This window comes from Embleya sp. NPDC001921 (assembly GCF_053594475.1).
In genome coordinates, this window is the sequence record NZ_JBSFEO010000007.1 from 230,278 (window position 1) to 286,933 (window position 56,656).

The following is a 56,656-nucleotide window of genomic DNA, read 5'->3' on the forward strand; positions in this document are numbered from 1 at the left end:
GGCGCGGCCTTCCAGCAGCTGGGCAAGCTGCTGTCGTACGAGGGCGGCCCGGTCAACTGGGACCTGGCCCGCGACATCGCCCGGCAGACCGTGGCCCAGCAGGGCGACGCGTCGATCGGCGCGGTCGAGCGGTCGGGTGTCGAGGAGTCGGTGCGGCTGGCCGAGCTGTGGCTGGACGAGGCCACCTCGCTGCCCTCCGGTGTGCACACCACGGCCGCCTGGAGCCGCTCCGAGTGGATCGAGGCGACGCTGCCCCAGTGGCGCGCGCTGGTGGAGCCGCTGGCCACCCGGGTGGTCGCGGCCATGGGCGAGATGATGCCCGAGGAGATGCAGAGCATGGCCGGGCCGCTGCTCGGCATGATGCGCGGGATGGGCGGCGCGATGTTCGGCGCCCAGGTCGGCCAGGCGCTGGGCGCGCTGGCCGGCGAGGTGGTCGGCTCGACCGACATCGGGCTGCCGATCGGGCCGGCGGGCAAGGCCGCGCTGCTGCCGGCGAACCTGACCGCGTTCGGCGAGGGCCTGTCGGTGCCGCAGGACGAGGTCCGGCTGTACCTGGCCCTGCGCGAGGCCGCGCACCAGCGACTGTTCGCGCACGTGCCGTGGCTGCGGCAGCACCTGTTCGGCGCGGTCGAGGCGTACGCGCGGGGCATCAAGGTGGACATGAGCCGGCTGGAGGAGGCCGCGGGGCGGATCGATCCGAGCAACCCCGAGGCGCTCCAGGAGGCCTTCTCGCAGGGTCTGTTCGAGCCCGAGGAGACGCCGGAGCAAAAGACCGCGTTGTCGCGTCTGGAGACGGCGCTGGCGCTCGTGGAGGGCTGGGTGGACGCGGTCGTGCACAGCGCCGCCGCACCCCGGCTGCCCTCGGCGGGCGCGCTGCGCGAGACGCTGCGGCGGCGGCGCGCGAGCGGCGGGCCGGCCGAGCAGACCTTCGCGACCCTGGTCGGCCTGGAACTGCGCCCGCGCCGGTTGCGCGACGCGGCGCGGCTGTGGGCCTCGCTCGCGGACGCGCGCGGCGTCGACGGCCGGGACGCGGTGTGGCAGCACCCCGACCTGCTGCCGACCGCCGACGACCTGGACGACCCGGACGGCTTCGTGCACCACGCCGAACTCGACCTGTCCGGCCTGGACGCCGAGCTGGACGCGGACCTGGACAAGCTGGAGTCGACCGGCGGCAAGCCCGACGACGGCGGGCCCGGCGGCGAGCGGGGCGGCGACGACAAGCCGGCCGGCGAGCCGGGTCGCGGCGAGGACTCCAAGGGCGAGGACGACGGGAAGAAGGGTCCCGGCGCGTGAGCCTACGGCTCGACGCGGTCGACGTGCTGTCGAAGTGGGACGCGCCGAACGGCCGTGCGGACCGGCTGCGCGGGGCGTACCTGGAACACCTGGCAGCGCACGAGGATGGCATGCTCAAGGCCTGTCGCGACGGGCACGTGACGGCGAGCGCGGTGATCGTGGACGCGGCCCGGGCCCGGGTGCTGCTCACCCTGCACGCGAAGATCCGCAGGTGGTTGCAGACCGGCGGACACTGCGAGCCGGCGGACCGCACGCTGGCCGAGGCGGCGCTGCGCGAGGCGCGCGAGGAGTCCGGGATCGCCGGGTTGACCCTGCTCGCGGGCGGCGCGCCGGTGGGCCTGGACCGGCATCACACGCCGTGCGCGGTGCACCTGGACGTGCAGTACGTCGCGCTGGCCCCGCCCGGCGCGACCGAGCTGATCAGCGAGGAGTCGCTGGACCTGCGCTGGTTCGCGTTCGACGCGCTGCCCGCCGACACGGACGACTCGGTGCGCGCGCTGGTGGCCCGGGCCCGCGAGGCGGTCTGAGCGGCGGAAAAGCCGCGAGGGGCGCCCGACCGTCGACGGTCGGGCGCCCTCGGCGCGGGTGTTCCCGGATCGCTACTGGCCCCAGGTGTTGCCCTGGACCCCGCCGTTCTGGCCCAGGCCGCGGTTGGCCAGGTAGCCGCCGGAGGAGATGAACTCGACGGGCGGCAACATCTCGCTGGGCTGGACCACCACGTAGCCCTCGCCCATGAAGGCCATGTTCCAGCCCTCGCCGGTGCCCCGGCGGCGTCGGTAGATGCGCGCCGAGTTGGTCTGCGCCTGCATGCTGATCGACAGCCGGGTGCTCCACGCGACCACCGCGTCGGCGTCCGCGAACACCTCGGTGCCCTGGGTGACCCGCATGATCAGCGGCTTGCCCGAGGTCATCAGCGCGATCTTGCCGTTGCCGGTGATGTCCAGGTTGTAGGAACCGGCGCCGGCGACCGACTGCGCGCTCTCGATCGCCACCACGTTCCAGCTCAGCGAGCTGTCCAGGGCCAGCACGTACTCGCCGTCCACGGTCAGGCCCTCGAAGTCGAGGTCGAGCACGTGGATCGACTGGGCCATGTTGGCCAGCCACATGGTGCCGGTGCCGTGGGCCCGCATCAGGTTGAGCTGTTCACCGGTGGCCGCGGCGGCCTGCCGTTCGGCGCCGGAGCGCATGTTGCCGTCGAAGTCGATCGCGCCCTGGTAGGCGACCATCGAACCGACCCGGGCCAGGCAGTGGTCGGGCAGCCCGTTGCCGAGCTGGACCTTGAGCATGTGCGCGTTCTGCAGACTGAACCGCTCGGGCGTCTGCACGGGCGCGTGGCCGAAAAGCGAGCTTTGCACGGTATTCCTCCTTCGCTCGCGGTCAGCCGCGCACGTGGAAACGGTCGGTGGCGTCCTCGGCCGGCTGCACGACGACGAAGCCGTTGCCCTTGAAGGACACCTGCATCGCCTCGCCGGAACCGCGCCCCACGATGCCGCCGAGCCGCATCGAGCGCTTGGTGCCCACCTTGAGGCTGGTGCTCCACGCGACGAGGGCGTCCGGGTCGACGTACGTCTCGCGTTCGGACGGGTTGAGTACGACCGGTGTGCCGCGCGTGGTGATCGCGACCCAGCCCTGGCCGGACAGCTCCATGTTGAACAGGCCGTTGCCGCTGAACTTCGCGGTGACCCCGCTCACCATCTTGATCCGGTGTTCCAGGTTCTCGTCGAACGCGAGGATGTTGCTCGCGTTGACCGACAGCCCCTCGTTCGGGTTGAGCTGCATGATGGCCACGTCCGCGCCGTAGTCGGCGAAGTAGATGTCGCCCTGGCCGGTGCACTTCATCAGTTGCATGCGCTCGCCGGTGATGCCGCTGGTCATCCGGCGCTGCATGCCCTGGCCGTGGCCCTCGAAGCGGATGTAGCCCTCGTAGGCGATCATCGCGCCCTGCTTGGCCAGCACGCCCGGCGCGCCGGGCTGGATGTTGACCCGACAGATCTTGTTGCCGTGCGCGCTCATCCGAGCCTGGGGTGCGGTCTGCCCGTACGCGGCGATCAGTTGCTGATCCATGTTCCCCTCACACCTCGTAGGGCTGGACGACGATGAAGTTGTTGCCGCCCGGCGGGCAGCGGAACTGCAGGTTGACCGTCTCGCCGCTGTGGCCGGGGAAGGCGGTCCTGCGCAGCCGCATCTGGGTCGTGGTGGAGACGTCCATGTCGGTCCAGGCCACGATCGCGTTGCTGTCCGCGAAGGTCGGACCCTGCACCGGAAGCACCAGGGGGATGCCCTGGGTCTTGATCACGATCGTGCCCTGGCCGCTGAAGGTCTGCGCGAACAGCGCGCCGCCGGGGATGCCCACACCCTCGACCCGGGCCGGCTCCATGGTCAGGCCCTCGTCGAAGGCGAGCACGTTGGCCACGTTGACGAACAGCTTGGTGCCCTGGAGTTCGACCAGGTGCAGGTGCGCGGCGTCCTCGGCGAAGAACACCTCGCCGTTGCCCTCGCAGCGCATCAGTTCGAGCGACTGGCCGGTCTGCCGGTTGTCGAAGCGGCTGCGCAGGGTCTGGCCCTGGAACTTGAACTTCACGTCGCCCTGGTAGGCCACCATCACGCCCTGGCGGGCGATCACCTTGCCGCCGGAGACGTCGACCCGGACCATCTTGGCGTTCTGCTGGGTCCAGCGACCGCCGGCGGGCACCTCGCGGTACTGCTCGACGCCGTACTGGAAGGCCGGCTCGGCCGAGGCCACGCCGACACCCTGCATGCCCTGCGGCGGGGCCGGCGGGCCGCCGGGCACCGGCATCTGGAGCGTGGGCTGCATCTGGCCGGGCTGACCGCCACCCGGATAGCCGCCGGGGCCGGGGCCGCCGGGCGGCGGGTAGCCGCCGGGGCCGGGCGGCGGCGGGTAGCCGCCGGGCTGACCCATGCCGGGCGGCGCGGGCGGCGCCATGTGGCCCTGGTGCGGGGTCTGGTTCGGGTAGCCGCCGGGGCCGGGCGGACCGGGCGGCGGCGGGTAGCCTCCTCCCGGCGCGCCGTGCGGCTGCGCGCCCGGGGGCTGGTTGTACTGCGGCGGGCCGGGCGGCGGCGGATACCCGCCGGGAGCGCCGTGCGGCGGCGTGCCGGGCTCGTTGTACTGCGGCGGGACGGGCGGACCGCCCTGCATCGAGCCGACCGGTTGCGGCGCGCCGGGCGGCGGGCCGAAGTTCGGCGCGGGAGCGGGCGGCGGCGGACCACCCCCGGGCGGCCCGAACGAGGGCGCGGGCTGCTGCTGCGGAATCCCGCCGCCGGGCGGGGCGAATCCCGGGGCGCCGCCGGGCGGTACCGGGGCGGGCTGCGGGGCCTCGTCCGGCTCGTCCTCGGCGACCTCGCCACCGAAGTTCTCCAGGAGCGCGCGGAGCCCGCCGTCGAAGCCCTGTCCGACGGCGGAGAACCGCCAGACGTCCTTCTTGTAGATGTCCGCGATCATCACGGCGCGCTCGGTGCTGAACTCACGCCCGGTGAACGCGTAGCGCGCGACCTCCTGGCCGCCCGCCACGATCCGCAGATAGCCGGAGGCGACCTGGGACATCACGCCGTCGCCGTCGATGGTCGCGGTGAACGCGAGCTTGTTGACGTTCGGCGGGACCCGGTCCAGCGTGACTCGGAAGGACTCGGTGTCACCGGCCTGCGCGCCCAGGAGCTGGATCGATTCCTCGGGCGACTTGGGCTGGTTGAAGAAGATGAAGTACCGATCGTCGGACAATCGTTCACCCGCGTCCAACCCGAAGCACGCGATGTCGAACGTCAGCCCGGGACTGTCCAGATGTACCCCGACGTACAGATCGGTCCCCGCGGTCAGGTCGGACAGCTTCGACTTCTGTCCCTTCCTGAACTCGACCACTGTGTGGCTCCCTTCCCCGCTTTTCCGCCGCCGGCGGTGCGGGCGCCCACCACCTGGGTCCCCGCCGCGCACGGCACGCTACAACATCGGATCCGCCCCGGTCCGGGTACGGCACAACGCCCGGCGGCAGTCTCGTGCTTGCGACGAACGATTGCCCGCGACCGGTTCCCGGCTGTGTACGCGCCTCACGCTATACGCCCGAATCCGGCACCGCGACGACTCTCGCGAGCCGGATCCGGGTCAGCCGCGCGGCTTGCGGGCGGTGCGATCGCGCGTTGTCCCGGCGCGCGTACCGTCCGCAGCGGCCGTGCCCTTGCGGGCCGCGCGACCCCCCGCCGCGGCGGGTCGGCCGCGGGTCGGCGGGGCCGCTTCCGGCACCGCCGACATCGGGGCGTCGGGGGCGGCGTCCACATCGTCCTTGTCGTCGCTCATCGCGAGCCCGCTCGCGGTGGCGACACCCTCCAGATATCCCCGCGCGCGTTCGGTGCGCGGATATGCGGCGAGCAGTGTCCAAAAGCGCGGTCCGTGGCCGGGCACCAGCAAATGCGCCAACTCGTGCAGCAATACATAGTCGACGACATACGTCGGCATGCCGCGCAGCCGGGTGGAGAGCCGGATCGTGCCGTCGATCGGCGTGCACGAACCCCAGCGGGTGTTCTGGTTGCCCACCCAGCGCACGCTCGCGGGCTCGGCCCGGCCGTCCAGATAGCGGGCGGACAGCTCCAGCGCCCGCGCGGCGAGATCCTCGTCACTGGGCCGCCGGCGCCGCTCCTGCGCGGCCAGGCGCTCCAGCATCACGCCGACCCAGCGTTTCTCCTCGGTCTGCGTCATCCGGCCGGGGAGCAGGACCACGGTCCGATCCCCGTCCCGGTAGGCCGACACCGTTCGTCTCCGTCGGGCGCTGCGACGCACCTCGACGGCACCCTGGTAGGGGGCTCCGGACAGCATGTCGTGTCCGGCCCCGGGATCCGCGACCACAACCAGGACGTTAACCGACGGCACCGACAGGGCGCCGCCGCTTCGGGCCGGCCGGGGGATATTCGACACCGCTTTTCACGGGCATAAGCACTATTCGTTCGATTATTCCCATTCCATTCTTCTCGGCCTAATATTTCCAAATAGCATATTCATACGCGGCCTGTGGACGACGAAATACCCGGCGCTTCCCGGGCGGGCACGCTGGGACCGGCCGAGTCGCCCCGCGCGCTTGGTCGCCGTCCGCGTTCCCGGTGCACCTCTCCTCGGAGGCCCTCTCATGCGCCCGCTCCTCAAGCCCGCCCTGCGTCGGTTGTGGCGCGATCGACAGACCCTGCAACTGGGCCTGGATCCGCGTCGGGCCGTGCTGGTGGGCGGTCTGGACCCGACCACCGCCCGCTTCGTCGAGCAGTTGGACGGCACCCGCGACCTGGAGCGCACCTGGGAGCTGGCCGAGCGGGTCGGCCTCGCTCGCGCGCACGCCGAGGCGGTGCTGGACCTGCTGGCCCGCGAGGGTGTGCTGGAGGATGCCTCCGGGCGGCCCACCCCGGTGCCCACGCTGCCCCACGAGCGCGCCCGGCTGGGTCCGGATCTGACCTCGCTCGCGCTGCTGCACGGAAGCGGCGAGGCGGGCCTGGCCGCGCTCGACCGGCGCGCCCGCGCGGTGGTGGCGGTGCACGGCGCCGGTCGGATCGGCGCCGCGGTGGCCGGCCTGCTCGCCGCCGCCGGGGTGGGTCACGTGGTGCCCGCCGACCGCCGTCCGGTGCGCCCGGGAGACGCCGGACCGGTGGCGTTCGGCTGGGACGAGGAGCGCCCGCGCCGGGAGACCACCGTGCGGGCCGCGCTGCGTCGCTCCGCCCCGGGGGTGCGCTGCGCGCTGCCCGCCGGGCGCGGCACGCCCGACGTCGCGGTGCTCGTCCCGGAGGGCCGCCCGGATCCGGAGCCGGGCGCCCGCCTGATCCGGCAGCGGGTCCCGCATCTGTACGCGGACATCCGCGAGACCACCGGGGTGATCGGACCGTTCGTGCTGGTGGGCCGGTCGGCGTGCGGGCGCTGCCTGGACCTGGCCCGCAGCGACCGCGATCCGGGCTGGCCGCGCCTGCTGGCCCAGCTCGCGGCGGCGCCCGGTCCCGGCGAGGCCCCGTGCGATGTGGTGCTCGCCACCGAGGTCGCGGCCCGGGCGGCCCTTCAGGTGCTCACCTTCCTCGACGGCGCGCCGCCCACCACCGTGGACGGCACCGTGGAGATCGAGCTGCCGGACGGCCTGACCCGGCGCCGGAGCTGGTCGCCGCACCCCCGCTGCGACTGCCGCGCCACCCGCGCGGCGGAAGAGGTGGGCCCCATCACACGTGCCGCGTCCCCGAGTCGGACACAATGGGTCGCGTGAGCGATCTTCCGCGTAGGGCCGTGACCCGCACCGCCAAGCTCGCGTCCCTCCCGCTGGGGGTGGCCGGCCGGGCGACACTGGGCCTGGGCAGGCGTATCGGCGGCAGACCGGCCGAGATCGTCGCCGCCGAACTGCAACAGCGCACCGCCCAGCAGCTCTTCAAGGTGCTCGGCGAGCTGAAGGGCGGCGCGATGAAGCTCGGGCAGGCCCTGTCGGTGTTCGAGGCCGCGCTGCCCGAGGAGGTGGCCGGGCCCTACCGCTCGGCGCTGACCAAGCTCCAGGACGCGGCACCACCGATGCCCGCGCGTACCGTGCACAAGGCGCTCGCGGAGAATCTCGGCGCGGACTGGCGCTCGCTCTTCGAGGAGTTCTCCGAGCGCCCCGCGGCGGCCGCCTCGATCGGCCAGGTGCACCGGGCGGTCTGGCACGACGGCCGCACCGTCGCGGTCAAGATCCAATACCCCGGGGCCGGCGACGCGCTGATCTCCGACCTGAACCAGCTCGGGCACGTCGCGCGCTTCGCCGGCGCGCTGATCCCGGGCATCGACGTCAAGCCGCTGATCGCCGAGCTCAAGGCCCGGGTGGCCGAGGAGCTGGACTACCAGCTCGAGGCCGAGGCGCAGACCGCGCACGCGGTGGAGTTCGACGGCGACCCGGACATCTTCGTACCGCACGTGGTGCACCAGACCGAGCGGGTGCTGATCACCGAGTGGATGGACGGCAAGCCGCTGTCCCAGGTGATCGACAAGGGCAGCCAGGAGGAGCGCGACCGGGCCGGGCACATGCTCAGCCGCTTCCTGTTCTCCGGTCCCGCCCGCACCGGCATGCTGCACGCCGACTCGCACCCCGGCAACTTCCGGCTGCTGGACGACGGACGTCTGGGCGTCCTGGACTTCGGCACGGTCAACCGGTTGCCCGAGGGGCTGCCCGAGCCGATCGGCCTGGCGTTCCGACTCGCGCTGGACGGCGACGCGGACAGCGTCATGCAGGTGTTGCGCACCGAGGGCTTCGTCAAGCCGTCGATCAAGCTCGACGCCGCCGAAGTCCTGGACTATCTGCTGCCGTTCCTGGAGCCGGCCGAGGCCGAGGAGTTCACCTTCACCCGGGCCTGGATGCGCGAGCAGGGCGCGCGGGTCGGCGACCCGCGCAATCCGGCGTCCGCGCTGGCCCGCCAGCTCAACCTGCCGCCGAGCTATCTGCTCATCCATCGGGTCACGTTGAGCACGATCGGCGTGCTGTGTCAGCTCGGCGCGACCGCGCCGTTCCGCGAGGAACTGGCCACCTGGCTGCCCGGGTTCGTCGACGAGGACTACGAGGCCGAGGAATTCGACTTCTCCATCGAGGACATCGAGGACGTGGCGGAGATCGAGGAGGAGCCGGCCGGCGTCGAGGGAATCGACAACTCCGGGGATGCCGCCGGGCGTTAGCGCCCGTCCGCACCGCCGCGAACCGCCGAAGGGCGGGCGCCCCCGAGGGGGTGCCCGCCCTTCGGCGGTTCGCGAACCGGTTGGGCGACATCAGCGGCTTACATCACCGCGATGGCCAGCGCCCGGCGCGCGCGCATGGAGGCGACCTCCGCCCGACGACGCATCCTGCGCGCCATCCGGACGTGGTACGCCCTGCGTTGGAGCTCCGCTTCACGGAGCTGTTGATCCATCTGAGCCCTCGCGAGGGCTTCGTTGATGAGATGCAACTCCCTGCTCCTGTCATTGGGCAAAACGGCGTTCGTGTCGTGAATGTGCTTCATGGGTTCCTGCGCGTACGTGGTGTGTCGGGTGCTCGTGCGTCGGGGTCCCGCCGGCGGGGTCACGCGGCGACCTCCGTCTTGCGCGGACGGCCACGGGGACGCTTGCGGGCGACGACGACGCCCTGCACGAAGAGCTCGCCACCCCAGACACCCCAGGGCTCGCGGCGCTCGAGCGCGCCCTGCAGGCACATCTCGCGCACGGGGCACTCACGGCACAGGGCCTTCGCGTACTCGACGTCCTCGGGGGACTCGGCGAAGAAGACCTCCGGGTCGTAGGAACGGCAGGGGATCGTCGACTCGAGCTGCTCGACGTCCTCGAAAGCGGTAAGGGTCATCAGGTCTACCTCCGATGTCGCTGTGGCTGTGCTGCCGGGTGCGGGGGGTTTGCCGTGGGGCACGTGGTGCTCCTGTGATTCATGGGACTCGTGTCCCCGGTGGTCGCTACTCGGTGCTGCTGACAGCCGACAAAAGACAAGGGCCGCGGATCCCGGTGTTCGGGATTCCGCGGCCCTGGAGGGTGCCGACCTGACGTGACGTCAGGTCCTGTTCCTCCAGGACGGATACCCGTTGTTACCGGCAAAGGCCGCCATGGTCATTCCATTGGCCTGCTGCGATTCCTGCGTCTGCGCCTGCTCGCAAGCCGCCGCGTTCGACGGTCGCTCGTTGCGACGCGTCGCCGCTGCCTGCTCGCCTTGCCACGGACCCTCGGCGCTGCCCGCCAGACCGACAAGACCTGAGGCACCCGCGACTGCGGACGCGCCACTGCCGTTGCCGCGCAGTCGCGCGGAGGCGGTGATCAGGGCATCGGTCCCGGCATAGGACAGATCCGTGGGGAGCCCGGCCAGGCCGGACTTGGGCAGGGAGAGATCGGCATGCGACAGCTTGGCGGAGCCCACCGACACCACGACCGAAGCGGCGGTGAACGCCTGACGCTGGGCTTTCAAGTTCCTGGTAATCACGACGTTCACCTCCTTTCGAGAGGGTTCGGGGAACACCGCAGAGGTGTTTCCAGGTTTCATGGACGAGCACGGTCGAACGTTCCGACCGTGCTCGTGAGCGTAGATGCGGTTCGGAGCGAGACGCAAACGATTTATTGCATGGTCCTCGTCACTCGAGGGAAACCCCTCGGATCTCACTCCCCCGCAGGAGCATCCTCGTCCTCCGGGATGTGCCCGAAGTCCTCCGGCGCGGGCTCGATCGCGAGGTCGTGACCGGCACACAGCGCGAGCACGTCGTCACCGAACCGCTCCAGCTTGGTCCGGCTCACCCCCGGGATCGCGGCCAGTTGCCGCTCGTTGAGCGGCCGGGTCTCGGCGATCGCGGTCAACGTCGCGTCGGTGAAGACGACGAACGCCGGCTGGCTCTGCTCCAGCGCCCGCCCCTGCCGCCACACGACCAACTGCTCGAGGAGGAACTCGTCGACGTCCGAAGGGCAGTCCAGGCAACGCCCGATCTTGCGCTCGGCGGCGTCCTGGAGCGCCCGGGCGCACACCCGGCAGCGCACCGGGCCGACCTTGCGCCGGGGCCGGGCCGTACCGTCCGGGCCGCGGGCCGGTGAGCGGAACGCGTCGGGCAGCGCGGAGCCCGCGCCGCGCGAGCCGTCCGCGCCGCGCAGCCCGTCGAGGAACCGGGACGCCTTGCGGCCTCGGCCGCCCGGGGTGCGGGCCAGGGACCAGGACAGGGTCAGCCGCTCGCGCGCCCGGGTCACCCCGACGTAGAGCAGCCGGCGCTCCTCCTCGATCTTGTCCGGGGTGTCCGCGTAGGCGATCGGCATCATCCCCTCGTTGAGGCCGACCAGGAACACCGCGTCCCACTCCAGGCCCTTGGCCGCGTGCAGCGACGCGAGGGTGACGCCCTCGACCGTCGGCGCGTGTTGCGCGCTCGCCCGCTCGGCCAACTCGGCGGTGAAGTCGCGCAGCGTCGCCTCGGGCCGCTTGACCTCGAACTCCTCGGCGAGCCGCAGCAGCGCGGCCACCGATTCCCACTTCTCCCGGGCCTGGCCGGATCCGGCGGGCGGCTGGGCGCTCCACCCGGTGTTCCCCAGCACCGCGCGCACCTCGCCCGCGAGCGGGCCGCGCTCGGCCTCGGACCCGCCGGAGATGGCGTGCGCGCGCAGGAAGCCCATCGCCTGCCGGACCTCCGCCCGCTCGAAGAACCGCTCGGCGCCCTTGAGCAGGTACGCCACACTCTGATCGGCCAGCGCCTGTTCGTAGGACTCGGACTGCGAGTTGGTACGGAACAGCACGGCGATCTCGGCGGGCCGCACGCCCTCCTCGATCAGCGCGCGGATCTGCTTCGCGGTGCTCTCCGCCTCCGCCTGCTCGTCGGCGTGCTCGACGAAGCGCGGCGCCGGGCCCTCGCCGCGCTGCGAGATCAGCTTCAGCCGGTGCTTGGCGGCCTCGCCCGTGGCGTGCGCGAGCAGCCGGTTGGCCAGGCCCACCACCTGCGGGGTGGAGCGGTAGTCGCGGACCAGCTCGACCACCTCCGCGTCCGGGTAGCGGCGGCGGAAGCCGAGCAGGTAGGCGGGTGTGGCACCGGTGAACGAGTAGATGGTCTGGCTCGCGTCGCCGACCACGCACAGGCTGCGCGCCTCGTCGGCCCACAGGTCGAGCAACCGCTGCTGGAGCGGGTTGACGTCCTGGTACTCGTCCACGGTGAAGTGCCGGTACTGCGCCTGGACCGCCTCGCGCACCTCGGGGCGCTCGTCGAGCAGGCCGATGGTCAGCAGCAGCGCGTCCTCGAAGTCCATCAGCCCCTTGCCGGACTTGATCTTCTCGTAGGCCGCGTAGACGTGGGCGACCTCGGCCGCCGCGCGCGGCGGCTTGCGGCCCGCCGCGAGCACCGCGCGCGGATAGTCGTCCGCCGCGGTCTGGGTCGCCTTGGCCCACTCGATCTCGCCGATGATGTCGCGCAGCTCGGCCCGATCGGCCCGCAGCCGGCAGTGCTGCACCGCGTCGCGGGCGAGCAGGAACTTGGTCTCCACCAGTTGCGGCGGGGCTCCGCCGAACACTTTCGGCCAGAAGTACGAGAGCTGGCGCAGCGCCGCCGCGTGGAACGTGCGCGCCTGCACGCCGGGGACGCCGAGGTCGCGCAGCCGGCCGCGCATCTCCCCCGCGGCCCGCGCGGTGAAGGTGACCGCGAGCGTCTGGCCGGGCTGCATCGTGCCGGTCAGCACGCCGTAGGCGATCCGATGGGTGATCGCGCGGGTCTTGCCGGTGCCCGCGCCCGCGAGCACGCACACCGCGCCGTCGACGGCCTTGGCCACCCGCCGCTGCTCGGGATCGAGCGCGTCCAGGACGTCGTCGGGGGAAGCGATCATCGACCCATCCTCTCAGGCATCCCCGCGGCCCGAGGCCGGTTGTGCACAGCCCCCGGTGATCCGCACAGGTGTGGAATCAAACCGACCGCGCTCATGTTGCGGATGTGGACAGCCGTTCCCGGACCGGGCGAACACAAAGGAGTGCATGACGATGTCGGCCCCCGTGACGATGTACAGCACGACGTGGTGCGGCTACTGCCGCCGGCTCAAGAGCCAGATGGAGCGCGAGGGCATCGCCTACACCGAGGTGAACATCGAGCACGACCCCAAGGCCGCCGACTTCGTGATGAGCGTGAACGGCGGCAACCAGACCGTTCCGACGCTGGTCATCCTGCCGCCCGACGGCGGGGCGCCGCTGTGGACCGCGACCAACCCGAGCCTGGCCCAGGTCAAGGCCGCCGTCGCGGAGCTCGCCGCCTGAACCCGGGCGAGCCGCGCCCCGGCGCCGCGGCGGCCCGCGACGGATTCCCGTCGCGGGCCGCCGCACGTGCGGACCGGGACTACCAGTGGTTGTCCTCGTCCAGCGCCTCGCCGTACCACTTCTCGATCAGGTGGCGGGCTATCGACAACGTCCCGGGCAGGACCACCTCGCCCGATTCGATCGCCTCCTTGAGCTGCGCCCGCGAGTACCAGTGCGCCTCGGAGATCTCCTCGCCGTCCACCCGCACCTCCTCGTCCACCGCGTAGGCGAAGAAGCCCAGCATCAGGCTGGACGGGAACGGCCAGGGCTGGCTGGCGAGGTAGCGCGTGGACGCGGTACGCACGCCGACCTCCTCGTGCAGTTCGCGCGCGACGGCCTGTTCGAGCGACTCGCCGGGCTCGACGAAGCCGGCGAAGGTGGAGAACCGCTTGTCCGGCCAGCTCGCCTGGCGGCCGAGCAGGCACCGGTCGTCCCGGTCCAGCACCAGCATGATCACCGCCGGGTCGGTGCGCGGGTAGTGCTCGGCCCCGCAGGCCGGACAGCGCCGCACGTGCCCGGCCGCGGCGATCTCGGTCGGCTGCCCGCAGCGCGCGCAGAACGTATGGGTGCGGTGCCAGTGGTGCAGGCCGGTCGCGTGCACGAGCAGGCCCGCGTCCCGGTCGTCCAGGAGCGTGCCGAGTTCGCGCAGGGTGCCCTCGCGCACTCCCGCCGCGGGCTCGGCCGGCTCCCCCACCGAGACCGCGAAGTAGCGCACGCCGTCCGCGTCGGCGCCGAGCAGGTAGCGCTCGCCCTCCGGCGCGTGTGCCGGATCGACCAGGACCAGGCGCGGCGCGCCCGTGTCGCCCGACCAGTGCGCCCGGCCCTGTCCCAGGACCAGCACGCGCGTCTCGGGCGCGCGCCATGCCCGGTCCAACCACCCCTGGTCCAGGCGGTGTTCGGCCGCCCGGTCGAGGGCGGATCGGGCCAGTGCCTGCCCGGCGACAGGCTTGGGGTGGATCAACTGACGTCCCTCCCGGTTCGTGCTTCGTGCCAGGTCGCCGCGAGGTCCTCCCAGAGGTGCGCGGCGGCCTCCGCGCCCTTGAGGAGCAGCGGCTTCTCCACCTTCTCATCGACCGAATGCCAGCCGTCGTCGGGCAGCGAGACGCCGAGGAAGACCACCGGCGCGCCCAGCACCTCCTGGAGGTCCGCCTCGGGTCCGGAGCCGCCCTCGCGGGTGTACAGGATCTCGGTGTCGAACGCGCGGCCGAGCGCGCGGACCACCGAGCGCAGCGCGGGGTGGTCCAGCGGGGTCAGGCACGGCCGGACGCCGGTGCCGAAGTCGAGTTCGCAGCGGATCCCGGCGGGCAGCCGCTCGGCCACCCACGCGCGCACGACGCGCTCGATCCGCTCCGGGTCCTGGCGGTCCACCAGCCGGAAGGAGATCTTCGCGTGCGCGGAGGCGGGCACGATGGTCTTGCGGCCGGGGCCGGTGTAGCCGCCCCAGATGCCGTTGACCTCGGCGGTGGGGCGCGCCCACACTCGCTCCAGCGTGCTGTAGCCGGCCTCGCCGCTCGCCGCGGCGGACTTCGCGTTGCCCAGCCACGCGGCCTCGTCGAACGGCAGTTTGGCGAACAACTCCCGCTCGCGGTCCGTGAGTTCGCCGACGCCTTCGTAGAAGCCCGGGATCGCGACGCGGCCGTCCTCGTCGTGCAGCGCGGCGATCAGCCGGGCCAGCGCGGTCGCCGGGTTGGGCACCGCGCCGCCGAACGAGCCGGAGTGGATGTCCGAGGTGGGGCCGAAGAGGTCGATCTGCATCTCGGCCAGGCCGCGCATGCCGGTGCAGGTGCTGGGCGTGTCCGCGCCCCACATGCCGGTGTCCGAGACCACCACGACGTCGCACGCCAGGCGGTCCCGGCGCTCGCGCAGCAGCGCCGGCAGGTGCTCCGAGCCGGACTCCTCCTCGCCCTCGACGATCAGCTTGAGGTTGACCGCGGGCGTGTCCCGCCCGGTCGCGGCCAGGTGCGCGCGCACGCCGAGCAGGTGGAAGAGCACCTGACCCTTGTCGTCGGCCGCGCCGCGCGCGTACAGCCGATCGCCCACGTCGGTCGGCTCGAACGGCGGTGTGCTCCACCCGTCCGCGAGCGCCGCGGGCTGCACGTCGTGGTGCCCGTAGACCAGCACGGTGGGCGCGTCCGGGTCGGCGCAGGGCCACTCGGCGAACACGGCCGGCAGCCCGGACGTCTCCCACACCTCGACGGTGGGGAAGCCGGCGTCGCGCAACGCGCCGCCCAGCCACCACGCGCTGCGCTCGACGTCGGCCGCCGCGGCCGGGTCGCCCGAGATCGACGGGATGGCCAGCCAGGCGCGCAGATCGGCGAAGAAGTCGGCCGCGTGCGCGTGCACATAGGTGGAGATGTCGCGGTCGGGGATGCTCATGGATTCGACCATATGCCCGCCGCCCGGGCGGGTGGCACCGGGCGCCGGCGCGCCGATCGCCGCACGCTCCGCACCCGGTGGGGTTACCGTCGGGCGATGACCACGTTGCGTGTCGCGACCTTCAACCTGCTGCACGGCATGGACCTGGCCGACGGCGAATCCGACCCGGAGCGGCTGCGCGCCGCGCTGGCCGATCTCGACGCGGACATCGTGGCCCTCCAGGAGGTGGACCGGCATCAGGAGCGCTCGGGCGGCGCGGACCAGGCCGCGATCGCGGCCGAGGCGCTGGGCATGTCGCAGTGGCGCTTTCTGGCCTCGGTGCACGGCGTGCCGGCGCCGGTGTCGGGCTGGACCGAGGACGATCCGGTGCCGGACGAGCGTCGGGTGTACACGGCGGACGAGCGGGGCGAGGGCGGCCCCGGGTACGGCATCGCGCTGTTGTCCCGGCTGCCGGTGTCGCGCTGGCGGGTCCGGCGCTTCCCGGCCGCGCCGCTGAGCCTGCCGTTGCGGGTGCAGGGCCGGCCCGGCCTGACCCGCGTACCGGACGAACCCCGAGGGGTGCTCGCGGCGGTCGTGGAGGGCCCGCACGGACCGTTCACGGTGCTCGCGGCGCACCTGTCCTTCGTGCCCGGCTGGAACATCTCCCAGCTCGCCCGGATCCGCCGCTCCACCGCCGACCTGCCCGGCCCGCAGTTGCTGCTCGGCGACTTCAACCTGCCCGGGCGCATCCCGCAGGCGGTGGTGGGTCGGCGCGGTCGCGGCGCGGGCGCGGGGGCCGTGCGCTGGCGTTCGCTGGCCCGGGTGCCCACGTATCCCTCGTATCACCCCAGGGTCCAGTTCGACCACGTGCTCGGACACGGGATCGGTCCCGAGGCGGTGCGCCGCACCGAGGCGGTCCGGCTCGGCGTCTCGGACCACTGCGCGCTGGTGGTGGAGGTGAACGTGGGTTGAGCGCGCCGGGGGTTCAGGCGCTCAGGCGCGCCCCGCGCAGCCCGTCCTGTCGGGCGACCACGGGCCGGTAGCGCAGGAGCACCATCGCCGCGTCGTCCTGGAGCGGGTGGCCCACGTGCCGCTGCACGTCCGCCTCCAGCCGGTCCAGGGTGTCCTCGACGCCGGGCAGGCTGTCGGGCGCGCGGTCGGGAAGCGGGTAGAACTCGCCGGCCGCGTTGCGCGCCTCGATGATCCCGTCGGTGTACAGCAGCAGCCGGTCCTCGGGCAGCAACGGCACGCGCAGCACCGGCAGGTCCAGCTCGCGCAGGTCCAGGATGCCCAGCGGAGGCGTCGGGGCCGGCGGGTCCAGCGCCCGCGCGTGCGCGGCGCGCAGCAGCAGCGGCGCGGGGTGACCGCAGTTGAGGATGTCCACGCACGCGCCTTCGTTCAGGAAGCCGAGCAGGATCAGCGTGACGAACTCCTCGTCGTCCTCGCCGAGCCGACGCTCCAGGCTCGCCGAGAGCCGCCGGGCCACGCCCGGCAGTTCCGGCTCCTCGTACGCCGCCTCGCGGAACGCGCTGAGCACCGCGGCGGCGGTACGCACCGCGCCCAGGCCCTTGCCGCGCACATCGCCGATGGCCACCCGGACGCCGAACGGCGTGGGCACCACCTCGTACAGGTCGCCGCCGATCCGCGCCTCGGCCGCCGCCGCGCGGTAGCGCACGCCGACGGTGAGCGAGCCCAGGGTGCGGGGCACCTGGGGCAGCAGCACCTCCTGCGCCGCCTCGGCGACGCTGCGCACCTCCTCGATGGTGCGTTCCTGGCGCATGCGCACATGTACGCCGGCCCACGCGGTCGCGGTCACCAGCGCGATCGACACGAGCGTGATGAACGGCTCGCCGCCGCCTCGGCCCTGGCCGAGCGCGGTCAGCGCCACCGCCACCACGGCCGCCACCGCGCCGGTGATCAGTGGTCCGCGCGGGGCCGTCTGGGTGAGCCCGGACAGCGCGGGCGCGACCGCGAGCAGCGGTCCCACGTGCACGTTCTCCGGCGTCGCGGCGGCCAGCACCACGACCGCGAGGATCACCAGGAACGACAGCAGGCGCAGGACCAGGCCGATCACCGGCAGCAGGGGGCGGTCACCCGCAACGCCGACAAGCCGCAGTGCCCGTCTCGTCTGTGCTGTTCCGCGCACCGGTGCCGTTTCCCGTCCCGTTCGAAGTTCGCCGTACTGCCGATCCTCATAAACCATACGAGTGTCGGAAACCGGCCGCATCGGGCCCATCGTCACCCGACCGGGGTTTCCTCCGGATCAAGAACCCTGATCCGGGGCCGGTTCGTCACCTTCCGTGAACAACTGTTCCAGTTCCTCTCGGCCGGGCAAACCCTTGGGCCGGACGAGTTCCCCGGTGCGCACGTACAAGAACGCGGCCGAGACCTCCTCGATCGGCACGTCGGCGTATTCGGCCCAGGCCAACCGGTAGACCGCGAGCTGGAGCGGGTCCGCGTTCTGCACCCGGTTGGTCTTCCAGTCGACCACCTCGAACCCCGCGCCCTCGCGATAGACCGCGTCGATCCGGCCACGCACGATCCGGCCGCCGAGGAAGAGCTGAAAGGGCGCCTCCACCCGGTACGGGGCGCGCTGCGCGTAGGGCGTGCGCAGGAACGCCTCCTGGAGCGCGAGCAGGTCCGCCTCGTCGGTGATCTCCTCGTCGGCCGCGCCCGGCAGGTCGTCCGGTTCCAGCAGCGGGCGCTCGCCGAACAACGACTCGACCCACGCGTGGAAGCGGGTGCCGCGGCGGGCCGCGGGGGCGGGCGGGCGCGGCATCGGCCGGGCCAGTTCGCGCGCGAGGCCGTCCGGGTCGTTGGACAGGCGCAACATCTGGGACGCGGACAACGTCGCGGGCAGCGGCACCTCGCGCACCCCGGATCGGCCGCGGCGCAGTTCCTCGGCCAGCCGGACCAGGTCGCGGTCCCACGACTCGATCAGGGCCAGCTCGTCCGGGGTGGGCTCGAACCGGGCCGCGGCGCCGGTCGCGGGGCCCTCGACCGCCGGGTGCCCGGCGCGTACCTCGTCGGTGTGCTCGCGGGCGTCGTCGTGGTCGCGCGAGGGCAGGTCGCGCGCGGGCGGTCCGGGGTCGTCCTCCGGGGGCGGCGCCTCGTGCTCCGGGTCCGGCGGGATGTGGGCGTCGTAGACCTCGACCGGCACTCGCTCGTCGTCGGCCGGGCCCGGGGCGACCGTGATCTCGGACTCGGACTCGGACTCGGACTCGGGCTCGGACTGGGACACGGGCTCGGGCTCGACCGAGGGGTGCTGCATCGCGTGGTCGACCCGCCGGGCGGCCTCGCGCCGGGCGAGTTCGGCGAGCACCGCGTCGGCCGCCCGGCGGCGCTCCACCAGCGCGGTCGGGTCCAGCGGCAGCGGCCAGGCGTGTTCGAGGGTGTCCGCCAGATACGGGTTGACGGGCTCGGCGGGTTCGGGCGTCCACACCTCGACGGTGCCGTTGCCGGCTTCGCAGTGCTCGCGGAGCCGGGTCAGGAACGCCGACGGGCCGCGCGGCTTCTTCTGGGTCGGCCCCCACCAGTGGCCGGACGCGATCAGCAGTTGTTTGGGGCGGGTGAAGGTCACGTAGCCCAGGCGCAGCTCCTCGGTCGCCTGGTGCTCGCGCATCGCGGCGTCGAACGCCTTGAAGCCCTTGGGCGTCAGGTCCGGCAACACCGCGAGCGCGTCCGCGTCGCCGCGCAGCGGGTGCGGCAGCGCCTTGCCGTTGGTGATCCACTTGGTCTGCGTACGCACGCTCGGGAAGACGCCCTCGATCAACCCGGGGACCACCACCACCTCCCACTCCAGGCCCTTGGACTTGTGCGCGGTGAGCACCTTCACCGAGTCGCCGGCCGTGGGCAGGCTGCCGTCCAGCCCCTTGTCGTGTTCGGCGGCGGTGCGCAGGAAGGCCAGGAACGCGGTGAGCGAGGGGTCGCCGTCCAGGTCGGCGAAGCCCGCCGCGACGTCCAGGAACGCGTGCAGCGTCTCCCGGCGGCGCGCGGCCAGCGCGCCGGGCGACGCGGACAGCTCGACCTCCAGGCCGGTACCGGCGAGCACCCGGTGCAGCAGGTCCATCAGCGGCTCGCCCAGGTGCCGGCGCAGGTCGCGGATCTCGGTGGCGACCCGGGCGAACCGGCGGCGCGCCTCGGCCGAGAAGGGGTGGTGCTCGCCGGGATCGGCGAGCGCGTCGGAGAGCGAGACCACCTCGGTGGGGTCGATCCCGGCCACCGCCTCCTCCAGGCGCGCGTCCGCGTCGTCGGCGCCGGCCCGATCGACGCGGACCAGTTCGGCGGCCCGGCGACCGAGCAGGGCCAGGTCGCGCGGCCCGATCCGCCAGCGCGGCCCGGCCAGCAGACGCACCAGCGCGGAGTTGGCGGTGGGGTCGTCGAGCACCTCGCACACGGCCACCAGGTCGGCCACCTCGGGCAGGTGCAGCAGCCCGGACAGGCCGACCACCTCGACCGGGATGTCGCGGCGCACCAGCGCCGCGTGGATGTCCGCGAAGTCGGCCGCGGTGCGCGCGAGCACCGCGACGTCGCCGGGGGTGATCGGGTCGCCGTTCTTGTCCAGGACGGTGCCGATCGCGGTGCCGATCCGGTCCGCCAGCCAGTCGATCTCCGCACGGTGGGTGGGCAGCAGCGCCGCGACGGCCCACCCCTCGTGCTCGGCGCCGGGGCCCGGGCGCAGCGCCTCCACGCCGCTCTCGGGGGTGCGCAGCGGTTCGGAGAGGTCGTTGGCGAAGGCCAGGATCCGGCCGCCGCTGCGCCGGTTCTCGGACAGCGCGTAGCGGGCCGCGGGGGTGCCGTCGCGCTGCGGGAAGTGCACCGGGAAGTCGTGGATGTTGGCGACCGAGGCGCCGCGCCAGCCGTAGATCGCCTGGCACGGGTCGCCGACCGCGGTCACCGGGTGGCCGTGTCCGAACAGCCCCTGCAACAGCACGCGTTGGGCCACCGAGGTGTCCTGGTACTCGTCCAGGAGCACCACCCGGTAGGTGTCCCGCAGGATCTCGCCGACCTCGGGCCGCTCTCCCGCGATCCTGGCCGCGTAGGCGATCTGGTCGCCGAAGTCGAGCAGGTCGCGGCCGCTCTTGGCGTGGGCGTACGCGTCGACCAGGCGGGTCAGGTCGAGCCGGTTGCGCGCGGCGTCGGCGGCCTTGCGCGCGGCGGCGGAGGGCTTCGCGGCGGCCTCCACGTCGGCGACGAAGGCCCGGTCCCACTCCTGGAGCCGGTCGACGGGCACCAGGTGCTCGGCGAGTTCGCCGCCCAGGTGCAGGACCGAGGCCACCACATCGGGCAGCCGGCCGGTCAGCGTGGGGAACGGGCCCCGCGCGGTGCGCGCGGCCCGCGCGGCGAGCTGGTAGCGCGTCGCGTCGGCGAGCAGCCGGGCGGAGGGCTCCAGGCCGATCCGCAGCCCGTGCTCCTGCAGCAGCCGGCCGGCGAACGCGTGATACGTGGACACGGTCGGCTCGCCCGCGTCCTCGTCGGCGGGGATCTCGCCGCCGCGCAGTTGCCCGATCGCCTTGCGCACGCGCTGGGCCAGCTCGCCGGCGGCCTTGTTGGTGAAGGTGAGGCCGAGCACCTGGTCGGGGCGTACCGCGCCGGTGCCCACCAGCCACACCACCCGTGCGGTCATCACCGTGGTCTTGCCGGATCCGGCCCCGGCCACGATCACCCCGGGGCTCAGCGGCGCGAGCACCGCGTCGAGCTGCTCCGGTGTGAAGGGGATCCCCAGGAGACGACACAGGTCGTCCGGGTCGGTCAGTACGGCGTGCACCGGAGGAACACTAGCCCCGCACGGCGACAGGGACGGTCGCCGTGCGGGTCGGGTGTGCGCGGCCGTGGGTCAGGAGGCACCGAACTTCGACAGCGCCTCGGCGTCCACCACCTGGTCGGCCGGCGGCACGGCCGGCTCGCACTTGTTCTTGCCCTTGCTGAAGCGCATCTCGGCCGAGCCGTCGTCGGTCTTGACCAGCACCGGGTAGGGCTTGCCCTTCTCCGGGACGAACAGGGTCGTGGTGACCCCGTCCTCGTCCTTCTTGGCGAGCGGGATCAGCTTCCTGCCGTCGATCTTGACCGCTTCGCCCTTGGTCACCCCGTCGGTGGAGCCGTCGAAGAAGTCGGTCGGGTCGAACGGGCCGTCCTCGTCGTCGGCGGGCGTCTTCATGTACTTGCCGGCCATGAGCTTGCCCATCTCGCTCGGGCCGCCCTCCTCCCCGCCCATCGTCTTGGACCAGAAGGCGGCGTCGGCCTTCATGTACAGGTCGTTGCCGACCTTGATCATCTCGACCGGGGAGCCGTCCATCTTCATGTTTCCGACCAGGTCCGCGCCCTTGCGGATGCAGATGTCCCACTCCATGGACGTGTTGTCCTCGGTGTCCTTGCCGGTGCCGGTCATCTTGAAGTCGTCGACCTGCTTGAGCAGGGCCAGCGACTCGTCGGCGAGAGCCTTGGCGTCGGTACCGGCGTTGGACTTCAGCTCGTCCTCACCGCACGCGGTGAGTCCGCCGAGGGCGAGGGCTGCGGCGGCGGACGCGACGACGGCCATCCGGGTAATGCGCACGGGGCTCCTTGATCACACAAGCAAAGGGGGACTGACTTGCTCGCATGAGTATGGCTATGGCAAAGAACTGCCAATCATCCGCCCCTTTTTGATTACTTTTGATTGCTAATCAACCGTCATCCGTCCCTCCGGACGCGCGCTGCAGCACTTGCGGAAATCGCACATGTCGCAGTGCGAACCCGTGCTCGGGGTGAACCGCTCGCCGATGATCCGGCCGGCCACGTCCGCGAGCAACCCGCCCACCCACGTCCCGCCGTCCGGTCCGGGCAGCGGCGGGTCCTGGGCCAGCACCAGCGGCTGCTCGGCGTCGCCCTTCTCCGCCGTACGCAACTGGATCAACTCGGCACCGCCGGAGGCCGGTCGGCCGCCCTCGAAACCGGGCAGGTCGTCGAGCGCGCCGGCCGCGACCGCGACCTGGTACACCGCGAGTTGCGGGTGCTCCTCGATCTCGGTGCGAGTCGGCGGCCGACGCCCGGTCTTGAAGTCGACCACGTACGCGAGGCCGTCCTCGCCGCGCTCGACCCGGTCCATCGAGCCCCGGATGACCACCCGGTACTCGCCCGCGGTCAGCTCGACCTCGAAGCCGTGCTCGGTCGCCGCGACCACCCGGTGCCGCTCGTGGGTGTGCCAGGACAGGAACCGCTCCAGCGCCGTCCGGGCCTCGTCCTTCTGCTGCTCGGACTGCCACGGCGCGTCGAACGCCAGCGCGTCCCACACCCGGTCCAGCCGGTCCATCAGCACCGGCAACTCGGCCGCGGTCGCGCCGGTGCCCACCTCGTCCGCCAGCGCGTGCACCACGTTGCCGAAGCCCAGCGCCGCCGAGCGCGGCGAGTCCGCGTGCACCTCACTGCCCAGGAACCAGCTCAGCGCGCAGTCGCGCACCTTGGCCACCGAACTGCCGGACAACCGCACCGCGCCGTCCGGGTCCCGGATCGGCACCCCGGGATCGGTCGGCGCCACCAGCCCCCACCACCGGTCCGGGTGCGCGGCCGGCACCAGCGGATGCCCCTCGTCGTCGCGCAGATCCGCGAGCGCGGCCAACCGGCGCGCGGCCGCCCGGCGCAGCACGGCGGGCGCCAGCGGATCCACCGCCGCCGACCGCAGCTCGGCCACCAGCGCCGAGGTGGACAGCGGACGCCGGGGCCGCTCCTTGACCTCCACCGGCGCAACCCCCAGCTCCTCCAGGAAGCGCGAGGGCTGATCGCCGTCGTCGTAGCTGGAGTCGACCGCGGTCACCACCAGCCGCTCCTTCGCCCGGGTGACCGCGACGTAGAACAACCGCCGCTCCTCGGCGAGCAGCGCGCCCGGCGACAGCGGTTCGGCCAGGCCGTCCGAACCGATCCGGTCCGCCTCCAGCAGCGAACCCCGGCGGCGCAGGTCCGGCCACAGCCCCTCCTGCACGCCGTGCACCACCACCAGCCGCCACTGCAGACCCTTGGCCCGGTGCGCGGTCAACAATCGCACCGACTCGCCGCGCAGCGCGCTGTCGTCGAGCCGGTCGCCGGGGATCTGCTGGGCCTTGAGCTCGGCCAGGAAGTTCAGCGCGCCCCGATGGCCGGCCCGCTCCTCGGCCTTGGCGGCCACCTCGAACAGGGCCACCACCGCGTCCAGGTCGCGGTCCGCGTTGCGCCCGGCGGTACCGCCGCGCAACACCGCGCGCTCCAGCCGTCCGGGCCACGGCGTGCCCTGCCACAGCTCCCACAGCGCGTCCTCGGTGCTGCCGCCGCCCGCGAGCACCTCGCGCGCCTTGCGCACGAGCATGCCCAAGCGCAACGCGCCGCCGCCGATCCGCTGCTCGATCCCGACCAGTTGCCCGGGCTCGGCCAGCGCGTCCCGGATCAGCTCGGCGGAGGGCCGGGTGCTGGTCACCGAGGCGCCCGAGGCGGCCCGCTCCTCGGCCCGCAGCGCCCGCCCGAGCAGCCGCAGATCGCCCGCGTCCAGCCCGCCCAGCGGGGACTGCAACAACGAGCGCGCGGTCTCCGCGTCCAACACGTTCGGGTCCGCCGCCACGTGCAGCGCGGTCAACAGCGGCGACACCGCCTGCTCGGCCGCGATCGGCAACTCGTCGCCGGCGATCTCCAGCGGCACCCCGGCGGCCGACAACGCCCGCCGCAGACCCGGGATCGAACGCGCGCCCGAGCGCACCAGCACGGCCATCTCCCCCCACGGCACACCCTCCTCCAGGTGCGCGCGACGCAGGATGTCGGCGATGTTGTCCAGCTCCGCGCCGGGCGTGGGATAGGTGTACACCTCGACCCGGCTCGGGTCCCGCTCACCCGACACCGACGGGATCAACTCGCGGTGCGCGCGCACCCGGTCGCCGGGCAGCCGGCTCAGCGGCATGCGCTGGGTGACCACCCGGGACGCGGCCAGCAGCCCGGCCGGCGCCCGGCGCGAGGTGCGCAGCACGACGATGTCCGCGGGCTCGCCGTCGGCACGCGGGAAGCGGTGCGGGAAGTCGAGGATGCCGTTCACGTCCGCGCCGCGGAACGCGTAGATGGACTGGTCCGGGTCACCCACCGCGATCAGGTCCCGCCCGTCACCGGCCAGCGCCGCCAGCAGGCGCACCTGCGCCGGGTCGGTGTCCTGGTACTCGTCGACGAACACCGCCTTGTAGCGCCCGCGCAGGATCTCGGCGGTCTCCGGGCGCTCGGCGAGCAGCACCGCGCGGTGCACCAGTTCGGCGTAGTCGACCACGCCCTGCGCGTCGATCACGTCCAGGTACTCGGCGAGGAAATCGGCCGCGGCCCCCCAGTCCCGGCGCCCGGTGTCCTTGGCGAAGCGGGCCAACGCGTCCGGGTCGAGCCCGAGTTCGCGGCTGCGCGCGATCACCGCGCGCACCTCGTCGGCGAATCCCCGGGTGCCCACCGCCGCACGCAGCTCGGCGGGCCAGCTCTGGCTGCCCTCCTCGACCCCGCCCGCGAGCAGTTCGCGCACGAACACGTCCTGCTCGGGACCGGTCAACAGGCGCAGCGGATAGCTGAACAACTCGGCCGGCTGGTGTTCGCGCACCAGTGCGTAGCAGAACGAGTGGAACGTGGTCGCGGTCGGCACCGCCGCGGTCCGCGCCCCGGCCGCGCGCAGCCGCGCGGTCAACCGGTCGCGCAGTTCGCCCGCCGCCTTGCGACCGAAGGTCAGGACCAGGATCTCCTCCGGCCGGATCCCGCGCGCCACCCGCTCGGCGACCGCCTCCACGAGCACGGTGGTCTTGCCCGTGCCGGGACCCGCGAGCACGAGCAGCGGCCCGCCGCGGTGCTCGACGACGGCACGCTGGTAGTCGTCGGGGATCACGGGCGCGGGCGGGGCCACGGGGGTGCGCCGCAGGCGGTACGCCGGGGTCGGGGTGGTCATCTGGCCGAAATTGCCTTCGGGTCGCCGTCGAATCCTGTGTCTGCACGGGGCCGCGCCGTCGACGGGTCGGACGGCGGTCTCGGTCGCGGTGGGTCGGCCGCGCCCCGGTCGGCAGGGCGCGGCCGATGCCCATCAGATCACACCCGGCCCGCTCGCCCCGGGAGCACACAGGACTTCCGGGACCGGATCGGGGGCGCGACCACTGTGACCCGGCCCACCCCGCAGTGTCAGGAGATCGGCGGATCCTCCCGGTCGGCGGGCAGCTCCGCGGGCACCTCGTCGGGCGCCGGCACCCAGCGCGCCCGCCCGATGTCCACCCGCTCGCCGCCCGAACGCAACGGCGTGCCCTCGGCCCGGTAGTGCCCGGGCGCGCGCACCGCGTGGCTCGGCGGCAACGAGCCGTCCGCGCGCACCACCCGCCACCACGGCACCCCGCCGCCGTACAGCGCCATCACGCGGCCGACCTGCCGTGGGCCGCCTTCCTGGAGGGCCTCGGCGACGTCCCCGTAGGCCATCACCCGCCCGGGCGGGATGCGCTCGACCAGGTCGAGCACCCGCTCGGCGAAGGGGTTAGGGTCACTCATCCGCACATGGTGACAGAGTCGTCGGACACGGGGTCGGACGACCGCCCGCCCCTTTCGGCCGCACTTCGGCGCGGCCGGCCGCAATCCCGGACGCGGGTCGTGGCACCATCGACGCGGTGGTGACGGGTGATTCGAGAGCATGACGGAACGATCGCGACGGGGGCCCCCGGGAACGGGCGCGCCCTCGTAGTCGAGCCCTCACAACCGCTGCGCGTGCACCGATCGTCCGATTTGATCCGAGTACTGCTCGGCGTGCTCACCCTCGGCGTGGTCTTCTTCCTGGCCAGTATCGCCCGGCAGACCACCTCCGGCCTGGAATCGGACATCGTGCGCGGCGCCCAGAACAGCACGCCGCACCTGCTGCTCAACCTCTCCGGCGGGGTGTTCGCCGTCGCGGTGCTCGTGGTGCCGGTGGCCTACGGGATCGAACGCCTGGTCAGCCGGGACGGGTTGCGGGTCGCCGACGGGGTGATCGCCGCGGCCGTGACCTACCTGGCCTCGCTCGGCCTGGACTGGTGGATCACCGGCCCCGGCCCCGAGGCGCTGCGCGACGCGCTGACCCGCCCGCTGCCACTGCCGCGCAGCGGCTGGACCGACCCGGTGCACGGCTACCTCGCGCCGATCGTCGCCTACGTCACCGCGGTCGGCCTGGTCCGCAGACCACGCTGGCAGTTGGTGGTGTGGACGCTGCTCCTGCTGAACGCGGCGACCGTGCTGGTCGGCGGGTACACCACCCCCGTCGCGCTGCTCACCAGCGTGTTGTTCGGCCGCACCATCGCCTACGCCACGCTGTACGCGGTCGGCCTGCCCAACACCCGGCCGCCGGCCGAGTCGGTGGTCGCCGCGCTGCGCCGGTTCGGCCTGGTCGCGTTGTCCTGTGTGCGCACCGACGACGGCCCCGAGGAGACCCGCCGCTACGCGGTCCGGCTGGCCGACGAGCGGCTGCTGGACGTCACCGTGCTGGACCGCGACCAGCAGGCCTCCGGCGCGATCTACCGCTTCTACCGCCGCCTGGTCCTGCGCGGGGTCACCCAGCGCCGCACCGTGTTGTCCACCCGCCGCGCCCTGGAGCAGGAGTCGCTGATGGCGTACGCCTGCGCCGACGCGGGGGTGCGCGCGCCGCGTCTGGTGGCCACCACCGAGGTCGGCCCGGACGCCGCGCTGCTCGCCTACGCGCACGTGCCCGGCCGCACCCTGGACACCCTCGAGGACGACGAGCTCACCGACGAGCTGCTGGCCCGGCTGTGGAAGCTGCTGGGCCTGCTCCAGGCACACCGGCTCACCCACCGGCGGTTGGTCGCCGAGAGCGTCCTGGTGGACGGCACCGGCGAGCCGTGGCTGGTGGACCTGCGGGCCGGCGAGATCGCCTCCGGCGACCTGGCGCTGCGGATCGACACCGCGCAGTTGCTCACCACGATCGCGCTGCGGGTGGGCGAGGAGCGCGCCGTGCACACCGCCGCGGAGGTGCTCGGCGCGGACACCGTGGCCGCGTGCCTGCCGCTGTTGCAGAAGGTCGCGCTCAGCCGCAGCACCCGCGCGGTGCTGCGCAAGGACAAGAACCTGCTCTCCCGGATCCGCGAGCAGATCCTGGAGTTGCGTCCGCAGGCCGAGGTCGAGCCGGTCCGCCTGGAGCGGGTCCGCGCGCGCACCCTGGTCACCGTGGTGGCCAGTGCGTTCGCGGGCTACTTCCTGCTGTCCCAGCTCAGCCACGTCGACCTGGGCGAGATCTTCGACAGCGCGAACTGGGGCTGGGCGGCGATCGGCCTGCTGGCCTCCTCGCTCAGCTACGTGTGCGCGGCGCTGATGTTGCTCGGCTTCGTCCCCGAACGGCTGTCGCTGTTTCGCACCACCGTGGTGCAACTCGCCGGTTCGTTCGTGAAGCTGGTCGCGCCGCCGGCGGTCAGCGGCGTCGCGTTGAACACCCGCTACCTGCAGAAGGCCGGTATCCCGCCCACCCTCGCCGCCGCGAGCGTGGGCGTCTCGCAGTTGGGCGGCCTGGTCTTCCACGTCGGTCTGTTGGCCTTCTTCGGCTACATCGCGGGCACCGCCGAGACGCCGTCCTTCGCGCCGTCGGGCGCGGTGATCGCGGGCCTGCTGGTGCTGGCCCTGGTGACGCTGCTGGTGATGGCCGTACCGCCGCTGCGGCGCTGGATCGTCAAGCAGTTGCGCCAACTCTTCTCCGGCATCGTGCCGCGTCTGCTGGACGTGCTGCAGACCCCGACCAAGCTCGCGGCCGGGCTGGGCGGCACCGTGTTGCTCACGCTGTCCTTCATCCTGTGTCTGGACGCCAGCGTGCGGGCCTTCGGCGGCTCGGCCAACTTCGCCGCGATCGCGGTGGTCTTCCTGGCCGGCAACGCGATCGGCTCGGCCGCACCCACCCCGGGCGGCATCGGCGCGGTCGAGGCGGCCCTGATCGCGGGCCTGACCAGCACCGCGCGCCTGCCGTTCGAGACGGCGACCGCCGCCGTCCTGCTCTACCGCTTCCTGACCTTCTGGCTCCCGGTGCTGCCCGGCTGGCTCGCCTTCACCCACCTGCAACGCAAACAGGCGATCTGAGCCCTGGCCACAGCCTTGAAAAAACGCCGGACGGGCCGATGGGAATCGGCCCGTCCGGCGTTCGAGCACATCCGGCCGGAGCCCGATCCGTCCGGGCCGTCCGGCGTTCGAGGGCACCTCGGCCGCAGGGCGGGTGCGCCCCGCGGCCGTCCGGCCCCGCTTGGTCCCCGAGGAGCTAGTAGACCGGCTTCTCCGGCTCGATCTGGTTGACCCACCCGATCACGCCACCGCCCACGTGCACCGCGTCGGCGAAGCCCGCGCTCTTGAGCACCGCCAGCACCTCGGCCGAGCGCACGCCCGTCTTGCAGTTGAGCACGATGCGCTTGTCCTGCGGCATGTCCTCCAGGGCCCGGCCCATCAGGAACTCGTTCTTGGGGATCAGCCGCGAACCCGGGATCTTGACGATCTCGTACTCGCCCGGCTCACGAACGTCGATCAGGTCGATGTTCTCGCCCGCGTCGAGCCATTCCTTGAGCTGGCGGGGCGTGATGGTCGAACCGAGCGCGGCCTCCTGGGCCTCCTCGGAGACCACGCCGCAGAACGCCTCGTAGTCGATCAGCTCGGTCACGGTCGGGTTCTTCCCGCACACCGCGCACTCGGGGTCCTTGCGCACCTTGACCGTGCGGTACGTCATCTCCAGCGCGTCGTAGATCATCAGCCGGCCGACCAGCGGCTCGCCGATGCCCATCAGCAGCTTGATCGCCTCGTTGACCTGGATCGAGCCGATCGACGCGCACAGCACGCCCAGCACGCCGCCCTCGGCGCACGAGGGCACCATGCCGGGCGGCGGGGGCTCCGGGTACAGGCAGCGGTAGCACGGGCCGTGCTCGGACCAGAACACACTGGCCTGGCCGTCGAAGCGGTAGATCGAACCCCACACGTACGGCTTGTTCAGCAGTACACAGGCGTCGTTGACCAGGTACCTGGTGGCGAAGTTGTCCGTGCCGTCGACGATCAGGTCGTACTGCCCGAAGATCTCCATCACGTTGTCGGCCTCGAGCCGCTCCTCGTGCAGGACGACCTTGGTGTACGGGTTGATCTCCTTGACCGAGTCGCGCGCGGACTCGGCCTTGGACCGACCGATGTCGCTCTGTCCGTGGATGATCTGGCGCTGCAGGTTCGACTCGTCGACGGTGTCGAACTCGACGATGCCCAGCGTGCCGACACCGGCCGCGGCGAGGTACATCAGCGCCGGCGAACCCAGGCCACCGGCGCCCACACAGAGCACCTTGGCGTTCTTCAGCCGCTTCTGCCCGTCCATCCCGACGTCGGGGATGATCAGGTGGCGCGAGTAACGACGGACCTCGTCGACGGTCAGCTCGGTGGCCGGCTCGACCAGGGGTGGTAGCTGCGACACGGAAACTCCGATGGTCGGACTGTTCATCTCGGCTCTTTTCCTACCGCAACAGTGCCACGCTCGTCCCGATTCCCGGGCACCGGGTCCGGTCCGTGAGATTCGCGCGCGCGAGGGCGTTCCGGGCGCCTTCGACGGCGCCCGGAGCGGCCCGGCCGGGGCTACTTGGTGAGCTTGCCCGTCGGGTACGGCCACGGGTTGGCCTCGCAGGTCTCACCCTTCATCGCGCCCTCACTGGCGACCCGGGTCTTGGTCTGCTGCATCATCACCGGGGCCAAGTCCGAGCCGATGCCGCCGGCACCGCAGGACTTCTCGTGGTTGTGCCCGAGCCGGTGCCCGACCTCGTGGTTGATCAGCATCTGCCGGTAGCCGACGATGTCGTCGCCGTAGGCGGTCGAGCCCTGCGCCCAGCGCCACGCGTTGATCATCACGTACCGGGTGCCGTACGCGTCGCACGAGACGTTGTCCGCGCTGGTGTCGCCCACGATCGGGGTGCACGCCTTGTGCACCGACTGCGGGCTGGCCAGTCGCACCACGAAGTCCGCCTTCGGCGAGTTGTCGGTGCGCTCGAAGGTCAATCCGCCGGTGGCCCAACTGCGCTTGTCGTTCAGGGTCTTCTGCACCGTCTTGGCGAACAGTTCGCCGTCCAGTTGCAGGCCCTGCTCGATCTCCACCGCGTACGTGTACTTGCGGCCGGGGCCGGGCGCGGCCTCCTTGCCGGGCACGGTGTCGAAGCTGCCGTTCAGGCCGAGCTTGGGATCGAGCGGGAAGCGCACGGTGAGCTGGTCGGTGGTGGTCGGCGACGCGGGCGTCGGCAGCGGCAACGAGGAGGCACCGCCCTGCGCGACCGGGTCCCGATCCGAGGAGCGCGACGCGGCCTGGTCGGTGGGCCGCGGCGCGGCGCCCGGCGCGGCCTGGTCGTCGCCCGAGGCCTGGCTCGACGTGCCCTCGTCGGGCATCTGGAGCACGACCGCGCCGGCGAGCACCGCACCGGTGACCACCGCGCCGCTCGCCGCGACCAGCGTGCGCCGGCCCTTGCGCGGCGCGGGACGGTTCGCCCGCCGGGTCTGCGCGCGGCCCTTCGGCGGGGCGCTCCCGGCGTCCGGTTCGAAGCCGTACTCCGGCTCGGGCTCCACCGCGTACGCCGACTCCGACTCCGCGTCCGCGAAGTCGTCGCCCGGTTCGGTCGCGAACGAGAGCTGTTCCAGGTCGAGTTCGGGGGCCGACACGGCCCACGGCTCGGCCTCCATCGCATACTGCCCGGCACCGGGACCGGCCGCCCGCACCGACTCGGCGGGCATCTCGTACAGCGCGTCCACCAGCGGATCGCGCACGGGCGCCACGGCCTGGTAGGCACCCGACGCGTCGTAGCCGTAGCCGACGAAGCTCTGCGGCTCGAACGTGGTGGTGTCGTACATCGGCGCGGCCGGCGCCTCGACGACCGCGTGCATCCCACTGGGGTAGCCGTCCGCGGCGTACAGGTCGTTCGCGTGGCCCACCGCCGTGTAGCCGCCGGTGGCGTACGGGTCGGCGCCGTAGGAGTCCGCGCCGTAGGCGTCGCCGCCGAACGAGCCGGTCGCGAACCCGGTCGCGCCGAACGTGTCGGTACCGAACGTGTCGGTGCCGAACGTGTCGGTGCCGAACCCGTCGGTGCCGAAGGTGTCCGCGCCGAACGGCTGTGCCGCGTAGCCGGCCGAGCCGGCCTGCGCGCCGTACGGCTCCAGCGGGTCGTCCCAGTGCGCGGGCTCGCCGGGCATCGTCCCGGCCGCCGTCCAGATCCCGGAGCCGGCCTCCGGCGCGGGGTGCTCCCAGCCGTGCTGCTGCCCGCCGTCGTAGCCGAGGCTCCCCTGCGGCACGGCCTGGTAGCCGCCGTAGCCGGGGTCCGCGGGGTAGCCGTGGTAGCCGGTGTCCTGCTCGGGATACGCGCCGGCGTACGAGGTGTCGATCAGGCCGCCGGCGTATCCGTCCTGCTGCACCTGTCCGTACGCGCCCTGCTGCGGCACCGCGGCGTAGCCGCCGGACAGTGCGTCGTCCGGCAACCCCTCACCGCCGTACTGCACGCTCGTCTGCGTTCCCGAGTGACGTCCCATGAGTCTGCGTTCACCCCACCACGTTCGACGGCGATAGGGCCCCGTCGAGAAGTTCGCGGAAACCCCGGGCCACCACGCGGGGGTGTTCGAGCATGGCCACGTGCCCGGAGTCGGGCACCACCAGCAGTCGTGCGTCCTGGAACGTCTCGGTCGCGCGCTTGGCCATGCGCGCGTCGACCAATTTGTCCCGGCGCCCGTAGACGAGCAGCGTCGACGCCCGCACATCGGCCGCCTGCCGCCACAGCGCCCGTTCGCCGCGCTCCAGGTAGGCCCCGATGACCGACCTGGTCGAGTGCGAGAACGCGTCCATCATGTACGGGAGTTCGAGTCGACGCCGGTACTCGGCGGCGGCGTCGGCGAAGGCCTTCTCGCCGACCGTGTCCGGGTTGCCGTACATCATCGCGATCGACATCCGGGTGCGCTGCTCGGGCGTCATGTTGCGGCTGAGCCGCAGCAGCGCACGACCCACACCGGGCACGCCGAGCATCGCCGTCGGCAGCACCGACGTCCGCACCCGCAGGTCCGGCAGCGCGGGCGAGATCAGGGTCAGCGTGCGGACCAGGTCCGGGCGTCGCGCGGCGAGCCGGGTGGCCACCGCGCCGCCCATCGAATTGCCGAACACGTGCACCGGGCCCTTGCGCAGCGACAGGATCGCGCCCTCGACCGCACGACAGTGCGCGGAGATCGAGTAGTCCCCGTTCCGCGGCGGCGGCGAGTACCCGAAGCCGGGCAGGTCGATCATCTCGACGGAAAGATCCGACCGCAGTTCGGCGGCCAGTTCCGTCCAGTTCAGGGAGGAGCCGCCGAGGCCGTGGATCATCATCGCGGGCGGCAGGTCGGCGTCGCGGAGCGCGTCTCGGCGCACCACGACCTCGTTGCCGGTGGCGACTTCGACCGTACGCGCAGGCCAAGGCGTCGCGTCGGCTTCGCTTGCGGGGCTGATGGTCGTCACGGTGGGCAATATTACGAGATGATCACTGAGACGGAAGGGCGGATGCCTCGACCGGCTTCGTCGGCCCGGGTGCTCTCGGCTCTTATGCCCTGTTTCATGACGTCACTGTAAACGCTTCGCACATCACGTTTCGACATCGATCCCGAAAGTGCGACAACGAACGCGGGGCGGATCATGGACTTGCGGGAACCCCGCATAGCGGAGCACCGCACGGGCAGGGAGGCCGTATGTACCGCATCGACGAAACCCCCGAGTTCGAAGACGTCACGGAAGGTGACGCCGCACTCCCCGACGAGACGGCCGACGACCCCGAGATTCCGGTTCCGGACGCGGTGGATCAGCACACCGCGGTGGAAGCGGACGACGGCGACGGCGATCCCGTATGGGAGTCGGTGCCCGACGGCGTGGACCCCGCGGACGCGACCGAGCAGCGTCGAGGAGTCGGGCGCCGGGAGGACGACGACTATCGCTGAGCGTCGATTCCCGCGCCGTCGCCCAGGGCTCGCGACCACCCTCCGCGCACTTCACGCGCCCTTGCGGGGGTTGTCACGGGCGCGGGATCCTGTTTCGTTGCGCCACGAAACTTACGCCCTGGGTTACCCGAAAGTAGGATGACGTGGTGGAGAGACCCGCCGGATCACCGAACCATCCGGTGTCCGCGACACGTTGAGCGACACCTTGAGGAGCCCCGTGACAGCCATCCAGGATGCGGACCCCCGTCCTCGCGGTACCCGGCTGCCCCGGCTCGCGCGCAGGACGCAACTCCTCGGCGCCGCCCAGGAAGTCTTCGTCAAGCAGGGCTACCACGCAGCCGCGATGGACGACATCGCCGAATGCGCCGGCGTCAGCAAGCCCGTGCTGTACCAACACTTCCCCGGCAAGTTGGAGCTGTATCTGGCGCTGCTCGACCAGCACTGCGAGGCGCTGTTCGCGGCGGTGCAGCGCGCGCTGGAGTCGACGCACGACAACAAGTTCCGTGTGGCCGCCACGGTCGACGCCTATTTCGCGTTCGTGGACGACGACGGCGGCGCGTTCCGTCTCGTCTTCGAGTCGGACCTGACCAACGAGAGCGCCGTGCGCGAGCGCGTCGAGCGGGTCAGCGAGATGTGCGCCGAGGCGGTGAGCAAGATCATCGCCGAGGACACCGGACTCGGCCAGGAGGAGTCGATGCTCCTGGCGATCGGCCTGACCGGCATGGCACAGGTCACCGCGCGCTATTGGATCGCGCGCGGCGCGACCATCCCGCGCGACGCCGCCTCGCTGCTGGTCTCGTCGTTGTCCTGGCGCGGCATCTCGCGGTTCCCGCGCAAGGACGACCCGCAGCACTGAACGCCCGCCGGCCTGCGGCGTCGGGCCGGGAGCACGCTTGTTCCCGTCCGGCGTTCGCGTTCGGCGTACCCGTCATGGCGTGGGGTGACCCCGGCTCTCGACTAGCCTGCTGGAATGGGTACGGCCCGCGGTCGTCGCGGCGCCGATCTCCAGAATTTCAAGGCCGGAGGGACAGCCGTGGAGATCAAGATCGGCGTACAGCACGCCGGGCGGGAACTGGTGCTGGAGAGCACGGACAACCCGGAGGACGTCGAGCGGGCCATCGCCGACGCGCTGTCGGGGGCGTCCAAGCTGCTGTCCCTGACGGACGAGAAGGGCCGCCGGGTGATCGTGCCCGCCGACCGCCTCGCCTACGTCGAGATCGGCGAGTCGTCGGCGCGCAAGGTCGGCTTCGGCGCCAACGCCTGAGCACCGGCTGCCGATATCGGCACCGCACGACCCGAGGGTGGGTGGATCCGCACGCGGATCCACCCACCCTCGGTTTTCGGCAAGGTTTCCCGGGCGGCCCGCTTCGGGTCAGGACGCCAGCCCGAGCGCGGCCATCCGCTGCTGGTGCGCCTCGGTGATCCGGTTGAACATCCGCCCGATCTCGGCCAGGTCGAATCCGGGGCCCGCGCCGCCGCCGATCAGCATCGTGGACAACACGTCCCGCTCCGCGGCGACCCGCTGCGCCTGGCTGAGCGCCTCGCCCATCAACCGCCGCCCCCACAGCGCGAGCCGGCCCGCCACCTTGGGATCGCGCTCGATCGCCGAGCGCACCGCGTCGACCACGAAGGCCGAGTGCCCGGTGTCGCGCTGCACCTCCACGATCAGGTCCCGACTGACCTCGTCCAGGTGCGCGGCCACCTCGCGGTAGAAGTCGGCCGCGATACCGTCGCCCACGTACGCCTTGACCAGGCCCTCCAGCCAGTCGGCGGGCGCGGTGTGCACATGGAACTCGTCCAGCGGCGCGATGAACGGGTCCATCGCGGCGGCCGGGTCCGCGCCCAGCGCGGCGATGCGGTCGCGCAGCAGTGTGTAGTGCTGGAACTCGGCCACCGCCATCGCGGCCAGCGCGGCCTTGTCGTCCACCGTCGGCGCCATCTTGGCATCCTCGGCGAGCCGCTCGAAGGCGGTGATCTCGCCGTAGGCGAGTACGCCGAGCAGTTCGATCACGGCGGCCCGCATCTCCCCGGTCGGCTCCGTACCTGCGCTCATGTCGGCCCCTTCGTCCGTACCCGCCGCCCCAGTGTTCACAAGTACGCAGCGTAGTGAGCGCACCATGCTCACGGGGGCACCACGTCCGGGCGGAGTCGCCCATCTCCGGACAAGCAGTAATGAGCATCACCCCACCGGCCGCACCTCGCCGGGTACAGTGGTAGTGAACGCGGATGCCCGGTCGGAGGACGACTGGCTCCGACCGACCCGCTCGGGTGGCCGCCCGAAGGCGAGAGGTCCCGTGGAGCGCCCCGCAATTTCGGTGGGCGCCATGGTCTCGACCCGCTTTCGGTACGGACGGCCCCCAAACACACAGAAGAGGCTGGACCCCTGACAACTTTTCGCGAACTCGGAGTACTTTCGGAGACCGCCGAGGCCCTCGAGGCGCTCGGCATCATCGAGGCCTTTCCCGTCCAGGAGATGACCCTTCCGGTCGCCCTGTCCGGCAACGACGTGATCGGCCAGGCCAAGACCGGAACGGGCAAGACCCTCGGCTTCGGTATCCCACTGCTGCAGCGGATCACCGTCGCGGCCGACATCGAGGCCGGCCGCGCGCCCGCCGGCACGGTTGCCGGGCGTACGCCGCAGGCGCTGGTCGTGGTTCCCACGCGCGAGCTGTGCGTGCAGGTCACCAACGACCTCCAGGCCGCGGGCAAGCTGCGCAACGTGCGCGTGCTGGCCGTGTACGGCGGGCGGGCGTACGAGCCGCAGATCGACACGCTCAAGAAGGGCGTCGACGTCGTCGTCGGCACCCCGGGTCGGCTGCTCGACCTGGTCGGACAGGGTCACGTGAACCTGTCCGAGGTCAAGATGCTGGTGCTGGACGAGGCCGACGAGATGCTCGACCTGGGCTTCCTGCCCGACGTCGAGAAGATCGTCGAGCGCCTCCCGGCCCGCCGCCAGACGATGTTGTTCTCGGCCACCATGCCGGGTCAGATCATCACCCTGGCCCGCCGCTACATGAGCCGCCCCACGCACATCCGCGCGTCCGAGCCGGACGACGCGGGTGCCACCGTCAAGTCGGTCCAGCAGCGCGTCTACCGCGCGCACGGCCTGGACAAGCCCGAACTGATGGCTCGGGTGCTCCAGGCCAACGGGCGCGGCCTGGTGATGGTGTTCTGCCGGACCAAGCGCACCGCGGCCGACCTGGCCCAGGGCCTGGCCGAGCGCGGCTTCGCCTCCGCCGCCGTGCACGGCGACCTCGGTCAGGGCGCGCGTGAGCAGGCGCTGCGCGCGTTCCGCAACGGCAAGGTGGACGTGCTCGTGGCCACCGACGTCGCGGCCCGCGGGATCGACGTCGAAGGTGTCACCCACGTGGTGAACTACCAGTGCCCCGACGACGAGAAGACCTACCTGCACCGGATCGGTCGCACCGGCCGCGCGGGCGCCTCCGGCACCGCGGTGACGCTGGTGGACTGGGAGGACATCCCGCGCTGGAGCCTGATCAACAAGGCGCTGGACCTGGGCTTCGCCGAACCGGTCGAGACCTACTCCACCTCGCCGCACCTGTTCACCGACCTGGACATCCCCACCACCGTGGGCAGTGTGCTGCCGCGCGCCGACCGCACCCGTGCGGGCCTGGGCGCGGAGGACGTCGAGGACCTGGGCGAGACCGGCAAGAACAGCCGGGGCAACTCGGGCCGCAAGGGCACCGGTGGGCGCAGCCGCAGCGGTCCGGCCGCGTCCGGGCCGGCCGCCTCGGGCCCGTCCTCGGCCGACGCCGAGGCGAGCGACCCCAGCCGCCGTCGGGCACCGGGCTCGCGTCGTCGTCGTCGCGTCAACGGTGAGACCGGCGAGGCCGTCGCGATCGACCCGACCGCGACGTTCGTCGAGCCGCCCGTCGCGGTCGCGGTCGCCACCGCTCCCGCCGACGGCCCGGCCGTCGCCGGGGAGGCGGACGCGGACGGCGAGCGCGCGCCGCGCCGTCGCCGTCGCCGCACCCGTCGCCGTCCCGAGGGCGCCGAGGCCGGCGCCGTGGCGACCGACGAGGGCTGACACACGAGGGGCCGACACACGAGAGCCGGCGCTCGACGGCGGGCTCGAAGGGTCGACTCGAACATGAAGCCGACGGCCTCCGGTGTGGAGTGTGGACGATCACGTCCGCGCTTCGCGGCGGAGGCCGTTGTCGTACCTGCGGGTAAGTAGGCTCGAAGGCGTGAGTACGCCACGCTTTCTGACCTTGCCCGGGACCGTCCGCTCCCGTCGCCTGGCGACCGGGCGCGGACGATTCGCCGTCCTGGAGTCCGCCCCGCCGACCGCCGCGCCGCGCGTGGGCACCGCCGTGCTGGTGCCCGGTTTCACCGGCAGCAAGGAGGACTTCATCGCGCTCGGCGACCCGCTGGCGCGACGCGGCTTCCATACGGTGTCCGTGGACCAGCGCGGCCAGTACGAGACCGAGGGTCCGACGGATCCGGCGGCGTACACCCGCGACGCGCTCGTGGCGGACGTGCTCGCGATCGCCGACGCGGTGGCCCCGGGCGAACCGATCCACCTGGTGGGGCACTCCTTCGGCGGCCTGGTGTGCCGTTCGGTGGCCCTGCGCGCGCCGCACCGACTGGCCTCGCTGACCCTGATGAGCACCGGCCCGGCGGCGATCTGCCCGGACGAGGTGACCCGGCTGCTGCTGCTCGAGGAGGTGCTCCCGGTGCTCTCCCGGCAGGAGGTGTGGGACGCGATGCGAGCCGTGGAACTCGAGGAGGGCCTGCTGCCGCCCGCCGACCCGGTGATCGCCGAGTTCGTGCACGCGCGCTGGCTGGGCACCACCCCCGAGGGCCTGCTCGGCATGGCCGAACAACTGCGCACCGAACCCGACCGGGTGGCCGAACTGGCCGCGCTCGTGGCCGCCGGCCTGCCCGCGCTGGTGGTCTCCGGCGTCGAGGACTACGCGTGGCCGCTGCCCTGGCAGGCCGAGATGGCCGACCGCCTGGGCGTACCGCACGTGGTGATCCCGGGCACGCACCACTCCCCCAACGTGGAATCGCCCGAGGCCACGGCGACGGCCCTGGCCGACTTCTGGACGAGCGTGCCGGCGTACGCGGATCGGGCCTGAACGCGGACCCGAGCGGCGGCGGGCCCGGGGTCTCGGGCCCGCCGGATCGGGCGTAGCGTGGCAAAAGAGACACTTCTGTCCCCGCGGGCGTCGCCCGTGCTCTCGGTGTCCGGACACCCGGGGTGACCACACTCCGGGCGCATGGGGGTTCGCGCACCCACGGCGGCTCCCGTCGAGCCGACCGATCGGGAGTTGCCATGACCGTCATCGACGTCGACCCCGCGCGACGGGAAGCTTTCGCGGGACGAATGCTCGACATCGTCGACGACGGCTGCCTGGCCTTCCTCGTCAGTGTCGGCCACCAGACCGGACTGTTCGACACGATGGCCGAGATGCCGGCCGCGACGAGCGACGAGATCGCCCGGGCCTGCGGGGCGACCGAGCGCTACGTGCGCGAGTGGCTGGGCGGCATGGTCGCGGGCGGGATCGTCGAATACTTCCCGGAGACGGCCACGTATCGGTTGCCGCCCGAGCACGCGGCGTCGCTGACCCGCGCGGCCGGGCCGGAGAACCTGGCCGGCTTCACCCAGTACCTGGCCCTGATGGGCGAGGTCGAGCAGCAGGTGGTGCACGCGTTCCGACACGGGGGCGGCGTGCCGTACTCGGCCTATCCGCGCTTCCAGGCGCTCCAGGCCGAGGAGTCCGGCCGGATCTGGGACGCGGCGCTGGTGGCGGGCGTGCTGCCGATGGTGCCCGGGCTGGTCGAGCGCCTGACGGCGGGCATCGACGTGCTGGACGTCGGGACGGGCCAGGGGCACGCGGTGAACGTGCTGGCCCGGGCCTTTCCGAACAGTCGGGTCAAGGGTGTGGACATCTCCACCCAGGGGATCGCCGCGGCGCGCCGCGAGGCCGAGCAACTGGGCCTGGAAAACGCGGAGTTCGCCGTGGTCGACGCCGCCGAACCGCTCGGCTCGCACGATCTGATCACCGCGTTCGACGTGATCCACGACCTGGCCCGGCCTACCCGCACGCTGGCGGCGGTGGCCGACGCGCTGCGCGAGGACGGGGTGTTCCTGATGGGCGAGATCAACGCCTCCAGCCGCCTGGAGGACAACCTCGACCACCCCCTGGGCCCCGCGCTGTACACGTTCTCGGTCTTCTACTGCATGACCGTCTCGCTGGGCGAGGGCGGCGAGGGCCTGGGCACGGTCTGGGGCGAACAGGCCGCTCGCGCCGCCCTCACCGAGGCCGGCTTCACCGACATCCGAACCCACTCGATGGAGGGCGACTTCCTGAACGTGTACTTCGTCGCCCGGAAGGGGTGACCGACCCGACCGCACGGGGCGAACGGCGGGAGCGACGGGCCGCGACCACGCGCCCCCACTCCGATCCGGACGACTCGCGGCCGTGCCCGTCGACGTCGCCACACCCCATGACCTACGTCACTGATACACCTCTACTGAACTCACCGGTAACGTCCCTATCCTCGGAGCCATCCGCCGACGCACTCGCCGAGCCGTCGTCACCCGACCCATCCGGGCGGGTATCCGACCGGGGCTCGACGATCGTCGGACGCGAACGTCCTGATCGATGTGCCACCAGGTGAGAGGGGACCGACATGCAGTTCGGCCGCTACTACGAAGAGTTCGAGGTCGGTGCGATCTACAAGCACTGGCCCGGCAAGACCGTGACCGAGTACGACGACCACCTGTTCTGTCTGCTCACGATGAACCATCACCCGCTGCACATGGACGCCAACTACGCCGAGAACACCACCGATTTCGGCAAGAACGTCGTGGTGGGCAACTACATCTACTCGCTGCTGCTCGGCATGTCGGTGCCGGACGTCTCCGGCAAGGCGATCGCCAACCTGGAGATCGAGTCGTTGCGACACGTGGCACCCACGTTCCACGGGGACACCATCTACGGGCAGACCCTGGTGCTGGACAAGTGGGAGTCCAAGTCCAAGGACGACCGCGGCGTCGTGTACGTGGAGACCAAGGGCTACAAGCAGGACGGCACGCTCGTGTGCGTGTTCAAGCGCAAGGTCATGGTGCCCAAGGAGAGCTACGGCGAGAAGCGTGGCGGCGAGCAGCCCGGACGCCCCGAGTTGATCGAGAGCTGATCGCTCGCCGATCGGTCACCAACCCCGGGGTCCGCCTCCGGAATCGAACGCGGGCGGGTCGCCCAGGGACGGCGCGGCCCGCCCGTTTCCGCGTCCGGAGGCGGCTGTCGCGTCCCGAGGCTGTCGCGTCCCGAGGCGGGCTTCGCGTCCCGAGGCGGCTACCGCGTCCCGGTGGCCTTCGTGGCCCGCGCGCTACGGCAGTTCGTCCGCCGTCGGATACGACGACTGGGCGCCCGCGCTCCGGACCGCCGCCGCGCCCACCCGGACCGCGTACCGGGTCGCCGCGACCGGATCGTCGCCGGCCGCCAGTCGCCAGGCGAGCGCGCCCGTGAACGCGTCGCCCGCGCCCGTGGTGTCGACCGCGGCCACCTTCGGCGCGGCCACGTGTACCGCTTCTGCGTCGCCGACCGCGACCAGTGCGCCGCCGCCGCCCAGGGTGAGCACGATCGAACGCGGACGCGGGTCGAGCGAGCGCAACACCTTCAGCGCCTCGCCCGCGTCGCCACCGCCCGCCGCCGCGCGCGCCTCGTGCTCGTTGAGCACCAACGGGTCGCACGCCCGCAACACCGACGCGGACGTCAGGACGTCCCGGGGAACGACCGGCGACAGGTTCAGCGCCACCCGGGTGTCCGCCGCCTCGCAGCGGCGGATCACCGCCCACACGGTGTCGAGCGGGATCTCCAACTGGAGCGAGACGACCGCGGCGGCCTCGATCGCCGGTGCCAGGTCGGCCAGGTCCGCCGGCCCGAATCGTCCGTTCGCCCCGGGCGCCACCGTGATGGTGTTCTCGCCCGCGTCGTCCACCGTGATCAAGGCCACCCCCGAGGCGCCGGGGACGGTACGCGTCGCGTCGGTCCGCACGCCCTCCCGGCGCAGCGTCGCCCGCAACATCCGACCGTGGTCGTCGTCGCCCACCCGCCCGGCGAACGCGACGTCGGCGCCCAACCGGGCCGCCGCGACCGCCTGATTGGCGCCCTTGCCCCCCGGGTGCACGACCAGGTCGCCGCCCAGGACCGTCTCGCCCGGCCGCGCGTGCCGGGGCACCCGGACCACCAGGTCGGCGTTGATCGACCCGACCACGAGCAGCCGCGCGTGGTCGTCGCTCACGCCACCCCCGGCACGTTCCACTCGCGCAGCGCGTCGAGCAGTCCGTCGACCAGGTCGAGCCGACTCAGCTCGCCGGTGGCCACCCACCGCACCGCGTCCGCGTCGTCACCCGCGCGCAGCGCCCCGCCGTGCGGCGTGCACGCGTAGTCCCTGATCTCGTACGTCCCGCCGCCGGGCGCGGGCCGCAGCACCGAACCGACCAGTGGTCCGACGGTCACCTGCAGCCCGGTCTCCTCGACCATCTCGCGGGCGAGCGCGACCGCGTCGGTCTCGCCGTCCTCGACCCGCCCGCCGGGCAGCGACCACTGTCCCTCGCCCGGCTTTTTCGCGCGTTGCACCAGGAGCACCCGCCCTTCGGAATCGAGGACGATCGCGCCGACGCAGGGAATGAGCCGCATGCCTGCCGAGCCTAGTCCCCGACGCCGGCGTGCAGCGGGACATCGACCACAGGCCGCGCGGCGCCCGGCAGCGCGAGGGCGCGCGGCCCCGGCGCGCAAGGCGCTCCCGTACGCCGGTCGGGGGTGTGGACGCACCGAAGGAGTGATCGTCCTTGACGCGGGGCCCCGGGCAGTGGACCGTCTAGTCCTATGAAGGGCGAGCCGAGCTGCCCCCGCTGCGGCGGCCGGGTCCGCGCTCCGGGTCTGTTCTCACAGACGTGGGAGTGCGAGATCCATGGCGCCGTTCCCCCGCTGCAACCCGTCGTGCCGCCCAGCGTCGAGGCGCTGGACGCGGTGGTGCGCCGCTCGCGGGTCCCGGTCTGGCTGCCGTGGCCGCTGCCGGTGGGTTGGTTGTACACCGGCGTCGCGCACGCGGGCGACGATCGGGACGGCTCGCGGGCGGTGGCGGTGGCGTGTACGGGTCCCGCGCCCCTGGGCGGACGCGGCGAACTGCTGCTGATCGCCGAGGAGGTGGGCGTCGGACTCGGCGCCCGGTACGCCGGGTTGACCGGGCACGACCCGGGCGGCGACTTCGTCAAGTCCGCGCCCGCGAAGGTGATGGCGGCCGGCCGGCCGACCCCGCTGTGGTGCGTGATCGACGCACCCGCCGACCGCGCGGTGTACGCGGGCGAGGCGATGGGCCTGTGGTTGTGGGCGGTCCTGTGGCCCGGAAAGGCGGGCCATCTCGTCTACGACGACGTGGTGCTCACCGATCTGCGCGACGCCGGCGCCGAGTTGCAGTTGTTGCCGTGCGGCGCGTTGTCCCCGCAACTGCTGGAGTTCTGACCGCTCCCCAACGCGAAGGGCGGCACCCGAAGGCGCGCGGAGCGGACGGCGACGGGCGCCGCGAGCGGGACGACGGCCGCCCGGACCGGCCGGCCCATGAAGGCGCTCGGCCGGGGTCGTTAGGGTCGGGAGCGTCCATCGACCCTCCCGGCAGACGAGGTCAGCGTGCGCATCGACCTGCACACCCACAGCACCGCATCCGACGGCACCGACACGCCCGCCGAACTGGTCGTCAAGGCACACGCCGCCGGTCTGGACGTGGTCGCGCTCACCGACCACGACACCACCGCCGGCTGGACGGCCGCGGTCGAGGCGCTGCCGGACGGGCTGACCCTGGTCCGGGGTGCGGAGATCTCGTGTGTGGCCGAGGGCGGGATCAGCCTGCACATGCTGGGCTACCTGTTCGACCCGACCGAGCCGGAGTTCGCCCGGGCCCGCGAACTGGTGCGCACCGACCGGGTCCGCCGGGCCCAGGCGATGGTCGAGCGCTGCCGCGAACTCGGCGCGCCGATCACCTGGGCCCGGATCGAAGAGATCGCGGGCGGCGGCGCGGTGGGTCGGCCGCACGTGGCCACCGCGCTGGTCGAGGCGGGCGTGGTCGCGGACGTGTCGGGCGCGTTCACCGCCGAGTGGCTCAAGGACGGCGGGCGGGCGTTCGTCGAGAAGTACGAGATCCACGCGATCGACGCCGTCCGACTGATCGGCGGCGCGGGCGGGGTCGCGGTGTTCGCCCACCCCGGTGCGGTGGGGCGCGGCCGGACCGTCTCGGACGCCACGATCGCCGAGCTGGCCGATGCCGGTCTGGCCGGTGTCGAGGTGGACCACATGGATCACGACGACGCGATGCGGGCGCACCTGCGCGGGCTCGCGGGCGAGCTGCGGCTGATCACCACCGGTTCGAGTGACTACCATGGCACTCGCAAAACGATCCGTCTCGGAGAAAACACTACGGATCCCGACTCGTACGGGGCGATCGCGGAACTGGCAACGGGAGCACGACCCATCACCCCGTGAACCGGTTCGACGCCACCATCGTCGGCCCGTCCTCACGTGGTTCCGGTGCCCCGCCTCTCCGGCCTCCTGCTGTCCGCGATCGCCGTACAACTGTGCGCGGACGGGGTCCGGGGCTTCGTCGAGGCGAAGCCATAAGGTGCGAAGCGGAGCATCCAGCGGTTGGGGAGAGGCGGAGGACATGAGCAAGTCGGTACGCGGCGTCGTCGCGCGCGGCAAGGGCGCACCGGTCTCGATCGAGACCATCGTGGTGCCGGACCCGGGTCCGGGCGAGGCGCGCGTGCGGGTCCAGGCGTGCGGCGTCTGCCACACGGACCTGCACTATCGCGAGGGCGGCATCGGTGACGAGTACCCGTACCTGCTCGGCCACGAGGCCGCGGGCGTCGTGGAATCGGTCGGCGAGGGCGTCACCGAGGTGGCCGTCGGCGACTTCGTGATCCTGAACTGGCGTGCGGTGTGCGGTGATTGCCGTGCGTGTCGACGCGGCCGGCCGCAGTACTGCTTCGCGACGCACAACGCGAAGCAGAAGATGACGCTGGAGGACGGCACCGAACTGAGCCCCGCGCTCGGCATCGGCGCGTTCGCCGAACTCACCCTGGTGGCCGCCGGACAGTGCACCAAGGTCGACCCCGAGGCCGACCCGGCCGCGGCCGGCCTGCTCGGCTGCGGGGTGATGGCCGGCCTGGGCGCCGCGATGAACACCGGCAACGTCGGGCGCGGCGACACGGTCGCGGTGATCGGCTGCGGCGGCGTGGGCGACGCGGCCATCGCCGGCGCCCGGCTCGCGGGCGCGGCGCGGATCATCGCCGTCGACCTGGACGACCGCAAGCTGGAGTGGGCGCGCCGGGCCGGCGCCACCCACACGGTGAACTCGAAGGCGGGCGACCCGGTCGAGGCGATCCGCGAACTGACCGGCGGCTTCGGCGCGGACGTGGTGATCGACGCGGTCGGCCGCCCGGAGACCTACAAGCAGGCGTTCTACGCCCGCGACCTGGCCGGCACCGTGGTCCTGGTGGGGGTGCCCACCCCGGAGATGACCATCGAACTGCCGCTGCTCGACGTGTTCGGCCGCGGCGGCGCGCTCAAGTCGTCCTGGTACGGCGACTGCCTGCCCTCGCGCGACTTTCCGACGCTGATCGACCTGTACCGCCAGGGCCGCTTCGACCTGGACGCGTTCGTCAGCGAGCGGATCACCCTGGAGGACGTCGAGGCCGCGTTCGAGAAGATGCACCACGGCGACGTGCTGCGTTCGGTGGTGGTCCTGTGACCCGGATCGACCACGTGGTCACCTCGGGCGTCTTCTCGCTCGACGGCCAGGACTTCGACGTGGACAACAACGTGTGGATCGTCGGCGACGACCACGAAGTGGTGGTCGTGGACGCCGCGCACGACGCGGCGGCCATCGCGGCCCGGGTCGGCGATCGCACGGTGACCGGCATCGTGCTCACCCACGGCCACAACGACCACATCAACGCCGCGGCCGAGTTGGCCGAACTCACCGGTGCGCCGATCCACCTGCACCCGGGGGACCGGATGTTGTGGGACGTGGTGTACCCGGACCGCGCGCCGGACGCCGCGTTGGCCGACGGCGAGGTGATCACGGTCGCGGGTACCGAGTTGCGGGTGGTGCACACGCCCGGCCACGCGCCGGGCGCGGTGTGCCTGTACGCCCCGGAGCCGAGCGTGCTCTTCTCCGGCGACACGTTGTTCAAGGGTGGCCCGGGTGCCACCGGGCGCTCGTTCTCGTCGTTCCCGGTGATCCTCGACTCGATCAAGGCTCGCCTGCTCGCGCTGCCCGAGGGCACGCGCGTGCTCACCGGGCACGGGGACGAGACGACGATCGGCGCGGAGGCGAAGGACTACGACGCCTGGGTGGCCCGAGGGCACTGAGCCGGGCCCGAGAGCCCGTGGACATGGCGAGGGCGCTTCCCCCACACGGGGAAGCGCCCTCGGTTCACGCAATCAGCCGGCTTCCGCCACCTTGACGGGGCGGATGTACAGGCGCTCGCCGTATGCCTCGGCTCGTTTGAGAGCCGCTTGCACGGTGTCGATGTCGGCGGCGCAGTTGACCGGGTTGGACCCGGTCTTCTCCTGGGCTCGGCTGAGGTTCGTGATTCGGTAACGCATACGCGTCTCCCTTCCCTCCGGTCCGAAGTCGCACGGGGCCGAATGGTGCTACGGCCTCGTCTACAAGGATTGGGTGCCGGGATCCATCCGGATCGACGAAGACCCGGCAGGGGTCACTACCGGCACCACACTGAACAACAGCGGTCACACCGATAGCATTCCCTTGACTGAAATGTTCCTTTCCTGTCTTTCCCCGGGTTACACGTGACGCATGACGCGACATCACGCGCCGAGCAAGCGAGGACGCGACGGCGACCGGCATAGGACAATGCCGGTCTGACACACATCGGCGGGCGCCGATCGGGCAGCAGCAGCCATGGGAGGACGAGAGACTTTGCACGATCCGGGAGAGGACGACGTCCGGACGGGCGCGACGGCCGTCTTCGGCGCCGTGGTGCACGAATCCGGCGGGGACCTCGGCGCCGAGCACGGTGGTCCGCTCGAAGACCATCCGGTCGCGGGCTTCGAGGGCGGACCCGGACCGCTGCCGGACCTGGCGGAACCGTTCACCCGACCGGCCGTACTGGTCCAGTCCGTCTCACCGCCCCTGCACTTCGGTACGCACGCGCTGTTCGTCGACGTCGGCTACGTGTACGCGGCGATGGGCCTGCTGGTGGCCGGCTCGGCCGAGCGCCGGGCCTTCCGGGTGGACGCCGAACAGCTGATCACCGGCCTGATCGACGAGGCGCGCCGGGTCTTCCCGGAGGGCCGACTGCTGCGGGTGTACTGGTACGACGGCGCGCGCGAGCGGGTGCACACCGTGGAGCAGCGGCAGATCGCCGAGTTGCCCGACGTCAAGGTCCGACTGGGCAACCTCAACGCGCACAACCAGCAGAAGGGCGTCGACTCGCTGATCCGCAGCGACCTCGAATCGCTGGCGCGCAACCACGCGATCGACGACGCCGTGGTGATCAGCGGCGACGAGGACCTGGTCTCGGCGGTCGAGGCCGCGCAGTCCTACGGCGTACGCGTGCACCTGTGGGGCGTCGAGCCGGCCTACGGCACCAACCAGGCCGACCCGCTGGTGTGGGAGGCCGACGTCACCCGGATGCTGCATCGCGAGTTCTGCGAGACCTGCGTGACGCCGGTGATGCTGCCGCCGTCGCACGCCGGCGCGCTCGCGGTCCAGCCGGGCGGCCCGCCCACCGCCGACCAGGCGTGGCGGATCGGCCAGGAGATCGCCAAGCGCTGGCTGGTGGTGCGCGGCCGGGAGAACCTGGCCGACCTGATGCCGGGCCCGATGTTGCCGCAGGCCATCGACCGGGGCCTGCTCGTGGACGCGGAAAGCGTGCTGCAATATTCGCTCCGCCCGCACGAGGACCTGCGCCGCGCCCTGCGCAACGGCTTCTGGGACCGCCTCAACCAGGAATTCGGCCTCCCGGGCACGGAACTGACGGAGGGTTGAGCGGCCCGCCACGGAGTGGGCGTCACAGCGGGAAGGACAGGCCCCCAGCGGGCCAGGTGATTCGCTGGTCGTGCGAGTCGATCTCCAGATGGAGAGCCGACGGTTCGATCGGGCCGTGTTCCGAGGTCAGGCGCCGGGCCCGGTCCAGGTATCCCCACAGATCCAGCGGGCCCGCTGAGTGCACGGTCGGTCGGCCGCCGGATTTGGGCACTTCGGCACGAGCCCATGAGCCGGACGGGTGCAACAGCCACACCATCGAGCGGTCGTCGAGGTCGATCCACCGATGGTCGACGGCCGGTTGCAGCAGTTCGAGGAGCAGAGCCAATCGCCAGTCGTCCCGAAGGTTCGGCACGTCACCGTCGAAGGCCCGCACTTCGTCACCGTCGGCGGTTCGAGCAGAGAGGTAGACGCCGTGCAGAGCCGATCCGTCCTCGGGGCCGCTACGCACGGGCATGAATCGCGCACCGTGTGACACGACACGACCGTGAGCATGTGTCGCGTCGGTCACTGTCACCCGGAGGTGAAGGGAGGTCCCGGCGAGCGTGGTCGAGATGACGCCGCCGCTCCGTACGGCCGCCAGCCATGTCGACGGAATGGTCCGCGTCGAGAACATCGCCACGGCGCGGTCGAACCCGTCCTCGGGCAGTGCGTGGGTCGCATCGATGGTCGTCATCCGTGGCGCGCGGCCGAAAGTGGCGAGCCGTCGGCGGGCAGCGCTCACCAGGTACTCGTCCACGTCGACGGACAGCACCCGATCGTCGCCCAGACGGTGCCCGAGCAGAGCGGCCGAATAGCCGCTGCCGGTTCCGAGGTCGAGTACCTTCATGCCCTCTTCGATCTCCGCGACGTCGAACATCCGGAGCACGAGCGAAGGCAATGTCGTCGACGAGGTGGGAGGTCGGTCGGACGGCGGCGCGACGTCGTCACCGGCCGTGTCGGCATGCAGTTCGCCAACCTGCGTCACAAGCGTTCGGTCCTGATATGCGGTGCCGATCCACGACGCCGGGTCGGTCATCCCTCGATGGAGGCGCCAGTCGAAGCCGTCCTGTTCCCACCAGTTCGGCACGAGGAGGTGACGCGGGGTGCGCGAAACCGCGTCACGCCACGGCGAATCGACCGCAACGTCGGCGGCCAATGTCGCGGCGGCGGCGTCCCAGGTTCTCAATGCTCGGTCCCTTCCGCGAGAGCGTCGACCAAGGCATCAGTGATGCCCAGGCCGGGAAGACGGCGTTCAAGCCAGCGGTACTGACCACTCGCGTTGACCTCGAAGAACCGCCAACGACCGTCCGGGGTCACCGCGAAGTCCAACGCGCCGAAGAACAGACCGAAGTGCGTCATCAGCGCCGACACACCGGCCTCCACCTCCTTCGGAACGGGAACCGAGCGGTACGTCAACGCGCCGTAGTCCACTCGGAAATCCAGACGCGTCTCGTCGCTGTGGGCATGGATCGCCGCCGCGAACATTCGGGCACCCACGACCGTGAGCCTGACCTCGTACGCCTTGGCCACGCGCTCTTGGAGCAGGACCGCCGTCGACGCGATCGATGCGTCCATGCTGCCCGAATCCACCACGGTCGTGGGAATCGTCGAGGTCGTCTCCGCCGTGTGTACGCCCCCGCCGAGGGCCTTGTAGATGACCTCACGTCCCGCCGCACCGTGGGCCCGGGCAAACGTCGCGGCGTGCGTCGGGTCGGTGGTGACGATCGTCGCCGGCGGATCGAGGCCGAGAGTCGCGGCTACGGCCAGTTGCATCGGCTTGTAGTTCGTGGCGAGGTTGGCCGTGGGGTGGTTGATCCACCGGACGGGCAGTGACCCGAGGACCCCGAGCAGTCCCGCTCGGGCTTCGGAGGCGGCAAACGTACGGGCGGTGGGAGTCCAATCGCTCGGCAGTCGGAACTCGCCCGGCCTGCGCCACCAGACACTTTTCACGCGAGCCAGGTCGATCGTGCGAGTGCCCACCCGGAGGGCACCGCCCCAGCCGCCCCCCGTCAGGGAGGCGGCCAGGGTGGCGCGGGCAGGAAACTCGGCCGTGTCGAAGCGCACTACCTCGACACCACGTTCGGAGAGTTTCACCACGACCGGATCGGCGGTGGCATCGTCCGGCGATGTGACGACCACGACGGTGGCGCGACGGTTCACCACAGGTCGGTGCCGTCGCCGTCCGACTTGCCATCCGGCTGGGTCTCCGTCTTGGTGTCTCCGGGCATCAACACGTGCCACGGGTTGCCTTCGGCGGTCACGCCGATCTGAAGCTCCGGGTCGTAGTGCATCGTCGGTACCGGCCGCGTGGGGACTTCGGTCAGGTGACGCAGGCCGAACGGCGTCGGCAGTACTGCCCTGCTGGTCATCTTTTCCTCCGGTGAATGGGTGTCGGATGCTCTCCGCGCGCGGTCCGGCGGGGAGCTTGTAGCGCCGCCGTACCTACCGTCCGTGGCCACTTACGGCGGTTCGGCAGTCAGGGGAGAGGCGGCCAGGTGATGCGGCCTGTGGGGTAGTCGGGCACCAGGTCGTCCGGATGGCCGACCCGGGTCGGCGTGCCATCGCAACGCTGTACGACCGCGCTCGGGCCGTCCGGTCCGGGAAGGACGCACAGGTAGATGCCGACCGGGTCCTTGGTGTCGCGGTGGCGCACCGGTTGTCCCGCACGTGGCGCGGGCAACGTGTCGATCACCAACCGGCGCACCGGTACGACGAATTCGATTCCGCTTCGGGTTCGCACCCATGCCTGTCGACCGTCGACGGCCGTCAGTTCGCCTTCGCGCCCGGTGGGCCCGCGCACGTCCTCGTGCACCAGCGCCCCGAGGTAGCGATATGCCAGGACTCGCCCGGCCATCCTGTCCGCTTCGGTGGTCTCCTCCATGCGCACGACGTCACCCGCCCTCGCCGCATGGGGCCAACACCGTGCGGGCCGCGTCACCGACGGCGGCATCCACCAAGTGCCGCACGGAGCAGGCGACTTCCAGCCCCTGCCGGGTCCGCAGCACGGCCAGGAGACCCTCGACTTCGCGAAGGCGGCCGACGGTTCCCCGATACGGATCGCGGAACAACTTGCCGTAATGGCGCACTCCCCATCGCGCGATCCGGACCAAGGTCCAGTCCACCGCGCCGGTCACGGCAGCCGAGCGTGCGGTGTCGGTCGTGAACATGGCTCTTGCCTCCGGTTGTCGTCAGTACGGCTTCGGCCACGGCATCGGCAACTCGCTCTGCTCGCCGTTTCGCAGTTGGGGCAACGACCTTGAAGCGTCACCCAGTTCGAAGTCTTCGCGAGGCTTGATGTCCTCGCGTTCACCACCGGGGTAGAGGCGGTAGACGCGCATGGTCATCCGGCTCTCGCCCTCTCGCACACCCATGGGTCTCTCCTGACAATGAGGTACTGATCTCACGTTTGGCCTGCCCCGCGCCCGTCGACGGCGTGACAATCAGTCAACTGAATTTCACTCTTCGTCGGTACCGCGATGGGGATCGCACGCGGTTTAACGGGTTTAAGCCCAGAATTCAGGGAGCCATGGCAAACGCACGTACACCGAACACGGCCCTCGTGGACGTGATCGCCCAGTCGGGCTGGACGTACGACCGGCTCGCGCGTGCAGTGCGGGCGATTGCGGCCGAGAACGGCGAAGTTCTGCACACCAACAAGTCAGCCATTGCGCATTGGACATCCGGTGTGCAGCCGGGCAACAGAACTCGGCGATACCTTGCGGAAGCGCTGTCCAGACGCATTGGGCGGACGGTCACCCTGGTCGAGATCGGACTTGCGCAGGCCGAGGACTCTCACCCGCTTATGGTCGATCCGATCACGGCTGCCGCAGATCTCGGCCGTGCGGGGATGCGGCGGGACAGTTTCCTCAGCGTGGCGGCGTTCACGGTTGGCTCGATCGGCGCGCCGCTGTCCTACGACCACGATGCCGTGTCGCGCATGCTGCGGGCCCGCCGACCAGGCACCACAATCGGCGCCGAGGAGGTTGCCACCATCCGGCACGTCACCGCTGCACTCGGTGCCGCAGACGAACGTCATGGCGGAGGCCATGGCCTGACCACGGTGATGGCTTACCTTGCCGATACCGCCGCCCCGCTGTTGTCCGGGCGGTTCCCCTCCGAGGTCGTGCGGCGCGACGCCTTCGGAGCGGTTGCCGAACTCGCCTATCTCGCGGGCTGGAAATTTCACGACCTTGGCAGCGAGGGAGCCGCGCAACGCTACTACCTCACTGCCTATCAGCTCGCCCATGAGGCGGACCCGCTCGGTCACAGTGCGTGGATGCTGCGCGTACTGGCACATCAAGCACTTCATCTCGAGCACGCCGATTACTGCCTGGAACTGACGGATGAGGCACTGCGGCGGGCATCGGGGCGCGTTGGCGGGGGCATGGAGGCCGTCCTGTGGGTAACGCGCGCGCGTGCCTGTGCCGCCTCCGGCCGACCCACCGAGGCCGCGCGGGCGCTCCTTCACGCGGCCGACGCCGTAGCCCGCACAGACGAGCCGACTCCGTCCTACGCCACGGCAACCGGCCCGGCTTCGGGCACCGTAGCCAGTCAAACTGCGAGGACCCTCAGGGACCTGGGTGATCACCGCAACACGGAACGGCACTATCGAGCCGCCCTGTCCGAGCGCGATCCAGAGGCTTTCCGCCGCATTCACGCCCTCACCTTCGTCGATCTGGGGGTCTCGCTCGCCTCACAGGTCCGAGCGGATGAGGCCGTCGCCACGTGGGGCGAGGCGATGGACCACCTCGGTGGCGTCGCATCATCAAGGCATCGCGAAGCGGTCGCAGCCATGCGGCGTACCCTCACGACCTATAAGCGGCGACGAGTTCCAGGCGCAGCCAACCTCGACGAACGTGCGCGGGGTCTGCTCGCCACGTGATCGGTTCGACGCCGACGTCACGAGGAAGGAGGCGCACGTGCCTGACGAGTTCCGCCGTGAGCCGCATCTGATGGTCATGCTCGCCGTCTCGGTCATCGTGCATGATCGGGCGAACAAGCGAGTCGTACTCCTGCGTCGGGGCAACAAAAAGGCGTTCGCGCCCGGGATGTGGAGTCTGCCCAGCGGCAAAGGAGCGCCCGGGGAACCCATCACGCACACGGCCGTTCGCGAACTCCGTGAAGAGACAGGCCTGGAGGTCAAACCGCAGGCGTTGCGTCTTGCCCATGTGACGCACAGCGCGGACAGCCCGGAGGCGCCGGAGGGGTTCGTCGTGCTGGTCTTCGCTGCGGAGGAGTGGGACGGCGAAGCGGTCAACGCCGAGCCGGGCAAGCACTCGGCCGTGGCCTGGGTCGACACCGACGACCTGCCGGCCGACTTCGTTCCGTCGACCCTGCACGCGTTGGAGCGGTACCTCGCGGGTGAGCGCCCCGAGGTGGCCATCGACGGGTGGGACGGCACATGAAGCCGTTCGCTTGCCCGCTCCCGCAAGCCGACCGGCCGACCCGCACCCCACGCGCCGCCGCCCCACACCGCACCCGCGCCGGACCGGTTGCCGTGTCGGCCGCGTAGCGGACGGGCGTCCCGGCGCGGAGCGAGCGGCCCGACCCCGGCTGCGGAGCAGACGTGCGACCGGCCCCGGAGACCTCGCCGGCTCATGCGACCCGCCCGACTGACCCCTCGACCCCTCTCCCCGGCTCGATTCGAGAACCCTTGCCACTCATATACATGTAGGCTACATTTATTAGCGAAGCTAACTAAGCAAGAACAGGCTCGCGGCGCAACGCGCAACAGCGCGCGTCGAACAAAGAGTGCGGAGGTCTCGCATGCGGTCCCTTTCCGACGGCGGGCAGACCCGGGGCAATACCCAGGCCGAGCACACCCCCGAACACGCCCCCGAGCACGCCCCCGAACAAGGTCGCATCCTCAAACAGCCGATGGCCGTGTGGGCCACCGCGTTCGCGGCCGTGGTCGCGTTCATGGGGATCGGCCTGGTCGATCCGATCCTGCCCTCGATCGCCAAGGGGCTGGACGCGTCGCCGAGCCAGGTGTCGCTGCTGTTCACCAGCTACTTTCTGATCACCGCCGTGGCCATGTTGGTCACCGGCTTCGTCTCCAGCCGGATCGGCGGCCGCCGGACGCTCCTGCTCGGCCTCGCCCTGGTCGTGCTCTTCGCCGGACTCGCCGGCACCTCCGGATCCGTCGGCGAACTGGTCGGCTTCCGAGCCGGCTGGGGCCTGGGCAACGCGCTGTTCGTGTCCACCTCGCTGGCCGTGATCGTCGGCGCCGCGAGCGGTGGCTCCTCCGCCGCGATCCTGCTCTACGAATCGGCGCTCGGCCTGGGCATGGCATGCGGTCCGCTGCTGGGCGCGGTGCTCGGCGACGCCAGTTGGCGCTACCCGTTCTACGGCACCGCCGCGCTGATGGCGATCGGCTTCGCGCTGATCGTCGCCCTGCTCAAGGAACAGCCCAGGCCCGCCCGCAAGGTCGGCCTGCTCGACCCGCTCAAGGCGCTCGGCCACAAGGGCCTCGCGACCACCGCCGCAGGCGCGTTCTTCTACAACTACGGCTTCTTCACCGTGCTCGCGTTCACCCCGTTCGTGCTGAACATGAGCCCCTACCGCAGCGGCGCTGTGTTCTTCGGCTGGGGCGTCCTGCTCGCCGTCTGCTCGGTCCTGGTCGCCCCTCGACTCCAGGCCCGGTTCGGCTCCGCGAACGTGGCCGCCGTGAGCCTGCTCCTGTTCGCCGTCGACCTGGGCGTGCTCGCGTACGGGTCGAAGGCCGTCATTGTGACCGGTGTCATCGTTTCGGGGGCCTTCATCGGTATCAATAACACCGTGTTCACCGAGCTGGCGCTCGAAGTCTCGGACTCGCCGCGACCCGTGGCGAGCGCGGGGTACAACTTCGTCCGCTGGTTCGCCGCCGCGGCCGCGCCGTTCCTGGCGCCGAAGCTGGAGGAACACTTCAACGTGCACGTGCCGTTCCTGGTCGCCGGCGCGACCTGCATGGTCGCCGCCGCGGTGCTGTTCGGCGCGCGCCGCACACTGGCCGCGGTCGACCACCACGACACCGCGGCGGTGCGCACAGCGCAGCCGGTCCCGGCAGCCGCCTGACCCGGCCGCAGCCCGACTCGGCCGAGCGAGTACAAATAGTTCGATATCCATAAAACCTGCGGAAAAGGAAGTGCACGACATGTACGGGCGGATCCTGGTCGCGGTGGACTCCACGCCCGAGGCCGACGAAGTCCTGGCGCACACCGCTCGACTGGCGACCGCCGGCGGCGCCGCCGTCCGCGTCCTGCACGTACAGACCCTGGACGTGGTGGACGGCGGCGGAGTGGGCGGCGTCGTCGAGGACGAGACCGCCGACGCGGCGGTCAAGGTGGTCATCTCCGCCGTCGACACGCTCAAGGCGGCCGGCGTGACCAACGTCGAGGGCTGGACCGAGGAAACCGTGCGCGGCGACGTGCCCAACGCGGTCCTGGACCAGGCCCGCGCCTTCGACGCCGACCTGCTCGTGCTCGGCGCCCGCCGACACGGCGGCGTGGCGAGCCTGTTCCTCGGCAGTGTCAGCGACACGGTCGCCCACCGCTCGGTGTGCCCGGTCCTGCTGATCCCGTAATCCACCGCACGCGAAAAGCGCACGCGAAAGGCGCACGCGCACCCGAAAAGCGCAAGCGAAGGGCGCACCTGAAAAGCGCAGCCGAAAAAGCGCGCCCGAAGGCGCACCCACACCCCAAAGGCCGCCGGCCCCGGATCTCCCGACACGGAGGCCCGGGACCGGCGGCCCGAGCGCACACCCCGAACCCACCCGAGCGCGCCAACCCGCCCCTCAACCCAGCGGCACCGCCCGGCGGTTCGGATCACGCAGGTCCGTGCCCGCGCGCAGCCATTTCTCCTGGAGCGCCTCCGCCCCCTGGACCCGCTTCCAGGCGGCCTCGGCCGGAGTCATCGGCAACAACGGGAAGAAGCGGACCGGGTCGGCGGGTTCGGGCAGCGACAGGTCGGCCAGCAGGCCGCCGGGTTCGGCCACCAGCACCGCGTGGAAGCCGGCGCCGTCCCACAGCGGGCCGCCCAGGTCGAGCGAGGCGCCGGGCGCGATCACCAGACCCTCCACCTGCGGGGTCGCGCCCAGCACGGCCAGCGGCCGCAACACCGAGTCGCGCCCGCCGCGCACCGACAGCACCAACTCGGCCCGCGGACCCGCGACCGGATCGGCCAGCATCGCCGCCGGATCGGCCATCGGGGCCCGGGACATGCCCAGCGTCGCGTACCGGACCACGCCGCCCGCGTCGGGACCGAAGCGCAGCACCTCGATGCGATCCGCCCCGACGAAGGTGACGCCGGCCCGGCCGGTCGGGTCGCCGAACGCGGCCGTCAGATGCGCCTCGACCTGCGGGGTGGGGTCGACCGGCTCGGGTCCCGGCGTGAAGTCGAACATCCCCGCATGCTAATTCGCCGTCAGGAGCCCTTCGCATACCGGCCATTGCAGCCGGCGCCCTGGTGTACTCTACGTAGTCGGCCCGAGGATGTGGACATCCTCGCGCGCCATCGGATGACGGACTCGCCCTCGCCCCGACCCACCCGGTCGACGAGCGAAGGCTTTCCCCCAGCGGGGACCGGCCGTGGGAGGTGATCGTGGTGCATACCAGCACACCGTGCAGTACCGGCGGCTCACCCGATCTTCCCCGATCCAGTCGCACGCCCCGCCCTTTCTGAGGGTTTCCGAGACTTTCGCCGAGTCCCGGCCACCGCATCGCGGCCCGGTACCCGATCTCCGAATTTCCTCCGTGACGGGGCGTCAGGATCTTTTGCCGTTCTTTCGGTGATTCGTTCCGCTTGCCCGTGTCGACGCTCCCCGCGGCCTGCCGTCGCGGCGTGGCGGCGTCGGCGCGTGCCGGTCAGTGCAGGAGACCCGTCATGTCGATGATCCGCGACCTCCGCGCCGCAGTCCGCCCGTACCGCCGCACCCCGCTGCCGTCCACCACCCCCGTGGCGACCGGGAACTGTGTGGTGGATTGCGCCGTGTACCGCGACGGCCGGCGCCTGGACGGGTACGCGAATCCCGATTCGGCGATCCACGAGGTACGCGCCGGCGGCGGCTTCGTCTGGATCGGCCTGCACGAGCCCAGCGCCCTCGAACTGTCCGGTATCGCCGAGCGGTTCGGGCTGCACCCGCTCGCCGTGGAGGACGCCGTGCACGCGCACCAGCGGCCCAAGCTGGAGCGCTACGACGACACGCTGTTCGCGGTGTTCAAGACGGTCACCTACGTCGAGCACGAGCAGCTCTCCGCGACCAGCGAGATCGTCGAGACCGGCGAGATCATGGTCTTCCTCGGCAACGACTTCGTGGTCACCGTGCGGCACGGCCGGCA

At 71.8% G+C, this 56,656-nt stretch carries 52 protein-coding genes and 1 pseudogene (2 of these 53 running past the window's edge); 24 read left to right on the plus strand and 29 right to left on the minus strand.

All coding sequences use genetic code 11. The features are described 5' to 3' along the window. Positions 1-1,293: the 3' portion of a zinc-dependent metalloprotease gene (locus ACWCPW_RS11120; RefSeq protein ID WP_449761270.1), read on the plus strand. 174 nt of this gene lie to the left of the window's left edge; only the last 1,293 of its 1,467 coding nucleotides appear in the window; the start codon falls outside the window, past its left edge; its stop codon occupies positions 1,291-1,293. Then, positions 1,290-1,820 carry an NUDIX hydrolase gene (locus ACWCPW_RS11125; RefSeq protein WP_449761271.1) on the plus strand — a complete coding sequence of 177 codons (531 nt, stop codon included), beginning with the start codon at positions 1,290-1,292 and terminating at the stop codon, positions 1,818-1,820. The genes ACWCPW_RS11120 and ACWCPW_RS11125 overlap by 4 nt, the downstream gene beginning before the upstream one ends. 72 nt (positions 1,821-1,892) lie before the next feature. Here ACWCPW_RS11125 and ACWCPW_RS11130 read toward each other — a convergent pair whose 3' ends face one another. The 4 genes and pseudogenes from ACWCPW_RS11130 to ACWCPW_RS11145 all read right to left on the minus strand — a co-directional run. Continuing rightward, complete coding sequence (locus ACWCPW_RS11130; RefSeq protein ID WP_449761272.1) at positions 1,893-2,648, minus strand: AIM24 family protein; 756 nt, start codon at positions 2,646-2,648, stop codon at positions 1,893-1,895. Between the two features lie 22 nt (positions 2,649-2,670). Then, positions 2,671-3,357 (minus strand): AIM24 family protein, encoded by a 687-nt coding sequence (locus ACWCPW_RS11135; protein ID WP_449761273.1) that lies wholly within the window; start codon positions 3,355-3,357, stop codon positions 2,671-2,673. Positions 3,358-3,364: 7 nt separating this feature from the next. Continuing rightward, complete coding sequence (locus tag ACWCPW_RS11140) at positions 3,365-5,167, minus strand: TerD family protein (protein ID WP_449761274.1); 1,803 nt, start codon at positions 5,165-5,167, stop codon at positions 3,365-3,367. Between the two features lie 435 nt (positions 5,168-5,602). Then, positions 5,603-6,115 (minus strand): annotated as a pseudogene (locus ACWCPW_RS11145) (M48 metallopeptidase family protein); the annotation flags it as partial. A gap of 307 nt (positions 6,116-6,422) precedes the next feature. Between ACWCPW_RS11145 and ACWCPW_RS11150 the strand changes: the two are divergent. Both ACWCPW_RS11150 and ACWCPW_RS11155 read left to right on the plus strand, forming a co-directional pair. Next, the gene (locus ACWCPW_RS11150; protein ID WP_449761275.1) at positions 6,423-7,529 is read left to right on the plus strand and encodes a ThiF family adenylyltransferase; all 1,107 of its coding nucleotides are present in this window, start codon (positions 6,423-6,425) and stop codon (positions 7,527-7,529) included. After that, on the plus strand, positions 7,526-8,956 hold the full coding sequence (locus tag ACWCPW_RS11155; protein ID WP_449761276.1) for an ABC1 kinase family protein: 1,431 nt from the start codon (positions 7,526-7,528) through the stop codon (positions 8,954-8,956). The genes ACWCPW_RS11150 and ACWCPW_RS11155 overlap by 4 nt, the downstream gene beginning before the upstream one ends. A gap of 98 nt (positions 8,957-9,054) precedes the next feature. Here ACWCPW_RS11155 and ACWCPW_RS11160 read toward each other — a convergent pair whose 3' ends face one another. The 4 genes from ACWCPW_RS11160 to ACWCPW_RS11175 form a co-directional block, all read right to left on the minus strand. Continuing rightward, positions 9,055-9,276 carry a hypothetical protein gene (locus tag ACWCPW_RS11160; RefSeq protein WP_355541032.1) on the minus strand — a complete coding sequence of 74 codons (222 nt, stop codon included), beginning with the start codon at positions 9,274-9,276 and terminating at the stop codon, positions 9,055-9,057. 59 nt (positions 9,277-9,335) lie between these two features. Beyond that, positions 9,336-9,674 (minus strand): WhiB family transcriptional regulator, encoded by a 339-nt coding sequence (locus tag ACWCPW_RS11165; RefSeq protein WP_026218651.1) that lies wholly within the window; start codon positions 9,672-9,674, stop codon positions 9,336-9,338. A 138-nt stretch (positions 9,675-9,812) separates the two neighbouring features. Further along, complete coding sequence (locus ACWCPW_RS11170) at positions 9,813-10,235, minus strand: hypothetical protein (RefSeq protein WP_449761277.1); 423 nt, start codon at positions 10,233-10,235, stop codon at positions 9,813-9,815. A 173-nt stretch (positions 10,236-10,408) separates the two neighbouring features. After that, a complete protein-coding gene (locus tag ACWCPW_RS11175) occupies positions 10,409-12,595 on the minus strand; it encodes an ATP-dependent DNA helicase UvrD2 (protein WP_449761278.1) in 2,187 nt (728 codons plus the stop codon). 151 nt (positions 12,596-12,746) lie between these two features. Here ACWCPW_RS11175 and ACWCPW_RS11180 point away from each other — a divergent pair, with 151 nt between their 5' ends. Next, positions 12,747-13,016 carry a mycoredoxin gene (locus tag ACWCPW_RS11180; RefSeq protein WP_395866285.1) on the plus strand — a complete coding sequence of 90 codons (270 nt, stop codon included), beginning with the start codon at positions 12,747-12,749 and terminating at the stop codon, positions 13,014-13,016. Positions 13,017-13,095: 79 nt separating this feature from the next. Here ACWCPW_RS11180 and nudC read toward each other — a convergent pair whose 3' ends face one another. After that, on the minus strand, positions 13,096-14,016 hold the full coding sequence (nudC, locus tag ACWCPW_RS11185) for an NAD(+) diphosphatase (protein WP_449761279.1): 921 nt from the start codon (positions 14,014-14,016) through the stop codon (positions 13,096-13,098). Beyond that, on the minus strand, positions 14,013-15,431 hold the full coding sequence (locus tag ACWCPW_RS11190; protein WP_449761280.1) for a dipeptidase: 1,419 nt from the start codon (positions 15,429-15,431) through the stop codon (positions 14,013-14,015). The genes nudC and ACWCPW_RS11190 overlap by 4 nt, the downstream gene beginning before the upstream one ends. A 96-nt stretch (positions 15,432-15,527) precedes the next feature. Between ACWCPW_RS11190 and ACWCPW_RS11195 the strand changes: the two genes are divergently transcribed. Further along, positions 15,528-16,382 carry an endonuclease/exonuclease/phosphatase family protein gene (locus tag ACWCPW_RS11195; RefSeq protein WP_406298363.1) on the plus strand — a complete coding sequence of 285 codons (855 nt, stop codon included), beginning with the start codon at positions 15,528-15,530 and terminating at the stop codon, positions 16,380-16,382. 13 nt (positions 16,383-16,395) lie between these two features. Here the strand turns inward: ACWCPW_RS11195 and ACWCPW_RS11200 are convergent, their stop codons facing one another. The 5 genes from ACWCPW_RS11200 to ACWCPW_RS11220 form a co-directional block, all read right to left on the minus strand. Next, positions 16,396-17,556: a PP2C family protein-serine/threonine phosphatase gene (locus ACWCPW_RS11200; protein ID WP_449761281.1), complete on the minus strand. Its 1,161-nt coding sequence runs from the start codon at positions 17,554-17,556 to the stop codon at positions 16,396-16,398. Between the two features lie 117 nt (positions 17,557-17,673). Continuing rightward, positions 17,674-21,177, minus strand: a complete 3,504-nt coding sequence (locus ACWCPW_RS11205) for a UvrD-helicase domain-containing protein (protein WP_449761282.1) — start codon at positions 21,175-21,177, stop codon at positions 17,674-17,676. Positions 21,178-21,246: 69 nt separating this feature from the next. Then, positions 21,247-21,963: a hypothetical protein gene (locus tag ACWCPW_RS11210; protein WP_449761283.1), complete on the minus strand. Its 717-nt coding sequence runs from the start codon at positions 21,961-21,963 to the stop codon at positions 21,247-21,249. Positions 21,964-22,068: 105 nt separating this feature from the next. Next, positions 22,069-25,314 carry an ATP-dependent helicase gene (locus ACWCPW_RS11215; protein ID WP_449761284.1) on the minus strand — a complete coding sequence of 1,082 codons (3,246 nt, stop codon included), beginning with the start codon at positions 25,312-25,314 and terminating at the stop codon, positions 22,069-22,071. A 227-nt stretch (positions 25,315-25,541) separates the two neighbouring features. Next, positions 25,542-25,898 (minus strand): MGMT family protein, encoded by a 357-nt coding sequence (locus ACWCPW_RS11220; protein WP_449761285.1) that lies wholly within the window; start codon positions 25,896-25,898, stop codon positions 25,542-25,544. A gap of 213 nt (positions 25,899-26,111) precedes the next feature. On the opposite strand from ACWCPW_RS11220, the gene ACWCPW_RS11225 reads away from it, so the two are divergent. Further along, positions 26,112-28,454 carry a lysylphosphatidylglycerol synthase transmembrane domain-containing protein gene (locus tag ACWCPW_RS11225; protein WP_449761286.1) on the plus strand — a complete coding sequence of 781 codons (2,343 nt, stop codon included), beginning with the start codon at positions 26,112-26,114 and terminating at the stop codon, positions 28,452-28,454. Between the two features lie 175 nt (positions 28,455-28,629). Here ACWCPW_RS11225 and moeZ read toward each other — a convergent pair whose 3' ends face one another. The 3 genes from moeZ to ACWCPW_RS11240 all read right to left on the minus strand — a co-directional run bounded on the left by moeZ (position 28,630) and on the right by ACWCPW_RS11240 (position 32,850). Continuing rightward, a complete protein-coding gene (gene moeZ / locus ACWCPW_RS11230; RefSeq protein WP_449761287.1) occupies positions 28,630-29,838 on the minus strand; it encodes an adenylyltransferase/sulfurtransferase MoeZ in 1,209 nt (402 codons plus the stop codon). 131 nt (positions 29,839-29,969) lie between these two features. Beyond that, the gene (locus ACWCPW_RS11235; RefSeq protein WP_449761288.1) at positions 29,970-31,898 is read right to left on the minus strand and encodes a DUF3152 domain-containing protein; all 1,929 of its coding nucleotides are present in this window, start codon (positions 31,896-31,898) and stop codon (positions 29,970-29,972) included. Between the two features lie 10 nt (positions 31,899-31,908). Further along, entirely contained in the window at positions 31,909-32,850 is a 942-nt protein-coding gene (locus ACWCPW_RS11240; protein WP_449761289.1) for an alpha/beta fold hydrolase, read from the minus strand. 227 nt (positions 32,851-33,077) lie between these two features. Between ACWCPW_RS11240 and ACWCPW_RS11245 the strand changes: the two genes are divergently transcribed. From ACWCPW_RS11245 to ACWCPW_RS11255, 3 genes are all read left to right on the plus strand, one after another. Then, positions 33,078-33,323, plus strand: coding sequence for a hypothetical protein (locus tag ACWCPW_RS11245; protein ID WP_449761290.1), 246 nt, complete (start codon positions 33,078-33,080; stop codon positions 33,321-33,323). 217 nt (positions 33,324-33,540) lie between these two features. After that, entirely contained in the window at positions 33,541-34,179 is a 639-nt protein-coding gene (locus ACWCPW_RS11250; RefSeq protein ID WP_395866312.1) for a TetR/AcrR family transcriptional regulator, read from the plus strand. Between the two features lie 177 nt (positions 34,180-34,356). After that, on the plus strand, positions 34,357-34,587 hold the full coding sequence (locus ACWCPW_RS11255; RefSeq protein WP_395866525.1) for a DUF3107 domain-containing protein: 231 nt from the start codon (positions 34,357-34,359) through the stop codon (positions 34,585-34,587). 108 nt (positions 34,588-34,695) lie between these two features. Here the strand turns inward: ACWCPW_RS11255 and ACWCPW_RS11260 are convergent, their stop codons facing one another. Further along, the gene (locus ACWCPW_RS11260; protein ID WP_395866314.1) at positions 34,696-35,376 is read right to left on the minus strand and encodes a ferritin-like fold-containing protein; all 681 of its coding nucleotides are present in this window, start codon (positions 35,374-35,376) and stop codon (positions 34,696-34,698) included. A gap of 420 nt (positions 35,377-35,796) precedes the next feature. Here ACWCPW_RS11260 and ACWCPW_RS11265 point away from each other — a divergent pair, with 420 nt between their 5' ends. The 4 genes from ACWCPW_RS11265 to ACWCPW_RS11280 all read left to right on the plus strand — a co-directional run bounded on the left by ACWCPW_RS11265 (position 35,797) and on the right by ACWCPW_RS11280 (position 40,490). Then, positions 35,797-37,371 carry a DEAD/DEAH box helicase gene (locus ACWCPW_RS11265; protein ID WP_449761291.1) on the plus strand — a complete coding sequence of 525 codons (1,575 nt, stop codon included), beginning with the start codon at positions 35,797-35,799 and terminating at the stop codon, positions 37,369-37,371. Positions 37,372-37,531: 160 nt separating this feature from the next. Next, positions 37,532-38,425, plus strand: coding sequence for an alpha/beta fold hydrolase (locus ACWCPW_RS11270; RefSeq protein ID WP_449761292.1), 894 nt, complete (start codon positions 37,532-37,534; stop codon positions 38,423-38,425). A 197-nt stretch (positions 38,426-38,622) separates the two neighbouring features. Next, positions 38,623-39,690, plus strand: a complete 1,068-nt coding sequence (locus ACWCPW_RS11275; protein WP_449761293.1) for a class I SAM-dependent methyltransferase — start codon at positions 38,623-38,625, stop codon at positions 39,688-39,690. A 293-nt stretch (positions 39,691-39,983) separates the two neighbouring features. After that, positions 39,984-40,490: a MaoC family dehydratase gene (locus ACWCPW_RS11280; RefSeq protein WP_449761294.1), complete on the plus strand. Its 507-nt coding sequence runs from the start codon at positions 39,984-39,986 to the stop codon at positions 40,488-40,490. A 192-nt stretch (positions 40,491-40,682) separates the two neighbouring features. Here the strand turns inward: ACWCPW_RS11280 and ACWCPW_RS11285 are convergent, their stop codons facing one another. Beyond that, positions 40,683-41,597 (minus strand): ribokinase, encoded by a 915-nt coding sequence (locus tag ACWCPW_RS11285; RefSeq protein WP_449761295.1) that lies wholly within the window; start codon positions 41,595-41,597, stop codon positions 40,683-40,685. Continuing rightward, positions 41,594-41,995 (minus strand): NUDIX hydrolase, encoded by a 402-nt coding sequence (locus ACWCPW_RS11290; protein ID WP_449761296.1) that lies wholly within the window; start codon positions 41,993-41,995, stop codon positions 41,594-41,596. Before ACWCPW_RS11290 ends, ACWCPW_RS11285 begins: the two co-directional genes overlap by 4 nt. A 189-nt stretch (positions 41,996-42,184) precedes the next feature. Between ACWCPW_RS11290 and ACWCPW_RS11295 the strand changes: the two genes are divergently transcribed. The 4 genes from ACWCPW_RS11295 to ACWCPW_RS11310 all read left to right on the plus strand — a co-directional run bounded on the left by ACWCPW_RS11295 (position 42,185) and on the right by ACWCPW_RS11310 (position 45,721). Next, a complete protein-coding gene (locus ACWCPW_RS11295) occupies positions 42,185-42,820 on the plus strand; it encodes a DUF6758 family protein (protein ID WP_449761297.1) in 636 nt (211 codons plus the stop codon). Between the two features lie 165 nt (positions 42,821-42,985). Then, on the plus strand, positions 42,986-43,834 hold the full coding sequence (locus ACWCPW_RS11300; protein ID WP_449761298.1) for a PHP domain-containing protein: 849 nt from the start codon (positions 42,986-42,988) through the stop codon (positions 43,832-43,834). 178 nt (positions 43,835-44,012) lie between these two features. Further along, a complete protein-coding gene (locus ACWCPW_RS11305) occupies positions 44,013-45,098 on the plus strand; it encodes an S-(hydroxymethyl)mycothiol dehydrogenase (RefSeq protein WP_449761299.1) in 1,086 nt (361 codons plus the stop codon). Beyond that, positions 45,095-45,721: an MBL fold metallo-hydrolase gene (locus ACWCPW_RS11310; protein ID WP_449761300.1), complete on the plus strand. Its 627-nt coding sequence runs from the start codon at positions 45,095-45,097 to the stop codon at positions 45,719-45,721. Before ACWCPW_RS11305 ends, ACWCPW_RS11310 begins: the two co-directional genes overlap by 4 nt. A 72-nt stretch (positions 45,722-45,793) precedes the next feature. Here ACWCPW_RS11310 and ACWCPW_RS11315 read toward each other — a convergent pair whose 3' ends face one another. Then, positions 45,794-45,958 carry a hypothetical protein gene (locus ACWCPW_RS11315; protein WP_449761301.1) on the minus strand — a complete coding sequence of 55 codons (165 nt, stop codon included), beginning with the start codon at positions 45,956-45,958 and terminating at the stop codon, positions 45,794-45,796. 316 nt (positions 45,959-46,274) lie between these two features. Between ACWCPW_RS11315 and ACWCPW_RS11320 the strand changes: the two genes are divergently transcribed. Further along, positions 46,275-47,363, plus strand: a complete 1,089-nt coding sequence (locus tag ACWCPW_RS11320) for an NYN domain-containing protein (RefSeq protein ID WP_449761302.1) — start codon at positions 46,275-46,277, stop codon at positions 47,361-47,363. A gap of 22 nt (positions 47,364-47,385) precedes the next feature. Here ACWCPW_RS11320 and ACWCPW_RS11325 read toward each other — a convergent pair whose 3' ends face one another. From ACWCPW_RS11325 to ACWCPW_RS11350, 6 genes are all read right to left on the minus strand, one after another. Then, positions 47,386-48,327 (minus strand): methyltransferase domain-containing protein, encoded by a 942-nt coding sequence (locus tag ACWCPW_RS11325; protein ID WP_449761303.1) that lies wholly within the window; start codon positions 48,325-48,327, stop codon positions 47,386-47,388. A 197-nt stretch (positions 48,328-48,524) separates the two neighbouring features. Next, entirely contained in the window at positions 48,525-49,502 is a 978-nt protein-coding gene (tgmB, locus tag ACWCPW_RS11330) for an ATP-grasp ribosomal peptide maturase (protein WP_449761304.1), read from the minus strand. Then, entirely contained in the window at positions 49,499-49,711 is a 213-nt protein-coding gene (gene tgmA, locus ACWCPW_RS11335) for a putative ATP-grasp-modified RiPP (protein ID WP_449761305.1), read from the minus strand. Before tgmA ends, tgmB begins: the two co-directional genes overlap by 4 nt. 107 nt (positions 49,712-49,818) lie before the next feature. After that, positions 49,819-50,223: a hypothetical protein gene (locus ACWCPW_RS11340; protein ID WP_449761306.1), complete on the minus strand. Its 405-nt coding sequence runs from the start codon at positions 50,221-50,223 to the stop codon at positions 49,819-49,821. Between the two features lie 10 nt (positions 50,224-50,233). After that, complete coding sequence (locus tag ACWCPW_RS11345) at positions 50,234-50,509, minus strand: hypothetical protein (RefSeq protein ID WP_402230434.1); 276 nt, start codon at positions 50,507-50,509, stop codon at positions 50,234-50,236. Positions 50,510-50,530: 21 nt separating this feature from the next. Continuing rightward, positions 50,531-50,713 carry a hypothetical protein gene (locus ACWCPW_RS11350; RefSeq protein WP_402230432.1) on the minus strand — a complete coding sequence of 61 codons (183 nt, stop codon included), beginning with the start codon at positions 50,711-50,713 and terminating at the stop codon, positions 50,531-50,533. A 155-nt stretch (positions 50,714-50,868) separates the two neighbouring features. Between ACWCPW_RS11350 and ACWCPW_RS11355 the strand changes: the two genes are divergently transcribed. From ACWCPW_RS11355 to ACWCPW_RS11370, 4 genes are all read left to right on the plus strand, one after another. Further along, the gene (locus ACWCPW_RS11355; RefSeq protein WP_449761307.1) at positions 50,869-52,224 is read left to right on the plus strand and encodes a tetratricopeptide repeat protein; all 1,356 of its coding nucleotides are present in this window, start codon (positions 50,869-50,871) and stop codon (positions 52,222-52,224) included. A gap of 37 nt (positions 52,225-52,261) precedes the next feature. Continuing rightward, complete coding sequence (locus ACWCPW_RS11360) at positions 52,262-52,747, plus strand: NUDIX domain-containing protein (RefSeq protein WP_402230428.1); 486 nt, start codon at positions 52,262-52,264, stop codon at positions 52,745-52,747. Positions 52,748-53,219: 472 nt separating this feature from the next. Continuing rightward, positions 53,220-54,395: an MFS transporter gene (locus tag ACWCPW_RS11365; RefSeq protein WP_449761346.1), complete on the plus strand. Its 1,176-nt coding sequence runs from the start codon at positions 53,220-53,222 to the stop codon at positions 54,393-54,395. 79 nt (positions 54,396-54,474) lie between these two features. Beyond that, positions 54,475-54,903, plus strand: a complete 429-nt coding sequence (locus ACWCPW_RS11370) for a universal stress protein (RefSeq protein ID WP_449761308.1) — start codon at positions 54,475-54,477, stop codon at positions 54,901-54,903. Between the two features lie 210 nt (positions 54,904-55,113). Here ACWCPW_RS11370 and ACWCPW_RS11375 read toward each other — a convergent pair whose 3' ends face one another. After that, positions 55,114-55,722 (minus strand): suppressor of fused domain protein, encoded by a 609-nt coding sequence (locus tag ACWCPW_RS11375; protein ID WP_449761309.1) that lies wholly within the window; start codon positions 55,720-55,722, stop codon positions 55,114-55,116. 479 nt (positions 55,723-56,201) lie between these two features. Here ACWCPW_RS11375 and corA point away from each other — a divergent pair, with 479 nt between their 5' ends. Then, positions 56,202-56,656: the beginning of a magnesium/cobalt transporter CorA gene (gene corA / locus ACWCPW_RS11380; RefSeq protein WP_449761310.1), read on the plus strand. The gene runs 622 nt beyond the window's last position; only the first 455 of its 1,077 coding nucleotides appear in the window; it begins with the start codon at positions 56,202-56,204; its stop codon lies off the right edge, out of view.

Coding starts and splice junctions, on each gene's coding strand:
- ACWCPW_RS11135 (WP_449761273.1), bottom strand. CDS start 3,357: ATGGATCAGCAACTGATCGCCGCGTACGGGCAGACCGCACCCCAGGCT.
- ACWCPW_RS11150 (WP_449761275.1), top strand. CDS start 6,423: ATGCGCCCGCTCCTCAAGCCCGCCCTGCGTCGGTTGTGGCGCGATCGA.
- ACWCPW_RS11160 (WP_355541032.1), bottom strand. CDS start 9,276: ATGAAGCACATTCACGACACGAACGCCGTTTTGCCCAATGACAGGAGC.
- ACWCPW_RS11175 (WP_449761278.1), bottom strand. CDS start 12,595: ATGATCGCTTCCCCCGACGACGTCCTGGACGCGCTCGATCCCGAGCAG.
- ACWCPW_RS11180 (WP_395866285.1), top strand. CDS start 12,747: ATGTCGGCCCCCGTGACGATGTACAGCACGACGTGGTGCGGCTACTGC.
- ACWCPW_RS11190 (WP_449761280.1), bottom strand. CDS start 15,431: ATGAGCATCCCCGACCGCGACATCTCCACCTATGTGCACGCGCACGCG.
- ACWCPW_RS11195 (WP_406298363.1), top strand. CDS start 15,528: ATGACCACGTTGCGTGTCGCGACCTTCAACCTGCTGCACGGCATGGAC.
- ACWCPW_RS11215 (WP_449761284.1), bottom strand. CDS start 25,314: ATGACCACCCCGACCCCGGCGTACCGCCTGCGGCGCACCCCCGTGGCC.
- ACWCPW_RS11220 (WP_449761285.1), bottom strand. CDS start 25,898: ATGAGTGACCCTAACCCCTTCGCCGAGCGGGTGCTCGACCTGGTCGAG.
- moeZ (WP_449761287.1), bottom strand. CDS start 29,838: ATGAACAGTCCGACCATCGGAGTTTCCGTGTCGCAGCTACCACCCCTG.
- ACWCPW_RS11235 (WP_449761288.1), bottom strand. CDS start 31,898: ATGGGACGTCACTCGGGAACGCAGACGAGCGTGCAGTACGGCGGTGAG.
- ACWCPW_RS11245 (WP_449761290.1), top strand. CDS start 33,078: ATGTACCGCATCGACGAAACCCCCGAGTTCGAAGACGTCACGGAAGGT.
- ACWCPW_RS11260 (WP_395866314.1), bottom strand. CDS start 35,376: ATGAGCGCAGGTACGGAGCCGACCGGGGAGATGCGGGCCGCCGTGATC.
- ACWCPW_RS11265 (WP_449761291.1), top strand. CDS start 35,797: ATGACCCTTCCGGTCGCCCTGTCCGGCAACGACGTGATCGGCCAGGCC.
- ACWCPW_RS11275 (WP_449761293.1), top strand. CDS start 38,623: ATGACCGTCATCGACGTCGACCCCGCGCGACGGGAAGCTTTCGCGGGA.
- ACWCPW_RS11280 (WP_449761294.1), top strand. CDS start 39,984: ATGCAGTTCGGCCGCTACTACGAAGAGTTCGAGGTCGGTGCGATCTAC.
- ACWCPW_RS11290 (WP_449761296.1), bottom strand. CDS start 41,995: ATGCGGCTCATTCCCTGCGTCGGCGCGATCGTCCTCGATTCCGAAGGG.
- ACWCPW_RS11295 (WP_449761297.1), top strand. CDS start 42,185: ATGAAGGGCGAGCCGAGCTGCCCCCGCTGCGGCGGCCGGGTCCGCGCT.
- ACWCPW_RS11305 (WP_449761299.1), top strand. CDS start 44,013: ATGAGCAAGTCGGTACGCGGCGTCGTCGCGCGCGGCAAGGGCGCACCG.
- ACWCPW_RS11315 (WP_449761301.1), bottom strand. CDS start 45,958: ATGCGTTACCGAATCACGAACCTCAGCCGAGCCCAGGAGAAGACCGGG.
- ACWCPW_RS11320 (WP_449761302.1), top strand. CDS start 46,275: ATGGGAGGACGAGAGACTTTGCACGATCCGGGAGAGGACGACGTCCGG.
- tgmA (WP_449761305.1), bottom strand. CDS start 49,711: ATGACCAGCAGGGCAGTACTGCCGACGCCGTTCGGCCTGCGTCACCTG.
- ACWCPW_RS11340 (WP_449761306.1), bottom strand. CDS start 50,223: ATGGAGGAGACCACCGAAGCGGACAGGATGGCCGGGCGAGTCCTGGCA.
- ACWCPW_RS11345 (WP_402230434.1), bottom strand. CDS start 50,509: ATGTTCACGACCGACACCGCACGCTCGGCTGCCGTGACCGGCGCGGTG.
- ACWCPW_RS11350 (WP_402230432.1), bottom strand. CDS start 50,713: ATGGGTGTGCGAGAGGGCGAGAGCCGGATGACCATGCGCGTCTACCGC.
- ACWCPW_RS11355 (WP_449761307.1), top strand. CDS start 50,869: ATGGCAAACGCACGTACACCGAACACGGCCCTCGTGGACGTGATCGCC.
- ACWCPW_RS11365 (WP_449761346.1), top strand. CDS start 53,220: ATGGCCGTGTGGGCCACCGCGTTCGCGGCCGTGGTCGCGTTCATGGGG.
- ACWCPW_RS11370 (WP_449761308.1), top strand. CDS start 54,475: ATGTACGGGCGGATCCTGGTCGCGGTGGACTCCACGCCCGAGGCCGAC.
- ACWCPW_RS11375 (WP_449761309.1), bottom strand. CDS start 55,722: ATGTTCGACTTCACGCCGGGACCCGAGCCGGTCGACCCCACCCCGCAG.